A 56961-nucleotide genomic window follows, 5' to 3' on the forward strand; every position below is an offset into this window, starting at 1 on the left:
TTCCACCAGCAGTTCGCGCCGTGCCAGCGCCATGGCCTCGACGCCCGGTTCGTTCAGATACGATTTGGCGTCGGACACCGCGGCAGCCAGCAGGTCGGCTGCCAGTGCGTCGGGATCGCGACCGACCGATTTGGCCAGCGCCCTGAGCTCGATGCAGGGATCCTGCGGCAGCCGGATTTCGAGAGGCTTGCCGCCACTGGCCGCCATCAGCGGCGGGTGCGGTTCGCCGCTTTTTCCGGCCAGCACTCGGCTCATCACGCCGGCGATGTGCGAAGCGACGGAAGGAGTGTGGCCAGCAGGCTGCAGACGGATCCGGTTGACGAAGTACTTCTCGAAATCGACCTTGGCCTGATGCACCCAGCGCCCCTGGCGCATCCAGTTGATGTCGCGCAAGGGCACCTGGGGCTCCGACAGGTAGGCTGCGCCGGTGTTGCCCATGTCGCTCAACCACTTGGCGCGTTGCGGGACATAGCTCGTCAGCGGCGCATCGCCGAGTTGGGCCAGGATGTTGTGCACCGCGATCTCGCCGGCTTTCTGGATCGCGTATACCGAGTCGGGGGAGCCCACCGGCACCGGGGTGTGGGTTACTGCCGGTTGCGCCACGCAGGCGCCCAGGGCGAATACGTTGGGGTAGTCCGGATTGCGCAGGTATTCATCCACGATCACGAGTCCATGCCTGTCGACCAGGCCGGCGGCACTGCGTACGCCGGGCACGCCGCCGAAAGCCGGCCAGTAGACCGAATAGGCGTAGGGCAGGGTATGGGTCTGCTTGGTGCCACCGGCGGCATTGAGTTCGGCGATGTGGAGGACGTCCGCGTCGACGCGCGTCGTGATGGCGTTGCAGATCACACTGATCTTGGTGTCGACCAGCGCGGCAGTCACCGCGCCCCGGCTGGCGCCTTCGCCGCCGAGGCCGAGATGACCGGGCCAGGGTTCGGGCGTGACGAGGGTGATCGGCACCCGCTCGCGGATGTTGCGGCGCTTGAGGTCTGCATCGATCAGGAAGGCATATTCGTAGAGCGGTCCCAACACGCTGGCGCCCGGCGCCGCGCCAATCACGATCGGTCCGGGATGGCGCACGAATTCGCGGTAGGCTGCCAGCGCGCGCTCGGCCTGGTCGATGTGGATCACCGAATACGTATGGTCGGCGAGACCGGGAATCGCGTCGGTCATGCCGCTTGCGCCTGTGGCGATCAGCAGCGCATCGTAATACAGCACGTCGCCGTTCTCCAGGTCGACCTGGATGACGTCGGGGTGGATGCGCTCGACGGCGCTGTGGATGAACTTGATGCCGCGCGATTCCAGATAGGGCGCGATGGGGAAGGCGATATCGGCGCGTTCGCGCCAGCCCATGGCAATCCAGGGATTGGACGGCACGAAGTGAAAATAGGGCTTGTCCGACACCACCGTCACTTCGTCGTGCGGACCCAGTTGGGCTTTCAGGGCATAGGCCGCGGTCACGCCCGCGATGCCGGCTCCCAGGATGACAACATGCGTCATTTCAGTCTCCTTGATTCGTTGAGGCCACGTTGCTCAGCCACGCGGGCGCACCAGTTGCCAGGCGCGCACGGCGTAGGTCGTCGCGGCAAAGCCGCTCCACACATGCACCAGACGCGTGAACGGGAAGACGAGGAAGATCGTCATGCCGAGGAAAAGGTGCGTCTTGAATACCCAGCCAGCGCTGGCCAGCAGTTCGACCGCATCGCCACGGAAGGTGACGATGCGCTGCGCCCATTCGGCCAGCCGGATCATCATGCTGCCGTCCAGATGCTGGGCCGACAGCGGGATAGTCGCCAACCCGAGCAGCAGTTGCAGCCACAGCAGCAGCAGGACCAGGATGTCGCTGAACTTCGAGGTGGCGCGGATGCGCGGCTCGGTCAGGCGGCGGTGCAGCAGCAGGCTGAGGCCGGCGAAGGCCAGCACACCTGCCGTGCCGCCCGACACCATGGCCAGCACCTGCTTGGCGCCTGCGCTGATGAAAGGCTCGTAGACGAAATGCGGCGTCAGCATGCCGAAGAAGTGGCCGAAAAACAGGAACAGCACGCCGACGTGGAACAGGTTGCTGCCCAGCCGCAGCTGGCCGCGCCTGAGCAGCTGCGAGGAATCGCTCTTCCATGTGTACTGTTCGCGGTCGAAGCGGATCAGGCTGCCTAGCAGGAATACCGTCAGGGCGATGTAGGGATAGATTCCAAACAGGAAGGTTTGCGAGTAGGACATTTCAGATTCTCCTGTGATTAGATCGCTGCCTGCCGGCGCGAGGCCGGCATCTGCACCACGGATACCTGCGGACCGGGTTTGAGCAGCGGTTCGACGCCGTCGATCGACGGGCCGAACAATTCCATCGCCTCGTCCATGTCGCGCACCGGCGGCTCGGCCAGTTTCTGCGCGGCCACCGGCGACAGCGCTTCCAGCACCTGGAAGGCGGTGGCGTAGGGGCTGCCGTTGGCATCGAGCTTGCGGCCAATGGTGGCGATCACGTGCACGGCGTCGCCGAGCAGTTCGATGGCTTCCTCTGCCGACAACAGCGACAGGAATTCGAGGAACAGCGGCACGTAATCCGGTAGTTCGGCGGCGCTGGCGTCGAAGTCGTGCTTCCAGTACTCCTCCAGCAGATCGATCATCGCCGAGCCGCGGTCGCGCGATTCGCCGTGGATGTGCTCGAACAAGTGCAGCGAATGCGAGGGATTGCGATCGAAAGTGGCGACATAGTTTTCCTGCAGCGCGATCAGTTTCGACTCGTGCAGCAGATCGAACAGTGGCGCGAGTCGGGCTGGTGCACCGCCATTGAAGTCGGCTTCGTCCTCCAGCGCGGCGTGCATCTCGGGTAGCGCCGCCAGCCACTCGGATTCCGGGTAGCACAGCAGCAAGGACAGGACTTTGAAGGTTTTCATCGTGCGGGCTCCTTAACCGGTTTTCTTTTTGGCGTGCAGCTGCGACAGGTCGACCGGGACGGCATTCTTGCGGTTGCCGAACAGGGTGGTCTTGGGCGTCACCCCATCCGAACAGCCGTTGCCGAAGGTGAAGCCGCAGCTCGACTTCTCCTCGAAGGTGTTGAGCGTTTCCTCACGGTGGGTGGTGGGGATGACGAAACGATCCTCGTAGTTGGCGATCGCAAGATAGCGGTACATCTCGTCGGCCTGCGCGGAAGAGAGGCCTACCTGGTCGAGCGCTGCGGTGTTGGGCTTGCCTTCCACCGACTTGCCGCGCATGTAGGCGCGCATCGCCAGCAGGCGATCGAGCGCGGTGACGATCGGCTTTTCCTTGCCGCCGGTGAGCAGGTTGGCGAGGTAGGTGATGGGGATGCGCAGCGACTTGGTGTCGGGAATGATGCCGTTCATCCCCATCTGCCCCGACTCGGCGGCCGACTGGATAGGGGAGAGCGGCGGCACGTACCACACCATCGGCAGCGTGCGGTATTCCGGGTGCAACGGGAAGGCGATCTTCCAGTCGATCGCCATCTTGTAGACCGGCGATTTCACCGCGGCGTCGAGCCAGGCTTCCGGGATGCCTTCGGCACGCGCGGCGGCGATGACGGCGGGGTCGCTGGGGTCGAGGAAGATCTTCAGCTGCGCCTCGTAGAGCTCCTTCTCGTCGGCCACGCTGGCGGCCTCCTCGATGCGGTCGGCGTCGTACAGGATCACGCCCAGATAGCGGATGCGGCCGACGCAGGATTCCGAGCACACCGTGGGCTGCCCTGCTTCGATGCGCGGATAGCAGAAGATGCATTTCTCGGCCTTGCCGGACTTCCAGTTGTAGTAGATCTTCTTGTACGGACAGCCGGAGATGCACATGCGCCAGCCGCGGCACTTGTCCTGGTCGACCAGCACGATGCCGTCTTCCTCGCGCTTGTAGATCGATCCGGAGGGGCAGGAGGCGACGCAGGTCGGATTGAGGCAGTGCTCGCACAGTCGCGGCAGGTACATCAGGAAGGTGTTCTCGAAGGTCGAGTGCATTTCCTTCTGCACGTTGTCGAAGTTCTTGTCGCGGCTGCGCGAGGAGAATTCGCCGCCGAGGTCGTCTTCCCAGTTCGGGCCCCAGTTGATCTTCTCCATCTTCTCGCCGGTGATGGCCGAGATCGGGCGCGCGGTGGGCGGCGTCTCCGACAGCGGCGCCTTCTGCAGGTGCTGGTAGTCGTAGGTGAAGGGCTCGTAATAGTCGTCGATCTCCGGCAGGTTGGGGTTGCCGAAAATGTTGGCGAGAATCTTCAGGCGGCTGCCCTGGCGCGGCTCGAGCTTGCCGTCGCCTTTCAGTTTCCAGCCGCCGTTCCATATGTCCTGGTTCTCCCACTGCTTCGGATAGCCGATGCCGGGCTTCGACTCGACGTTGTTGAACCACGCGTATTCCATGCCTTCGCGCGAGGTCCACACGTTCTTGCAGGTGACCGAACAGGTGTGACAGCCGATGCACTTGTCGAGGTTCAACACCATGGCAATCTGGGCACGCACTTTCATGTTGTAACTCCTTGCCTGACAGGGGCGGCATGCCCCTGTGCGTTGTAAAAACCCCGCACCGGAGAGAGGTGGCGCGGGTAAGAGGGGCGGGAGACACCCTTCTTGAAACGTTTCATTTCAGCGCTCGACCAGCGGACCTTCCATCCAGTCCACCTTCTTCATCTTGCGCACGATCACGTATTCGTCACGGTTGGAACCCACCGTGCCGTAGTAGTTGAAACCGTAGGCCAGCTGCGCGTAGCCGCCGATCATGTGGGTCGGCTTGGTAATGGTGCGCGTCACCGAGTTGTGGATGCCGCCGCGGAATCCGCTCACCTCTGCACCTGGCACGTTGACGATTTTTTCCTGTGCGTGGTACATCAGGCACATGCCCTTGGGCACCCGCTGGCTGACCACGACGCGCGCGGTCAGCGTGCCGTTGACGTTGAACACCTCGACCCAGTCGTTGTCGACCAGGCCCGCCTGCTTCGCCTCGATCTCCGACACCCAGACGTGCGGGCCGCCGCGCGACAGCGTGAGCATGCGCAGGTTGTCGGTGTAGGTGCTGTGGATGCCCCATTTCTGGTGCGGGGTGATCCAGTTGAGCACCAGTTCGTGGTGGCCGTTCGGCTTCTTGCCCAGCAGCGGCGCGATCGTCTTGGTGTCGACCGGCGGCTTGTACACGCACAGGCCCTCGCCGAAATCCAGCATCCACTGATGGTCCTGGTAGAACTGCTGGCGGCCGGTGAGGGTGCGCCAGGGGATCAACTCGTGCACGTTGGTGAAGCAGGCGTTGTACGACACGTGCTCCGATTCCAGACCCGACCAGGTCGGCGAGGAGATGATCTTCCTCGGCTGCACCTGGATGTCGCGGAAACGGATCTTGTCGTCCTCGCGCGAACTGGCCAGATGCGTGTGGTCGCGGCCGGTGATCTTGGACAGCGCCTCCCACGCCTTCACCGCCACATGGCCATTGGTTTCCGGCGCCAGCATCAGGACCACTTCGCAGGCATCGATGGCCGATTCGATCCTAGGCATCCCCTTGCTGATGCCTTCCTCGGTAACGGTGTAGTTCAGTTCGGCGAGTTGCTGCACTTCGACTTCGGTATTCCAGCTGATGCCCTTGCCGCCGTTGCCGACCTTGGTCATCAGCGGGCCCAGCGCGGTGAATTTCTTGTAGGTGTCGCCGTAATCGCGCGTCACCACCGTCATCGTCGGCATGGTCTTGCCGGGAATCGGATCGACCTCGCCATTCTTCCAGTCGCGCACGCCCAGGCTCTGCCCTAGTTCGGACGGCGTGTCGTGCATCAGCGGCGTCAATACCAGGTCCTTCTGCGTGCCCAGATGCGTGGCGGCGAGCTCGGAGAACTTCTTCGCGATGGTCTTGTAGATTTCCCAGTCCGATTTCGATTCCCACAGCGGCTGCACCGCTTCGGAGAGCGGGTGGATGAAGGGATGCATGTCCGAAGTGTTGAGGTCGTCCTTCTCGTACCAGGTGGCCGACGGCAGCACGATGTCGGAATACAGGCAGGTGGTCGACATGCGGAAGTCGAGCGTCACCAGCAGGTCCAGCTTGCCTTCTGCGCCCTTGTCGTGCCACACGACTTCCTTCGGCTTGGCCTCGCCCAGCTCGCCGAGATCCGGTCCCAGCACCGCGTTCTGCGTGCCGAGCAGGTACTTGAGGAAATATTCGTGGCCCTTGCCCGAGGAACCCAGCAAGTTGGAGCGCCACACGAACAGGTTGCGCGGGAAGTTCTTCGGGTTGTCCGGATCCTCGCAGGAGAACTTGAGCGCGCCGCTCTTGATCTGCTCGACCGCATACTTGACCGGGTCGATGCCGGCGGCGTCAGCCGCCCGCGTGATGTCCAGTGGGTTGGTTTCCAGCTGCGGTGCGGACGGCAGCCAGCCCATGCGCTCGGCGCGCACGTTGAAATCGATCAGCCGGTAATCGCCCAGATTCTTGTTCGCGGTGGGCGACAGGATCTCCGACGCGGCCAGCTTCTCGTGGCGCCACTGGCTGGTGTGGGCATAGAAGAATGAGGTGGAGTTCATCTGCCGCGGCGGACGATGCCAGTCGAGACCGAACGCCAGCGGCGCCCAGCCGGTCTGCGGCCGCAGCTTTTCCTGCCCGACGTAGTGCGCCCAGCCGCCGCCCGACTGGCCGATGCAGCCGCACATCATGAGGAGGTTCATGATGCCGCGGTAGATCATGTCGTTGTGGTACCAATGGTTGAGCGCGGCGCCAAGGATGACCATGGACTTGCCGAGGGTCTTGTCGGCGTTGTCGGCGAATTCGCGCGCCACCGTGATGATGTCGGCACGCGGCACCCCGCAGTGTTTCTCGGCCCAGGCCGGGGTGTAGGGCACGTCGTCGTCGTAGCTCTCGGGCACGTTCGGCCCGCCGAGGCCGCGGTCGACGCCGTAATTGGCCAGCGTCAGGTCATAGACGGTGGCCACATACACGTCCTTGCCGCCGACGCTGATGAGCTTGACCGGCATATTGCGGACGAGCAGGTCGTTGTGGTCGTCGCCGCCGAAATAGGGCATGGCGACTTCGACAATCTCGTCGTGGTTGCTCAGCAGGCTCAACTGCGGCTTCACCTCTTTATTGGAATAGCCGTCGCGCATTTCCAGGTTCCACGCACCGGACTGGCCCCAACGGAAACCGATCGATCCGTTGGGCGCGACCAGGTAGCCGGTGTTCTCGTCGTACACCACGGTCTTCCATTCGGGATTGTTGTCCTGTCCCATGTGGCCGGTGAGATCGGAGGCGCGCAGGTAGCGGTCGGCGATCAGCTTGTCTTCGTGCGCCTTCAGCATGACCAGCATCGGCATGTCGTTGTACTGACGGCAGTAGGTATCGAAATATTGGCTCTTGCTCTTGTTGTGGAATTCGCTGAGGATGACGTGGCCCATCGCCAGCGCGAGCGCGGCATCGGTGCCCTGCCGGGGCGCCAGCCAGATGTCGCCGAACTTCACCATCTCGCCGAAGTCGCTTGATACCGCCACCGTCTTGGTGCCCTTGTAGCGCACCTCGGTGTAGAAGTGGGCGTCGGGGGTGCGCGTCTGCGGCACGTTGGAGCCCCACACCATCAGATAGGTCGAGTTGTACCAGTCGGCCGATTCAGGCACGTCGGTCTGCTCGCCCCATACCTGCGGGCTCGACGGCGGCAGGTCGCAGTACCAGTCGTAGAACGAGCCGCACACGCCGCCGATCAGCGACATGTAGCGGCTGCCGGCGGCGTAGCTCACCATCGACATGGCGGGAATCGGCGAGAACCCGTAGATGCGGTCGGGGCCGAATTCCTTGATGGTGAAGACGTTGGATGCGGCGATCATTTCCGTCACCTCGTCCCACTTGGCGCGCACGAAGCCGCCCTGGCCGCGCACCGACTTGTAGCGCCGGGCCTTCTCGGGGTCCTGGCTGATCGATTTCCAGGCTGCAACCGGGTCCATGGTCTCGCGCGCCTCGCGCCACATTTCCATCAGGCGGCCGCGGATCAGCGGGTATTTCACGCGCTGCGCCGAATACACGTACCAGGAGTAGCTGGCACCGCGCGGACAGCCGCGCGGCTCGTGGTTGGGCAGGTCGGGGCGGGTGCGCGGATAGTCGGTCTGCTGGATTTCCCAAGTGATGAGACCATTCTTGACGAAGATCTTCCAGCTGCACGAACCGGTACAGTTCACCCCGTGGGTGGAACGGACCACCTTGTCCTGCTGCCAGCGGTTGCGGTAGGCGTTCTCCCAGCTGCGGTCTTCGTTGCTGACGACGCCATGGCCATTGGAATAACTGGCGATGTTCTTCTTGAAGAAGGTCAATCGGTCGAGAAAGTGACTCATGTATTCGCTCCTTTGTCGCTCATTGCTGAGCGGTTGGCAGTGAGCAGTAAGCGGTGAGTGAGACTGAGGCTTTTCCGCTCCCTGCTCACCGCTTACCGCTTACGGATTCTTGACGTAGGCGTTCTTGCGCAGATAAAACCACCAGTTCAACAGCAGGCACACGGCGTAGAAGATGGCGAAGCCGTACATGGCGTTTTGCGGGGTTCCCGCCTTGATCTGGTTCTTGATCACCTCTGGGGCAATAAATGAACCATAGGCTGCAACGGCGGAAGTCCAACCCAGAACGGGCCCGGCCTGCACGCGGTCGAAGATCACGCCGACGGTGCGGAAGGTGGAGCCGTTGCCCATGCCGGTGGCGGCGAACAGCACCACGAACACCACCAGGAACTGGGTGAAGTAGATCTCGGGCGTGGCCGACTGATAGGCCTGCATCAGAACCCAGCCGGCGTAGACCGAGGCGGCGACCATCACCGCCGAGATGATCTGGGTGACGATGGAGCCGCCGACCTTGTCGGAAATCCAGCCTCCCACCGGGCGGATCAGCGCGCCGACGAAGGGGCCGATCCATGCGTATTGCAGGGCGGAGGGGGCATGCGGGTTTTTCGCATGCGTCCAGACGCCGGTGGCGGCATCCAGGACATGGCTGTTGCCGAAGATGACCGTGATCGACAGCGGCAGCGCCATCGAGAAGCCGATGAACGAACCGAAGGTGACGAGGTAGAGCGCCGTCATCGACCAGGTGTGCTTGTTGTTGAAGATGGCGAACTGCTTGGCGATGTTCTCCTTCATCGGACCGAAGGCGGCCAGCTTCAGGATCACCAGCGTGACGACGATGATGAGCGGCATCGCCACCCACATGTTGAGCATCCCCAGCCCGGTGGGGGCGGGCAGATAGAGGTAGAGGCCGCCGATGGCGGGGACGAATACCAGGGTATAGAGCCAGGTGACCTTGAAGAAGGCGGAGACGGCGTTGCCCGCATCCGGCGACACTGGCAGCAGATTGTTCATGCCGAACCAGGCGATGATCCCGAGCGGCACCAGCGACAGCACCCAGGTGAGGCCGGCGTTCTGGATGTAGGTGGGGGTGCCGGCGAGGATCTTGCCGAAGATCCAGCCGCTGTCCTTGACCAGTGTCATCGGCTCGCCGCCCAGTGCGCCGAACACGCTGACCGTCATCACCAGCGGGATGAGGATCTGCATGGTAGTGACACCGAAATTCCCTAGGCCTGCATTGATCCCCAGTGCCGTGCCCTGCAGACGCTTGGGAAAGAAGGTGCTGATATTGGACATCGAACTGGCGAAGTTGCCGCCGCCGACGCCCGACCACAGCGCCATCAACTGGAAGCTCCACAACGGCCAGTCGGGATGCTGCAGGACGATGCCGGTGCCAATCGCCGGCGCCAGCAGCATGGACGTGGTAAGGAAGATGACGTTGCGCCCGCCGGCCAGCCGGATGAAGAAGGAAGACGGGATGCGCATCGTCGCACCGGCCAGCCCCGAGATCGCGGTCAGCGTGAACAGCTCGTCCTGGCTGAACGGGAAGCCCAGATTGGACATCTGCACGGTGATGATGCCCCACATCAGCCACACGGCGAATCCGCACAGGAGGGCCGGCACCGAGATCCACAGGTTGCGGTAGGCAATCTTCCTGCCGGTCGTTTCCCAGAAAGTGGGATCTTCCGGATTCCATTCTTTGATATTGGTGGACATAGATCGCTCCTGGCTTGAAAGAGGGGATTACTCGAGAGGGTCGGCGCCTGTAGTTCTGATCATCGGCAGCTTGCGAACCTCGGTCAGGTACATCCAGATCAGCGATACCCAGGTGATGCCGTACATCAGCATGAAGATGCCGCTGTTGATGCCGGTGAGATCGACGATGGCGCCGAACAGGATGGGCAGGACGAAGCCGCCGAGGCCGCCCATCAGCCCGACGATGCCCGAAATGACGCCGATGTTGTCGGGGTATTCGTCCGAGATGTACTTGAATACCGAGGCCTTGCCGAACGCCCAGCACAGGCCAAGCACGAACAGCAGCGCAGTGAATACCCAGACGTTGAGGCCGATATGCAGCGCGAATTCACCCTTGGTGGTCTGGATCACCATGTCGGTCTGCGGATAGGACAGCAGGAACAGGCAGATCCACGACACCCACATCACCCACCAGGTGAGCCGGTGCGCGCCGACCTTGTCGGAAATCCAACCGCCCACCGCGCGCATTACGCCGCCCGGCAGCGAAAAGCAGGCTGCCATCAATGCCGCGGTCTTGATGGAGAAGCCGTACTCGGTGATGAAATACTTGGTCAGCCAGAGCGACAGGGCCACATAGCCGCCGAACACGATCGAGTAATACTGGGAAAGCTTCCAGACGTTGGGATCCTTCAGTGCGGCGAGCTGTTGCCTGAACGTGATGTGGCTGGGCACGTGATGCGCCGTGTCGGTGTAGGTGAAGATCCAGAACAGGATGGCCATGAGCAGCATGGCCACCGCGTACACGTGCGGCACGGCCTGCCAGCCGTAGGCGACGACCAGGGTGGGTGCGACGAACTTGGTCAGCGCCGCCCCCGAGTTGCCGGCGCCGAAGATGCCCATGGCAAACCCCTGCCGTTTTTTCGGGAACCAGCGGGCCACGTAGGCGATGCCGACCGAGAAGGACCCCCCGGCCACGCCGACGAACAGCGCCAGCAGCAGGAAATGCCAGTATGCGGTGGCGTAGCCGATCAGCCAGATCGGCACGACGGTCGCCAGCATCAATACGAAAAAGACGATGCGGCCGCCCAGCTTGTCGGTCCACATGCCGAGCGGCAGCCGGATGAGCGAACCCGTCAGCACCGGCGTGGCCACCAGGATGCCGAACTCGGTCTCGTTCAGGCTCAGCATCTTCTTGATAGGGATGCCGATAATGGCGAACATCATCCATACGGCGAAGCAGGCGGTGAACGCCAGCGTGCTCATCGTGAGCACGGAAATCTGCTTCTGTGTCTGGGTCGCCATGATGCATCCTTTGCAGAGACTTCAAGACTGGTTTATCTGAAATATTGATCGCAGTGTATGCCTATGGATGTAGATGAAAAGGGTGAAATTTGTATGTTTTGAGACGCTTTCTACCTCCAAAGAGGTAGTGGGAGTAGCTTGTCAAGCTGATGTTTTGTAATGGGTATTTTGGTGTTTGCTTAACGCGGACCGGGAGAATGGATATATTGGGAGTAGCTCTTCAGCGGTGAAGACTGGCCGGAAGTGAGGTGCTATATTTTGAATCGTAACGAGGTGGCCTGTCCGATGTGATGTGCAGGCCGCCTGGGCCGGACGCTTTAGAAATCACACCCCTTTACCAGCACAACAGGAAACTCAAATGAAAAAAACATCGCTTATCCTCGCCATCTCACTCGCAACGCTGTTGGGCGCCTGCGGGAAACAGGAAAGTGCGCCTGAGGCCGCTGCGCCGGCAGCGCCCGAGGCGGTCGCACCGGCACCAGCCGTCATGGAGAAGCATGACGAAGCCGCAAACAAGCCTGAAGAGGCCGCGAACGACGTGGGCAAGAAGGTGTTCGGCGCCGTCTGCTCGATGTGCCATGCGTCCGGCGCGGCGGGCGCGCCGAAGTTCGGCAATAAGGAGGAGTGGGGACCGCGTATCGCCCAGGGCATGGACGTTCTGTACAAGCATGCACTCGAAGGCTTTACCGGCGCAAAAGGCATGATGCCTGCGCGCGGCGGCTCCACCACACTGTCGGACGACGACGTCAAGGCTGCGGTGAACTACATGGTGGATAAAGCTAAATAAGAATCGAATTCGAGCCTTCGGGCTTGCTGGGAAACGGGGGCGAGCGATCGCCCCCGTTTTTTTGGGCGGGTTCTATCGCGAGCGTCCGATCTGCCCGGGTCAGTGTCGGTGATGGCCGTTGCGGCTCAGGGATGCCAGCAGGCGGGGCGTCATGTCCGGGGCGGTCAGCACGGTACCGCGATACTGTCGGATAAAGGCATCCGCAGCCGCGCGGCTGGCGAAGGCGGGCAGGTCGGCGGTGCGCATCGGGCCGGTGACTGCGGAGCCGTGGACGAAATGGGCCTGTCCGGCCTCGATCCATCGCCCGCTTTCGAGATCGCGCACATAGCTCACGGCAACGTCGTCGGAAGTGTAGCGCCGATCGTAGCGATCGACCTTGTGGAGAAAATCGAACAGGTTGACCGGCGAGTCGAAGTAATGGGCAGCCCCATCCTTGAAAATGATCTGGGCAGCCCAGCGCGGATAACGGGCGGGATACATGCCGCACACCGGGCAGCGTGCATCGGCGGGTATCGGCCGCGGCGCGTACATGGGCAGGCCCGACGCTGGGTCGTAGGGTGTGGCGGGGGCGACGATGCACAGCGCATTGTTGAACGGGGCGATGTCGCGTGCCGGTTGCCCATCGGCGAACAGCAGCAGGGAGATGGTGAAGGCGATCGTGAGGCCACCCGACGACAGCAGTCTGGATGGCCGTGGCATCAGCCGATGTCCTTGGCGCCTAGCATGGGGTCGTCGAGCAGGGCGCGGATCAAATGGCGCAGGTTCTCTTCCGGCGAGGCATCGGGGTGCGTGATCGGGTCGGCCACGATGCGGTTTGCCGCATCGTGGAAATGATTGGGGAAGGTTGCCAGGCCGGGATGCAAGGGCGCCGTGTCGATGCCGGATTCGACCTCGCCGTAAACCCAGCGCAAGGAATAGGCATCGGACGCGGCATAACGCACTTCCAACGTCACGCCATTCCTCAGGCGGACGCTGAGCGCGTCCTGCCGGTGTTCGATCGCCCCATCCAGATCGTTCTGGAATGCGTGCTCGATTGCTTTGCCGAGTTCGAGGTGCAGGCTCATGTCCTGTTGGCCTCTTTCACGCGCTCGGCCAGCGCAGCCCGGGCCGCTTCGCGGGTGTCCTCGAGAATCCGGGCCGCCAGATAGTGTTCATAGGCCGGATGCTCGGCTACCTCGCCGGCCTGGATTTTCTGCAGCAGTGCCGCCTCGTCCGCGACCTGGTGGAACTGCAGGATGGTCTGGCGGTTCTCGCGCAGTTCGTAGGCCAACCGGGCCAGTTGTTCGATTTCGGTTGCCGTCTCGAACGCGACGCTTTCAAAGAATTCGGGCATGGGGTCCTTACATATGGCTGTCGTTAAGCACGCCGCCGTTCAGCACGACCATGGCGGGCTGGATATCGGCAAACCGGTAGATCTTGCCGCCGTATTCGGCAACGAATTTCGTCGCATCCCGTTCCAGCGCAAAACTGGCGATGGTCGGTCCCATCGACCCCTCGCGCTTGCTGCCGTAGACGTAGTAGGCGGATTTCGCGTCGATCCAGTGGCCGTGCGGTTCGTCCCAGGCCGTCTTGCCCATGTCCTGTACGAAAATGCCGCGTACATCCCTGACCTGTTCCGGGGTGAGATAGACATGGAACATCTCCACGGTGTCGCAGAAGAAGTCCGGCTCCGCCTGCCCAGCGTAGAAGATCTGCGCCTTGGGGCCGGGATAGTCGGCCAGCAGCATGCCGTCGAGGGAGCAGGATGTGTCGCGGGTGATTTCCAGCGGCGCCACCGTGGCCGGGCCGGAGGACTGTCCGCAGGCCGCCAGCAGGGTTGTTGCCGTAAGCGCGACAAGGATGAGCGTACGTCTGATTGAAGTCATGTGCGGAATCTCCAGCTTGCGATACCCAATGGCACCACGATCCAGGCGAGCATCACCAGGCCGAGTAGCCAGGGATTGGCCAATGCAGGGGGAAAAACGGTCGTCAGTCCGTACAGGGTGCGGACGTCGTCCAGGGAAAAAATGTTGAGGATGCGGAACACGTCGGCAGGGTTCGCCAGCAGCAGGTAGGGAAAGATCTCGCCACCCCACTGGCCGCCGGTGACGACCAGCGCGCCGAGCAGGAGCAGGTCGAACACCAGTACGAAGAAGAACCAGGTGGCGATCGCGAGCCCCGAGGCACGGGTGCGGTCGGCGGCGAACACCGACAGCATCACCGCCAGGCTCAGGAAGGCGCAGCCCAGCAGCACCGAACTGAGCATGAAGCCGAAGTAGTGGTACAGGGCGTTGAGATCGAGCCGGGTCGACAGCACGATCGCCACCAGGCCGAAACCGGCGATGGTCGAGAAAGCCAGCGCCGCGGCCAGCCCCACGTATTTGCCCAGCAACAGTTCCAGGCGCGTGATGGGCATCGAGAGCAGGAGGTCGAGCGATCCCCGCTCGCGCTCGCCGACGATGGCGTCGAAACCCAGGACCAGCGCGATCAGGGGAATCAGGTAGATGACCAGGCTGACCAGGCTGGCGATGGTGATGTCGATCGAGCGGAAGCCGACGGAGCCCTGCTGCGCCGCACCGAAGTAGGCGATGACCAGCGCGAAGGCGGTGAATACCAGCGCCACGGCCAGCACCCAGCGGTTGCGGATACGGTCCCAGAATTCCTTGCTCGCGATGGTGGCGATCTGTGCGATTTCCATGTCGCCCTCTCAGTCCGAAAAACCGAAGAACACGTCTTCAAGCGAGGGCTCGCGCACCGTGAGGTCGCGGACCCGGCCATCCAGCCGGGCGAGCGCCTCGATCACGGCCATCTTCGCCTCGCGCCGGCACCGCACCTTCACATGGTCGTCGTGCGCCTCGATCGCGTCCACCTGCAGATGGGAAAGCGCTGAACGCACCGCCTCGAAATCCTCCTTCGCGACGCGCACGCTGAACCACAGCGGCAGGTCCACCTGTTCGCGCAAATCCTGCACCGTGCCGCGGGCCTGTACCTTGCCGGCGGTCATGATCGCAATGCGATCCACGCGTTCCTGGATCTCGGCAAGGATGTGGGAAGTGATGACCGTCGTCACGCCTTCGCTTCTGAGCTGTCGGAGCGTCGAGTAAAAACTGCGGATCGCCTCCGGGTCCAGTCCGGTGGTGGGCTCGTCGAGAAACAGGATGCGCGGCTTGCCGAGCAATGCCTGGGCAAAGCCGAGACGCTGGCGCATGCCTTTGGAGTATTCGCGCACGCGCCGTTTGGCCGCGTGTGCAAGGCCTACGCGTTCGAGCGTCGGCGCCGCCTCCGCCGGCGAGACGCCTTTCAGCCTGGCAAAGAACCAGAGCGTCTCGAGGCCGGTGAGATTGTCATACAGCACCACGTTTTCCGGCAGGTAGCCGACCGTGCGCCGTACGGCACGGAAATCGCGGCCGGTGACGAGCGCGCCGCCGATGCGGATATCGCCCGCGGTAGAGGGGAGCAGGCCGAGCATCATCTTGAATAGCGTGCTCTTGCCGGCACCGTTATGTCCGATGAGGCCGAACAGTTCGCCGGAACGGATGTCGAGGTCGACGCCGTCGACCGCGTGGATGTTTCCGTAGTGCTTGCGCACCCCGTGCGCGACGATCAGGGACGCGCCGGCGTCATTGAGGGTGGGAAGGGAAGATTCCACGCCATTGTCTCCAGTCGGGGTTGTGCGGCTGCATCCGCGGTTGGGGGTCGACGATGCTCGTGGCGCGTAGCAGCGGGAACTGCTGGCTGACCATGCGCAGCGTCTGCACGGCCGGGCTGGCCAGCAGCAGCTTCATCATCGGGTGGCGCCAGGACAGGTAGTCGACCATGTCGTTCGCTTCGTAGGGCACATCCCCGATGCCGTCGCCGTTGCGGTCCCAGCCCACATAGTTGCTCCAGTAGTTGCCGGGCCAGATCTCGTCCCGGCTGGCCACGTACTTGATCTGGGTCCGGTTCAGGATGAAATCGTTGCCTTCCGCCTTGTTGTGATAGGAGCCCGCCCACAGATGCACGCCGACCGTGTTATCCATCACGAGGTTGTTACGAATGGTGTTGTACTCGGCATCGTAAATGAAAAATCCCCGGCCATTGCCGGCGACGATGTTCCCCTCGATCACTGAATCCTGAATGGTGCGCAGCATGATCCCGTGGTCGGAGTTGCCCCAGGCGCGGTTGTTTCGCACGATCTGGTTGCGTACTTCCATGAGTGCCAGCCCCCCCCGGTTGTGGTACGAGTCGTTGCCTTCCCACACGTTGTAGTAGGAGTTCATGTAATGCGATCCGTAGCGCACATCGTGAATGCGATTGTTTCGGAAGATTGCATGGTGGGACACATCCACGTAGATACCGTCGCGCACGAAGCTGATCTGGTTTCCGACGATGCGCGCCCGTTGCGTGTTGTAGAGCTGGATGCCATTGCCACGCGAGGCGGATCGGTAGTCGCGCTTGCCGGTAATCAGGTTGTTCTCGACATGTACGTCATTTGCCTTTTCAATCCACAGGCCGAAAAGATTGTAGGTCAGGTCACAGTTGTGCACGGTCGCACGATTCGCGCCCGGCCGGATGTAGATGCCGGCATTCTGCTCGACCAGGCTGTCGCCGGAATCGCGCACGATCAGTCCGTCGATGGTGACATCCTCGGCGGTGATGCGGATGGTGTCGCCCTTGAGGCCGCCGCTCAGCGTGGGCCGGTCGATTCCCTTCAGCGTCAGGGGCTTGTCGATCAGCAGGTTTTCCCGGTACAGGCCACGTTCCACCCGAACTTCGTCTCCCGGGCGGGCCTGGTCGATGGCCGCGCCGATGGACTGGCCCGGGTGCACCGTCAGGATGTCGGCGAACGCCAGCCTTGCGACCGGCAGGCAAGCCAGCAGGCCAGCGAGGGCGAGCAGCACGGCCGGCCTGATTGGCCATGCGGCGTGCGCCCACCGTGCTGTCGTCCTGACGGCTAGTAAAACCATTGCAGCGCCGGCAGGCCTTGCAGGAAATCCAGTATCCCCGTGCCCTTCATGATCAGGAACAGCACGACGGCAATCAGCAGGTTCTTGAATGCCACGTAGGAGGCCATGTCGGCCCAGGAGGCTGGACGCAGGTTGCGCCCCCACCATGGGCCATCCTTGACGTAGGGCTTGCAGCGCATGCGCACCACCAGTTCGTAGGCACTCCAGCCCAGCCACCAGCCGAGCACGATGCCGGGGCCGATCTGGCCCGCTGCGCCGAGCACCCAGACCCAGGTCACCAGCACGGTCAGCGCGAACGTGGTCGCCTGCAGCAGGATAGGCTGTTGGAAGACCTTACGGCTCCAGGGGAACAGATGGTCGAAGAACTCCTGTCCGATGAAGGCGGGCAGGCTTTGCCGCACGGCGGTGGCTGGCGAGGCGGCAGCGGCAACAGGCACGATGGGGATGTAGTAGCCGTCCGCCCCGATGGCCGTCAGCGGCTCGCCGGCCTTGGTGCGGCGCTTGCGTTCCTGGGCCAGCGGCGGGCAGGCATGGGTGTCGTAATAGAGGACCTGGCAGTCGAGACACAGCAGGCATTCGCGCTGGTCGATGCGGCCGGCGTCGTCGATCGCCTGCGAGCCGCACCCGACCTGGCAGGCCGCACACGGGCCGCATTCCTTCTTGCGCTTAAGCCCCCACCAGCGGAAGGTCGAAGGCACCGCAAGTGCCGCGCCGAGCGGGCACAGATACTTGCAGAATGGGCGTTCGAAGAAAGCCGACGCGACGATCAGGATGGTCCAGAAAGTCACGAAAGGCCAGGAGCGGTTCCACACCCCGACCAGGAAGGTGGTTTTGAACGGTTCGACTTCGGCGAGCTTTTCCGCCAATCCCATGGAATAGAAGGACACGGCGAGCAGGATTGTAAAAATGCCGTACTTGATCCATTTCAGCCGATCATGCCAATTCTGCGGCAGCAGGTGGCGCTGGTAGCGCTTCAGTCCCAGCTTGCCGGCCACATGGTAGACCAGTTCCGCGAGCGACCCGTAGGGGCACATCCAGCCGCAGAACATCCCGCGCCCCCAGAAGAACGTGGTGACGATGATGAAGATCCAGAACAGGAAGACGAAGGGGTCGGAAAGGAACAGTTCCCAGCGCCACTCGAACAGGATGGCGTGAAACCAAGTCAGCACCTGGGTGATCGAGGGCACGGCCAGCAGGTAGAAGCCGACGAAGCCGATCGACGAGACCCACAGCAGGTAACGCGGGATTTCCTTCCAGCGCGTGTCCTTCATCGTCGAGCGCCGGACCAGCTTGTCGCGCAATGCATAGACGGTGCCCGCAGCGACGAGCCATAGCAGGAACAGCGCGACCTCGATCTTGCGCGACTTCCATACTTTTACCCAGGTCGCCTCCGGCTTGACGATTTCCGGGCGCCCGCCTTCGAGGTAGCGGGCGGGCAGCCAGTATTCCCGGTCGAAGCTGGCGAAGGTCTTGGTGCCGGTCTGCCGGTCTATCTTGTTGGCGAGGTACACCAGGCTCCAGGGATAGGCCGCACTGAAGGTCGGCGAGCGGATGATGAAGATGGCCGACTCCCTATAGTGGGGCGCGCCGGCCGCCTCGATGCCATACAGGTTGAGATAATCGAGGTCGCGGAAGGTGAATGAATCAATATCCTGGGACACCAGCACCCGGTCATAGATGCCGCCGCGCACGAAGCCCGAGCCCTTGAAGGATCCCGTGCCGTCGGCGATCAGGAAGATCGCGTGTTCGCCCGGCTTGAGCTTGGACATGAGCGCGGCATAGCCATGCTCGCCCAGTACGCTGCGCCCGATCGTCGGGGCGTTGAGGTAACCGAAATAGATGTCGATGTAGGGTTGTCCGCCGGATCCCTGGCCGATTTCATCTGCCTTGACCTTGAGTTCCTGGACGCTGCCTTCATTGAGCAGCGCTTGCCAGTCCAGCGTGCCCGGCACGTCCCTGAACTTCGCCTGGGGCCGGATCGTCGGCTTGACGATGCCCACCTGCCGGGCGACTTCAAGACCGCTGCGCAGGATGACCTGGTTCTCCGCGATCACGGTCACGGTGGCACCGGAAATCGCGTCGACCCCGATCATGCCTTCGCCCGGCCGGGACGAGCCGACTTCGATTTTGGAGCCGACGAACTTGCCGAGGTACTGCTTGACGAACTTGGTGAGCTGCGACTCAGGAATGCCCACCAGCAGGATGGGCTCGGAGTGCTTCAGAACCCGGACACCGGTGATGATGCCTTTGGTATCCATACCGATCAGCGTCACCACGGGCTTGCCCGAGTAGGCGGGAATATCCACGACGTCGGTGGACAGAAATACGTAGCCGATCAGCTTGCGGTCATTTTTCCTGTCGCTGTCGTCCGCATCGTGATGGTCCTCCTCGCCATGGCCGTCTTTCCGTCTCTGGTAGGCCTCGACATAGGCCGGTTTACCCATGCGGGGGGAAAAGCTGTCGGCGCCGGGCATCACGTCCTTGCAGGGTACGTACGCGCACAGATCGGGATCGGTGGAGAGTTGCACCGGCAGCGGCGCTTCATAGCTGCCGGCGGCGGCCAGTCCCGGGACGCAACACAAACAGAGTATCGTCAGGAAGCGGACGATAGGGCAGGCAAGATAATTCATGAAAAACACCGCAAATGTCGGAACCAGGATGCACGCGACGAATCCGCAGCATACCGCAGTCGCGTGTTTGTCCGCCGGCAAGCCGGCGGACTCGGAACCTGATCGTCCGTTCCGTCCCATCAGGAACGGAACAGCGCAACCGGTCAGGCTTCGACGAGCATGCGGCTGCGCATCTCCAGGTGCAGCGCATGGCAGAAATTGGTGCAGTAGCACCAATAGACGCCCGGCTTGTCGGCGACAAAGGTCACCGATTTGGTCTCCTGCGGGTTGACGATGAACTGGATGTTGTACTTCGGAATGGCGAAGCCGTGAGTCAGATCCTCGACCTTGTCGTGGTTGGTCAGGATGATCGTCACCTCGTCACCTTTCTTGACCTTGAATTCCCGCAGGCTGAAGGCCGGCGCCTGGCTGGTGAGCTTGATGGTCACCTTCTTGCCGTTGCGGAAGACGCCCGAGTCCTTGGGATCCTTCACCGCCAGCGGGAACTCGTCCATGTTGTACACCTGGCGCGTCTTGATGATGTCGCGGCGGACGATGATCGAGTCGTGCGGCTCCGAATACACCGAATGGTCGGCCACCAGCTTCATCTTGTCGCCGCTGATGTCGATCAGCTGGGCCGTCTCGGCATGCAGTGGACCCACGGGCAGGAAGCGGTCCTTGGAGAACTTGTTGTCCGAAATGAAGTAGCGGCCATCCGATTCCTTGGTCTCGCCCATCGAGGTGAAGCCATGGCCGGGCTGGTAATGGACGTCGATGCGGTCAAGCACCACCTTGGCCTGCTTGTCGCCCTTGAATGCCTTGATCGCCGCTTCCACGTTCCACTTCACGATCTGGCTGTCGAGGAACAGGGTGGTGTAGGCGTTTCCCTTATTGTCGAAGCCGGTGTGAAGCGGCCCAAGGCCGATCTCGGGTTCGCCGACCACTGCGTCGCGGGGATTGGCCAGGCCGCCATCGAACCACTTCAGTACCAGGGCATGCTCGATGACCGAGGCGGTTGGCGAGAGTTTGCCCGAGCAGACGTAGTACTTGCCGTCGGGGCTGATGTTTACCCCATGGGGATTCTTCGGGATCGGCACATAGCACGTCAGCGCGGTTTTTGGATCCTGGTTGGATTCCATCGTGCCATCCACCACGGGAACCTTGGAGCTGCCGATATAGCGCACCTTGCCCGCCTTCACAGCCTCTTCGATGCGGGCCACGTTGAAGAACAGGCAGGCATCCATCTCCTTGGCCATCATGTCTTCGTAATGGAGGCCTTTCTCCGTGTTGTACTGGTTGGTCGCCGCCAGCTTGCCGTCGTAGGAGGACGCCACCAGGTCACAGTTGCCGTCGATCAGCACCTGCCAGCGCATCTCCATGGAGTTGGAATCGACGCAGCTGAAGATCGATTTGTACTTGCTGCTGTCGTCCAGATCCCGCCCGTCATTGGGTAGGGGTATCGCGAATTCGGCGCCGCAGAACACGCGGGTGGTGTGATTGACGCTGGAGTCGACCGGGTCACGCTTGTCGGGGAAGGTGCCATGAAAACCCTGGACATTCGGCAGTTCGATGATCTTGTCGCACTCCATGGTGTCCATGCGGACGCGCGCCAGGCGACCATGGATCTTGTCGTTCACGAACATGTACTTGCCGTCGTAGACGCCGTCAGTGTAGGACTGGTGCAGGTGGTGGGTGTCGCCGGTGGTGTATCTGGGGGTGCCGTCCGCCTTGGTACCCAGGATCGCCTTGGATTCGTTGGTGACGCCCCAGCCAACCAGGGCATCCATGTTGAAGACCGGGATGCGCTTCAGTTCGCGGCCGGATGGAATGCCGTAGATGCGTACTTCGCCCGAATGGCCACCGCTGGAAAAAGAATAGTACTCATCGAGCTGGCCCGGCGGAACTTCGTATTTGCTGTAATCGACACTGCTGGCCTGGGCCGCGGGGGCACCCGCGCCGGCGCCTTTATCCGTCGCCGGCGCCGATTTCTTGTTGCATGCAGACAGGCCCAGCGAAAGCCCTGCGCCGGAAAGCCCGACCAGGGCGGCGGTGTTCATGAATTTTCGGCGGCCGAGATCGGGTTGGGTATCGGATAGTTTGCTATCGTCCTGCGTATGGTCCTGTGTCATGTCGTGGTGCTACCCATCTTGAAAATAATCGGCATTTCCATTCGGATTGGCGCTAGACAATCCGGATCGTTCGAATCCGGCAGGCGGTCATCCCGACCACTTGCCGCTGCGACATAATGTCGCATTTGGAATCTAGCATATAAAGAAAATCCGATCTCTAGGTCTGCAAATATTGATTTGAATCGCGGTGTTGTCGGCATGCTGCGCCGACCAAAAGATGTATGGCGGAAGATTGTTAAGCCTATGTTTTCACAACAAATCGGCAGATCGTTGCTAGCATGATCATGAATAAATGGTACTTTCGAGGTACCTCTTTATTTTCGGACGCCGAACCGGCCCTAAGGCGGATATGAACGAGAAACGTGGCTTCCTGCAGCATTCGCTGCTGCTGAAACTGGGTGGGGCGCTGGCGCTGATCGCCTGTTTCGCCATCCTCGGCATGGCCAGCTCGGGCATCATCGCCGAATCGGTGCAGGGCAGCGGCGAAGCGATCAACCTTGCAGGCAGCCTGCGCATGCAGACCTACAAGATGAGCAGCCTCGTACTATCGGACAGGCAGTCGACAGACGGGAATGCTGCCGCCCGGCTTGGCGATGCGATCGACACGTTCGAATCTACTCTGGCCGACCCCCGCATCAGGGAATTGATGCCACGGCAGGCCGAAACCGAACTCTCGCGCAGCTATGCGACCGTGCTGCAGGCCTGGCAGAAGATGAAACCGCGTTTCAGAGCAGAGTTGAATGGCAGCGCGTCTGCAATGGCAAACCAGGCTCCGCTGATCGCGGAGGTCAATGGGTTCGTCGACAAGATCGATCACCTGGTCAAGCAGATCGAACGCGATACCGAAGCGAAAATCCTGGTCCTGCGCATGGTGCTCGGGGCCGCCTTGCTGATGACACTGCTGGTCGGTTCACTCACGCTGTATCTGGCACGCAACGACCTGATCCTACCCCTGCGCGACCTGTTGTCATTTGCAGCCAATGTCGGCCGGGGCAATCTCGCGGTGCGCACCGAACACACCGGCAGCGACGAACTCGGACGGCTGGGCCAGGCCTTCAACCACATGGCCGAGGACCTTTCCAGGATGTATCAGAACCTGGAAGCGCGGGTGGAGGAAAAGACTGCCGAGCTCACCATCGCCAACCGCTCGCTGGAATTGCTCTATCACTCCATCGCCCGGCTCTACAACGGGCCGGTGGCAGCGAACACCTATGCCATCCTGCTGAACGATCTGGAGAATGTCCTCGGCGTCGGACACGGCCTAGCTTGTCTGGTGGAGGCCGGCGAGACCCGTGCGCGAGTGATCGCCAGTACGCTGCGCCCAGACGGCGGCGATCCCAATCAGTGCGGTCTGATGAGTTGCGCCGAATGTCTCGCCCACCGGACGCTGGCCGTCCATGCGCTGCAGGATGGCCGTCGCATGCTGACGTTGCCGCTCAAGGATACCGAACATCATTATGGGGTGCTGCAACTGGAGATGCCTCCGGGCAAGGAACTGGCGCAATGGCAGACCCAGCTGCTTGAGGCCTTATCGCGCCATATCGGCATCGCCATCGGCACCGCGCGCCGTACCGAGCAGACTCGCCGGTTGTCGCTGCTGGAAGAGCGCGCCGCGCTGGCGCGCGAACTGCACGACTCGCTGGCGCAGTCGCTCGCCTACATGAAAATCCAGGTCAGCCGGTTGAAACCATTGTTGCCTGCTGCGGACCCGGCGTCACAGCCCGGCGCAGGCAACGAGGCCCATGAAGTTCTGGCCGAGTTGCGCGAAGGCCTCAACAGCGCCTACCGCCAGTTGCGCGAACTGCTCACCACTTTCCGCCTACGTATCGAAGGAGAAGGCCTGGGCGCCGCCTTGCAGGACACCGTGAATGAATTCACCGCCCGTGGCGGCATTCCCATCAGGCTGGACGTGCATCTGACCGGCTGCACGCTCACGCCCAACGAGGAAATCCACGCCCTGCAGATCGTGCGCGAGGCGCTCTCCAATGTACTCAATCATGCCCGGGCGCAACAGGCGGAAATCAGCGTTCACTGCAACAGCGACGGGTCGGTGTCGGCGATTGTGACCGACGACGGCATCGGTGTCCGTCAGGCAGCAGGGGCGCATCATTATGGAATGACGATCATGGAAGAGCGGGCCAGAAATCTGGGCGGCCAGTTGAGCGTCGAGAACCTTCCTGCCGCCGGCACCCGCGTCACCCTGCACTTCATGCCGGCCGCGCGGCGCGACATTCTTTCTCTTTCTACCGAACAATTGCCCCCATCCTTATGAATCCATCCGATACCTACACCATCCTGGTCGTTGACGACCATCCCCTGTTCCGCAAGGGCGTGATCCAACTGATCCAGGCCACCCCCGAATTTCGCTTTGTCGGCGAGGCCCCCAGCGGCAAGGAAGGCATCCAGCTGGCGCAGCGCCTGCATCCCGACATGATCCTGCTCGATCTCAACATGAAGGATATGAACGGCGTCGAGGTACTGAAGGCGATCAAGGACGAAGGCTCCGATTCCCGCGTCATCATGCTCACCGTGTCCGACCAGGCGGAGGATTTGATGGCAGCGCTGCAGGCCGGCGCCGACGGTTATCTGCTGAAGGACATGGAACCAGAGGATCTGATGCAGAAGCTGGTCGAGGCTGCGCACGGCAAGATCACCATCAGCGAGCGTCTGACACAGTTGCTGGTCGCCTCGCTGCGCGAGAAAAGCCGTCCGACCGGTCTTGCCGAAGCCGGCCTGACCGAACAGGAAAGCCGTATTCTCGATCACCTCGTCGGCGGCAAGAGCAACAAGCTGATCGCCCGCGACATGAATATCGCCGAAGGTACGGTGAAGGTCCACGTCAAGCACCTGCTGAAGAAGCTCAACCTGCGTTCGCGGGTGGAAGCGGCCGTATGGGCAGATCGCTGTCGCAGACAGGCCAAATCCTGACAGCTGTCGGTTTCCTCAGTCGAGGATGATGGGGTTGAGAACTATCGGGCGTCGGATGAAGATCTGGAAAGGCACGACATACTCTCCGATGGCGGCGATGCAAGAAAAATCGAGTGCTTGCCCGACGCGCAAGAAGAGTCACCACTTTCATTGTGCGAACGATGGGCGGGCTCGATACGGCGATTCCTCAATGCGTCTGGCCAAGCTGCTCGCGCAGACTGTCCAGAACCGCCTGCTCGCCCCGCACGCTGAAGAACGCGCCTTCAGCGTCGGCACGCTCGGCCAGGACCTCGCAGCGCGCGAATATTTCCCCGCGCAGTTGCTGGGCCGACCAGGGCAGGAAAAGCTCGGCCTCGACCAGGTCGCGCTGGAAAAAAGCAACGATCGCCTGGTGTAGTTTGGCGACATCGTCGGGACGGCGCGCGCTCATCACGATGCAGCCGGGATACGCGGCACGCAGAGCGGTTTCGCGTTCGGCCTGTGCCGCCGTGTCGCCGACGTGGTCGATCTTGTTGAAAATCCGGATGCGCGGCACATCCTGCGCTTCGATCTCGTCCAGCACGTGCTCGGTGGTTTCGATCTGCCGTTCGAACCCGGGGTCGCTGGCGTCGATGACATGAAGCAGCAGCGAGGCATCCAGCGCTTCTTCGAGCGTGGACTTGAACGACGCGACCAGTCCGTGCGGCAGGTTCTTGATGAAACCAACTGTGTCGCTGACCAGCACGCGCGGGACGCTCTCGGGGTACAGGGTGCGCACGGTGGTGTCGAGCGTGGCGAAGAGCTTGTTGGCGACCAGCACCTCGCTGCCGGTGAGTGCGCGCATCAGCGTGGACTTGCCTGCATTGGTGTAGCCGACGAGCGCCACGCTGGCGAGCCCCTGGTGCGCTTGCCGCCGGGCACGCTGGGTCTTGCGGTCCGCATCCATCGCGGCGATCTCCTTCTGCAGCTCGGCGATGCGGTCGCGGATCTTGCGCTTGTCCAGTTCGGTGTGCGACTCGCCGGCCCCGCGTCCGCCGACGCCGCTGCGTTGCCGCCCTTGTGGTCCCGCGAGCTTCGCCGCCTCGCGCAGACGCGGCGCCAGGTAACCCAGACGCGCGATTTCCACCTGCGCGCGCGCAGCGGGGGAACGTGCGTTGCGGTGGAAGATCTCGAGAATGACCATGGTGCGATCCATCACCTGGCAGCCGACTTCGTTTTCGAGGTGGCGCGCCTGCGACGGGGAAATCTCGTGGTCGACGAAGATGACGTCGATCGGGTCGGGCGAGACCGGCGCCGTGTCGTCCATTCCCTCGACAACCGTGTCGAGGCGATACAAGGGGTTCAGCGAACGAACGCCGGGCTCGGTTTTGTCGTCCGGTTTGCCCTGAACAAAATGGTGGATCTCCCGCCGCTTGCCTACGCCCAGATAGGCCGTCGAGTCGAAGCCGGACCGTTTTTGCGTGAACGTGCGGGTAACAGTGAATCCCAGTGTCTTGGCCAGCTCGCGCAGTTCAGCCAGCGAGGCTTCAAATTCCATGTCGCTCACCCCTGGGAGCTGAACCGACGCCACGACGGCGTACTGAGGGGCTTCTTGGACTTCTTTTTGCATGCGGCTTGGTTTCTGTGGGGTGAGCGAAGCCGGGTATTATCCGTCAATGCAATCGGCACAAGTGTTGAAACTGCATTTTGTCGTGAGTGTCGTTACACTGCGCTTCAGCAGATCCGTGGCAGCGGGTCGTCTTCCAGTTCGTCCAGTACGCGCCGGCCGCCAAGGCCGGTTTCCAGGATCACTCGTGTGCCGCCTGTTTCGACGCGGCCGATGATGCAGGCATCCCGCCCTTCCGGCAGGGCGTGCCAGCGGGCAAGTACGTCGTCGGCTGCGAAGGGGTCGACGATGGCGACGACCCGGCCTTCGCAGGCCAGGAAATACGGGTCGTAGCCCAACATTTCACAGACCGACACGACTTCCGGACGCAGCGGTACCGCGTTTTGGTCGAGCACCACGCTGTGGCCGCTGGCGCGCGCGATTTCGTGGGCCACCGTGGCGAGTCCGCCGCGCGTCGGGTCGCGCATGAACTTGAGATGGGGAAAGTCGCGCACCGCGCGCGTCAGCGGCAGCACCGAGGCCGAATCGGAACGCAGCTCGCCGGACAGGCCGAACTGCTCGCGTGCCAGCATCACCGCGATGCCGTGATCGCCGACCGGACCGGATACCAGCACCACGTCGTCCGGTGCGATGCGGTCCATCGCCAGCCGGGTGGATGCGCGCCGCACGCCGATGCCGGCGACGGAGAGATACAGGCCGCTGCCTTCGCCCCGGCGCACCACCTTGGTGTCGCCGGCCACGACGACAACATGGTTCTGTCGCGCAGCCCGCGCAAAGCTGGAGATATAGCGATCGAGCGCACTGATTTCCAGTCCTTCCTCGATGAGTGCGGACACGGTGAAATAAAGCGGGTCGGCCCCGGCTACAGCCAGGTCGTTGACCACGCCATGCACGGCGAGCGAGCCGATGTCGCCGCCGGGAAATTCAAGCGGCTCGACAGTGAAGCCATCGGTGGTGACCATGAGCTCGCCGTCCACGTGCGGTAGCGTGACGGCATCGGCGTCGGTGTCGAGCAGCGGGTTGCCGAGATGGCGGGCAAAGACGTCGGTGATGAGTTCGCGCATCAGGCGGCCGCCGTTGCCATGTGCGAGAAGGATGCGGGTGTCGTCCATGGAGAGTCTTTATTATTGATGAAGGAATTCGATGACCTGGCCGAAGCTTAATCCGGCATCGTTGACGGGAACACGTTGGGGCAGATGAGCGTTGAAGCCTGCGCGCTCAAGCAGGCCGATCGCGGCTTCCGCAAGCACGCGGTTCTGGAACACGCCGCCGGTGAGGCCGACCGACCGGATGCCGGTTTGCGTGCGCAACTGTTTCGCCTGTTCGACCAGCGCCTGCGCCAGGCTCAGATGAAAGCGGGCCGCGCGCTCGGCGGCGGGGCGGGCCGTGTCGCCGAGCATGGGCAGCAGCGGCGCCCAGTCGGTGCGCCATAGGCCGAGCGGGTCGCGCGCGAGCGGCAGCTCGACGGCATCGCCAGTGGATGCGGCCGCGGCCGCATCCAGCCGCATCGGTGCCTCGCCCTCGAAACTGGCGTGGGTGCAGACGCCACACAAGGCCGCGGCGGCATCGAACAGGCGCCCGACGGCGGAGCTGGCGGGGCTGTTGAGCCGGGCCGACCATGCCTGATGCAAGGGTTCGGGCGCAAAAGGTACCCGCTGTCCCGTTTCCCACAGTAGTGCCGCCGCGGCGCGCCACGGTTCGCGCCCGGCCTTGTCGCCGCCAGGCAGCCGAAAGGGTCGGAACGAGGCGGCATGCTTCCAGCGGGCGGGCGCGCCTGTGAAGGCCTCGCCACCCCACAGCGTGCCGTCCTCGCCGAGGCCGACGCCATCCCACGCAAACACGATCCAGTCGGCGACATTCGGGAATTCCCAGGCCAGCGCGGATGCGTGGGCGTGGTGATGCCAGACCTCGAACACAGGCAAGCCGCCAGCGCGGGCATAACGGCGCGTGCCGTAGCCGGGATGACGGTCGACGATCAGACGTGTTGCCCGCACCTGATACAGGTTTTGCAGATCGGCCGCTATCTGCGCCAGCGTGTCCTGGCTGCGTGCGGTGCCGAGTTCGCCGATATGCGGCGAGATGACGGCGCGCGATCCCCAGGCGAGACAGAGCGTGTTCTTCATGTGGCTGCCGAGCGCCAGCACGGGTTCGGGCAAGGAAGCAGGCAGTTGGAGTTCCAGTGGCGCATTGCCGCGTCCCAGGCGCAGCGGCCGCGTCACGCCGGCGATGACGCGATAAACCGGGTCGTCGGCCGGCCGCACGATGGGCCGGTCGTGGTGCAGGAAGGCGTCGGCAAGGTGGGCGAGCCGGGTTTGCGCTTCCATGTTGTCGGTCAGTACCGGTTCGCCGGAGAGATTGCCGGACGTGGCCACCAGTGGCCCGCCGAAATCGGCGAGCAGAAGATCGTGCAGCGGCGAGTAGGGCAGCAGGCAGCCGATTTCCGCGAGACCGGGTGCGATGAGGTCGGAGAGGCCGGATTCTGCCTGTTCCGGCAGCAGCACGATGGGGCGTTGGGCCGACGCCACGAAATCCGCCAGTTCCGGTGTCATATGCAAGGCACGGCGCAGGGTATCGGGATTGCGGAACATCACCGCCAGCGGTTTGGCCGGGCGCGACTTGCGTGCACGCAATGAAGCGACGGCGACATCGTTCGCGGCATCGCACATCAAATGGTAGCCGCCGACGCCTTTCACCGCGACGATCTTTCCGGACTGCAGTGCGGCGACGGCTGCGGCCAGCGCGGCCTCGTCGCCGTCGGTCGTCTTATCTCCCGAGACGAACTGCAGGTGCGGACCGCACGCCGGGCAGGCGATGGGTTCGGCATGAAAGCGGCGGTCGAGCGGATTCTCGTATTCCTGCCGGCAATCCGCGCACAGCGCGAAGTCGCGCATCGCCGTGTTGGGGCGATCGTAGGGCAGGGCGGTGATCAGCGTGTAGCGCGGCCCGCACTGGGTGCAGTTGATAAAGGGATAACGATGGCGGCGGTTGGTGGGGTCGTGCAGTTCGGAGAGGCAGTCAGCGCAAACGAAACCGTCGGGGGGTAAGTGGATGGACCCTGCATCGGCCGTTTTTGAGGATGCATCATTCAGGCAGGCCTGGGTCGATGCTGCGCTGTCGAGGATGGAAAATCCCTGAATCTGTTCCGCTGCACAGTCCCGGATGGTGAGCGGCTCGGGCGCCGCCAGTGGTGGTGCTTCGCTCAAAAGCGCGTTGCTGAATTGAAGGAGTTGCGCGGGACGACCTTCGGCGTGGATCTCCACAGCGCCATTGGCGTTGCGCACCCAGCCTGTGATGTCGTGCTGGTGTGCGAGCCGGTAGACGAAGGGCCGGAAGCCTACGCCCTGCACCCGTCCGCTGATCGTGATGTGTTGAGCTGCGCGCTCAGGCATCGACGGCTACGCGCACGCCGCCCGCCCACCAGATGCGGCAGGCGCCTTCGTCCGACACCATGCAGGGGCCGACCGGATTGCGCGGGGTGCAGGCCTTGCCGTAGATGCGGCACTGGTTGGGGTAGATCTTGCCAAGTACCACCTGCGCGCAATCGCAGCCGGGTGGCATTTCGCCGGCGCGGCGGCGGCCGGGGTCGGTGTGGTCGGGAAACAGCAGGCGCGCGTCGTGTTGTGCAAAGGCAGGCCTCAGCGCGTAGCCGGAGTTTGGAATGATGCCGATGCCGCGCCAGTTGGCGTCGACGACCTCGAGTGTGTGATCGAGCAGGCGGCGGCCGGTCGGATTGCCGCCCGGGTGGGCGACTTCGCGATAGCAATTGTCGAGAAAGCGCTCGCCGGTTTTAAGCTGGCGCAGCACGGAATAAAACGAGGCGAGCAGTGACTCCGTGCCAAAGCCGGCCACTGCGGCCGGAATCTCGTGCCGGTCGATGACGAAAGACCATTCTTCCGGCCCCATGACCGTGGAAACATGGCCGGGTGCGACCAGCGCGTCGAAGCCGGGGCTACCAGAATCAAGCAGCATCGCGACTGCCGGCCAAGTCAGGCGGCCGGACAACAGGATGCTGAGGTTGTCGGGAATCCCTTCGGCCAGCATGGCGGCTGTCGGTGCCGTGGTAGTTTCGAATCCGGCGGCGAAGAACACCACTGGGCGATCGGGATTGTCTTGCGCGATCCGGCGCGCATCGATGGGGCTGGCGATCGGACGGATATCGGCGCCGGCGGCCTGCGCCTCGGCCAGAGAGCGCACCTCGCCTTTTTTTACATTGACCGGCACCCGCAACATGTCGCCGAATGCAACCAGGATGACCTTGTCATGCAACGCCAGCCGGATCGCCTGGTAGACGTCTTCCTCCGGGCACACGCATACCGGACAGCCGGGGCCCGGCACCAGTTCGAGCCACTTCGGCAGTGCGCCGCGCATGCCGGCGTGGGTGATCGAACGCTCGTGGCCGCCGCACACGTTCATGATCTTGATCGGGCGGTCGAATTCGAAGGCATGGATCTTGTCCAGCCAGGCGCGGGCGTTGTCCATCAGGCCGTGGCGCGGTGATATTTCATGCCGTCGCTCTGAATGGCAGGGCGGCGCGATTGCCCGATGGCGACGCGCGCGCGTTGTGCCGCAAACTGTTCGCGCAACCAGGTCAGCCAGGCGTCCATACCCATGTCCTTGCGTGCCGACAGCCGCATTACCGGCGCCGGGTTGGCGAGGTTGCGCAGATGCGCCTCGGCCTTGTCCGGGTCGAAATCGTCGAGCACGGCCAGCAGGTCGGTCTTGGTCAGCAGCATGGCATCGGCGGCGCGGAACATCACCGGGTACTTGGCTGGCTTGTCGTCGCCTTCGGTGACCGAGAGCAGGGTGACGTTGAGATGCTGGCCGAGGTCGAAGCTGGCGGGACAGACCAGATTGCCGACGTTCTCGATGAAGAGGATGTCGACGCCGTCGAGATTCATGTGATGCAGCGCATCGTGCACCAGGTGGGCATCGAGATGGCAGGCGGTGCCGGTGACGATCTGGTGTGCCTGCACGCCCTTGGCGCGGATGCGTTCGGCGTCGTTCTCGGTTTCCAGGTCGCCCTCGATCACGGCGCAGGTGAATTCGTTTTTCAGTGCGGTGAGCGTGGCCTCCAGCAGCGCGGTCTTGCCGGAGCCTGGCGACGACATCAGGTTGATCGCGAGGATGCCGTGCTGATCGAAATGCGTACGGTTATGCCTGGCCTGGTCGTCGTTCTTTGCCAGCAGGTCCTTGAGCACGGAGACGGCGGTCGCGCCCTTGGAAACGGGCTTGAATGCGAGGTGCTTGTTGCCGGGAGTGAGGTTGCAGCCGCAGGTATCACACATTTTTCAGAGGCCAGGAGTCAGGATTCGAGGGGCAGGGCGGGCGCCGTTTCGAGTTCGACGCTTTCGAGCAGCAGCTCGTCGCCGGACAGGATTCGAGTATGCCAGTCGCCGCAGGCGCCGCAGAGCAGGCGATTCATCGCGGCCTCGGTCTCGGCGCCGCAGGTCTGGCAATGTACCCGGATCGGCGCATGGGTGAATTCGAGTTCGGCGTGATCCATGCGGCGGCCGGCCGCCGCGAGTGGAAAAGCCGTAGCCAACAGGTCAGGCACGACGCCAGCCAGCGGGCCGATGCGCACGCGGATCAGGATGGCGCGGCTTGCCTGATGCTGATCGATCACGGCATCCACCTGTTCGACGAGCGCCTGGGCGACAGCCAGTTCATGCACCGTTTTCCTCCAGGATCTGGTCGAGCAGCTCCCAGGTCGTGCGGGCGTCCGACTCGTCGATCTTCTGGATGGCGTAGCCGACATGCACCATGACGAAGTCGCCGACGACCGGCAGCGTGTCCTGCATCATGAACAGGCTGACATCACGCCATACGCCCTTGGCCTGGCAGCGGGCGGTAAAGCCGTCGATCGATTCGATCTGCATCGGAATGGCGAGACACATGGGCGGTAACCAGAATCTACATTCAAACCAGTATATGTGATTTGCCGGCCCTGTGCCGGATCGGAAATATTACAAAATAATGATGGAGAATCAGAAGCTTGAGTGAATTACTTGGTTGTTATTCTAATTTTAAATGGTAGATTAAATCGATGAAAACGCTTGTACTCGGCATCGGCAACACCCTGCTCACCGACGAAGGCATTGGCATTCATGTCCTGCAGGCGCTTGAACCCGAGCTGGCAAACTGGCCCGATGTGACCCTGCTCGATGGCGGCACACTTTCGTTTACCCTGGCGGGACCGATCGAGGAGACCGATGCGCTGATCGTCGTCGATGCCGCCAATATCAAATCGAAACCAGGTGACTGGGCATTGCTGGAGGGGGAGGAGATGGATGCATTCCTGATGAGCAATCGCAAGGCCTCGGTGCATGAGGTGGGGCTGACCGATCTGCGCGTCATCGCCATCCTGGCCGGGCACTGGCCCGAGAAGCGCGCCATGCTGGCTATCCAGCCGCAGACCATCGACTGGGGCGAGCATCCTACCCCTGCCGTCGCGGCCGCCATTCCCCCCGCCTGTACGGCGATCCGTGACTTGATCCGGGCATGGCGCCATGTCATTTGATTCCATTCCCATACACGTCGTTCCGCCGGGTGAACCGGGCCTCACCGGCAATGCGCCGCCGCTTCTGCGCGAATTGCTTGAGATGGTGCGGCGCCTGCTTGAGACTGGCGAGCCATCCGCCATCGATCTGTCCGCGCTGCCGCTGACGCCAGCCGATCTGGACTGGCTGCGCGACAAGCTCGGCACCGGTGAAATCGGCGTCACCCTGCAGGCCAATGGCGAATCCACACTGAACGAAACCGCGTGCCCCGGCGTGTGGTGGGTCACGCATCACAACGAACAAGGCGCGGTGACGTCGCAATTCATCGAAGTGGCATTCGTTCCCGATCTGGTCAAGGCTCATCCCCGGGATGTGGAAATTGGATCGGAATATCTTGAACTGCTGGTATCCGACCTCTAAGGTGTAGGAGAGTTCGGGAATGTTTCTTGTCAGGAGGCACGCATCATGCAGGGTCCGTTGATCGATACGCTTGCGCGGCGAGGGGTGACTCGCCGTACCTTTCTCAAGTATTGCGCGACGCTGGCCTCGATGATGGCCTTGCCGCCGACGGCGGGCCGCGCCATGGCCGAGGCGATGGCGGCTGCGCGACGGCCGTCGGTGATCTGGCTGCCGTTCCAGGAATGCACCGGGTGCACCGAGTCGATCACGCGTTCGCACTCCCCCACCATCGAAGGCATGATCTTCGACATGATCTCGCTGGACTATCAGGAGACGCTGATGGCCGCAGCCGGCCACCAGGCCGAGGAAGCCCGGCAGAACGCGATGAAGGACAACGCGGGCAAATATCTGCTGATCGTCGACGGCTCGATTCCGCTGGGACACGATGGCGCCTATTCCTGCATCGGCGGACGCTCCAATGTGGACATGCTGAAGGAGGCGGCTGCTGGTGCAGCCGCCGTCATCGCCGTGGGCTCCTGCGCCTCTTTCGGTGGCATCCCGAAGGCCAACCCGAATCCGACCGGCGCCGTCTCGGTGTCCGATCTCGTCAAGGACAAGCCCATCGTCAACATTCCCGGCTGCCCGCCCATCCCGGTGGTGATGACCGGCGTGCTGGCGCATTACCTCACCTTCGGCAGCCTGCCGGAGCTTGACGACAAGGGGCGGCCCAAATCCTTCTATGGAAACACCATCCACGACCGCTGCTACCGTCGCCCGTTCTACGACCAGGGCAAATTCGCCAAGACCTTCGACGACGAAGGCGCTCGCCAGGGCTGGTGCCTGTTCGAACTCGGCTGCAAAGGGCCGGTGACCCACAACGCCTGCGCCACGGTGAAATGGAACGGTGGCACCTCGTGGCCGGTGGAATCGGGACATGGCTGCCTGGGCTGTTCCGAGCCCGATTTCTGGGACGGCGGCAGCTTCTACAAGGCGTTGTCGGCGCCGGCCGACCCGCTTAAATTCGCCGCTGCCGCCGCGGTCGTTGGCGCCGGCGCTGGAGTGGCGGTCAGCGTCGCCAACCGGGTCAAGAAAAATACCGCCAAGGCGACGCATGAGACCACCACGCTGGCCGACCTGGAGAAATAGGCATGAATGATCTGCAATTTCTGACCTGGACCCGGGGTCCGGGCCTCGACATCGCCGTCGGCATCTTCCTCCTGGGCGTGCTGTGGCGCCTGATCGAAATCTATACGCTCGGCCGCAAGAAGGATCTCGCCGCACCGCGCCACGCTGCCGGCGCGTCCGGCCTCCATACGGTGTTCCGGCGTTCGTTGCCGCCGCCCGGCATGCTGAAGCGTTCGCCGGTCAGCTATGTCGGCGGCTATATCTTCCACATCTGGCTGGCGATCATCGTGTTCCTGGGCGCCCCGCACATCCTGCTGATCGAGAACCTTGTCGGGCTGTCGTGGCCAGCGCTGCCCTCGCAGTTCATCGGTCTGACGGCCGTGGTGACGATGGCAACGATGGTGGTGATGCTGGCCGACCGCATCAACAAGCCGGTCAAGCGCTTCCTCAGCACCTTCGAGGACTGGTTCACCTGGACCGTGACCTTCCTGCCGGTGCTGACGGGGTGGATGGCGACGCAGCACCTGCTGTTGCCCTACACCCAGATGCTGGCGCTGCATATCCTCTCCGCGGAGATCCTCCTGGTGGTGCTGCCTTTCAGCAAGCTGTTCCACGGCTTCACGCTGTTCGGCTCGCGCTGGTACAACGGCCGGGTGAATGCGCACAAGGGGGTGCCGGTATGAGCAGGGAGCAGGGGCCCCGCTTTGCGGGGATGCGACCGCCCGCGAATACCGGCAGCGACCGACGCGCCGGCTTCGGTGTAAGTGACATCGCGACGGAGGGCGTACGTATGAGCAGGGAGCAGGGGCCCCGCCAGGCGGGGATGCGGCCGGCCGCGAATGCCGGCAGCGACCGACACGATGGCTTCGGAATAATTGAACTATTCAAGGAGGGAGCGGTATGAGCGCCTCACTCGAAAAAGGCATCCACGCCCTCAAGGAAGTCATCGACGCGCCCATCGCCAGCTATTTCGAAAGCTGCGTGCACTGCGGCCTGTGCGCCGAGGCCTGCCTCTTCTATACGGAAACCGGTGACCCAAAGTACACGCCGATCCACAAGCTGGAACCGCTGCGCCGTGTCTACGAGCAGGAATACACGCTGCTAGGGCGGCTGAAGAAGGTGGTCGGCCTATCCAAGCCGGTGACCGACGCCGAACTCGACCAGTGGCAGGAACTGGTGTACGACAGCTGCACGATGTGCGGACGCTGTTCGCTGGTCTGCCCGGTGGGCAACGACATCGTCTACATGGTGCGCAAGTTCCGCGAAGGCATGGCGGTGTCCGGCCACGTCCCCGATGGCATCCGGAGCGCGACCAAGCGCACGGTCGAGCTCGGCGGGCCGATGGGTCTGAAGTGGCCGGCGGTCGCCAATGTACTCAAGCACGTCGAAGAAAACACCGGCTTGAAGATTCCCGTCGACCAGGCCGGTGCCGATTATCTGGTGCTGCTGTCGTCGATGGAAATCGTCAACTACCCCGAATACATCGAAGCGCTGGCCAAGATCTTCCACAAGGCCGGCATCAGCTTCACGCTCGCGTCCGACGCCTACGAGGCGACCAACGCCGGCATCCAGATCGGCAGCTCCGACCTCGCCAAGGTGATCGTCTCGCGCATCGTCGACGCCGCCGAGAAGCTGAAGGTGAAGAACGTGCTGTCGCCCGAATGCGGCCATGCCTACATGGCGATCCGCTGGGAAGGCCCCAACCTGGTCGGCCGTCCCTTCGGCTTCAATGTCGTGCACGTGCTGGAACTGCTCGACGAACTGCGCCTGAAGGGCGTGCTGAAGATGAAGGACAAGCTGAAAGACCCGCTCATCCTGCACGACCCCTGCCAGATCGTGCGTCGCGGCGGCGTGCTGCAGGCGCCTGAGCCGCTGATCCAGCAGGTCGCGGAGAACTACATCCCGATCGCCGACAAGCAGAAATTGAACTGGTGCTGCGGCGGGGGCGGCGGGGCCTCCGCGATCCACACCGAGGAGGCGGAAGCGCTGCGCGCCAAGGCTTTCAAGATCAAGAAGCGGCAGATCGAGGAAGCGGGCGTCGACACCATGGTGACATTCTGCGCCAACTGCCGTATCACGATCGAGGAAGGGTTCGACCATTACGAAATGAATACCAAACTGCTCGGCCTGACCGAGCTGCTGGCGGAACACCTGGAGGACTGAATACATGACCACAGCACAACGCGTCGTCGTCGACCCCATCACCCGCATCGAGGGTCACCTGCGCATCGAGGCCGAAACCGACGCCAGCGGCAAGATCACCCACGCGTATTCGGCCGGCACCATGGTGCGCGGCATCGAGATCATCCTGCGCGGCCGCGACCCGCGCGACGCCTGGGCGTTTGCCCAGCGCATCTGCGGCGTCTGTACCCTCGTTCACGGCATCGCCTCGGTGCGTTCGGTGGAAGACGCGCTGCACCGCGCCATCCCCAGCTACAGCATTCCTCACAATGCCGAGCTGATCCGCAACCTGATGATCGCGGCGCAATACGTGCACGACCACGTGATGCACTTCTATCATCTGCACGCGCTCGACTGGGTCGACGTGGTGTCGGCGCTGAAGGCCGACCCCAAGGCCACCTCGGCACTGGCGCAATCGATCTCCGGCTATTCGAAATCGTCGCCGGGCTACTTCGCCGACGTGCAGAAGAAAGTGAAGACCTTCGTCGAGCAGGGCCAGCTCGGCATTTTCGCCAATGCCTACTGGGGCCACCCCGCCTACAAGCTGCCGCCGGAAGCCAACCTGATGGCGGTGGCGCACTACCTCGATGCGCTCGCTTGGCAGCGCGACGTGGTCAAGCTGCACACCATCTTCGGCGGCAAGAACCCGCATCCCAACTTCGTGGTGGGCGGCGTGCCCTCGGCCATTTCCGTGCAGATTGGCGCCGGCCAGGGCAAGGGACCGCATTTCCACGGCGGCCAGGGTGGCACCGCGCTCAACGAGGTGGGGTTGCAGACGATACAGAATGTCATCCGGCAGATGCGCGAGTTCGTCGACCAGGTCTACGTGCCCGACACGCTCGCCATCGCCGGTTTCTACAAGGACTGGGCAGGGCGGGGAGAAGGCCTCGGCAACTTCCTGTCGTTCGGCGACCTGCCCTCGAAGGGTTTCTGGGACACCGACTCCTACCTGATTCCGCGCGGCGTCATCCTCAACCGCGACCTCACCAAGATCCACCCCATCGACCTTGATGCGGACAACGAAATCCAGGAGTTCGTCAGCCATTCCTGGTACAAGTACAGCCAGGGTGACGGCAAGGGGCTGCATCCGTTCAAGGGCGAAACGGAACTCAACTACACCGGGCCGAAACCGCCGTATGAACAGCTCGACGTCGACAAAAAATATTCCTGGTTGAAATCGCCGCGCTGGCAGGGCAAATCCATGGAAGTCGGCCCGCTCGCCCGCGTGCTGATGCTGTATGCCAGCGGCAACGCCCAGGCCAAGGAACTGGTGGGCTACACGCTGAAGACCCTGGACGTGCCTGTGGATGCGCTGTACTCCACGCTTGGCCGTACCGCCGCGCGGACGCTGGAATCGAAGATCCTGGCCGACGCCATGCAGGGCTGGTACGACCAGTTGATCGCCAACATCAAGGCCGGCGACGTCCGAACCTTCAACGAGCAATACTGGGAACCCTCGACCTGGCCCAAGCACATGCAAGGCGTCGGCCTGATGGAAGCGCCGCGCGGCGGCTTGAGCCACTGGATCGTCGTCGACGACGGCAAGATCAGCAACTACCAGGCCGTGGTGCCGAGCACCTGGAACGCCGGCCCGCGCGACATGCAAGGCCAGCCAGGCGCCTACGAGGCGGCGCTGCAGGACAACCATGTGATGCACGATCCGAAGCAGCCGATCGAGATCCTGCGCACCATCCATTCCTTTGATCCTTGCATTGCCTGTGCCGTCCACGTGACCGATCCGGATGGCGAGGAACTGGTGCAGGTGAAAATAAAGTGACTTGCCGTAGAGATTTTGAACGTGGAGAGCATGCAATGAAACCGATGAACTACTCGCGCACGATCGTCCTGACTGCCCTCTGCCTGTTTGCGGGCACGGCATACGCACACCCCGGCCACCCTCCGACCGGTTTCGCCGGCGGCTTCGCGCATCCGTTTCTGGGTGTGGACCACCTGTTCGCCATGATCGCGGTCGGCCTGTGGGCCGCGCAGCAAGGTGGGCGGGCGCTGTGGGCGGTGCCGGCGGCGTTTGTCGGTGCGATGGGCATGGGGGGCATGCTGGCCTGGACAGGGGGGGCGCTGCCGCATGTCGAGACGGCCGTCGCGCTGTCGGTGCTGCTGCTTGGGTTGCTGGTCGCCACGCAACAGCGCGCCTCCGTCATCGTCGGCATGGGCATCGCCGGCGTGTTCGCACTCTTCCATGGCTATGCGCATGGAATGGAAATGCCGCAGGCCATGTCGCCCATACTGTATGCCCTGGGTTTCGTGTTGGCCACGGCTTGCCTGCATGGCGTGGGCATTGCCGGCGGCCTGCTGGGCCGGCGCGCGATGCGGATGGCGGGCATCGGCATCGCGGCTACCGGTGCGGCCTTGCTGGTCCTGGCGTGATCGGACGGCATGCGCCGGGCCATTTCTGAACCGGACTGAAGGAAGTCAATCGGGTGGATGATTCGCTGCAAAGACTGCTCGACGCCGAGGCCCGTGCGCAAGCGGTCATTGATGACGCCAGCCAGGAGCGCCAGCGCATGATGGACGACGCGCTGGCTGCCGTGCGCGGCGCTGAGGCACGTTTCGACGCCGGGCGAGCCGAGTTGCGCGCGCCTTACCTGCACGAAGCGCAGGGACGTGCCGACCAGATGGTGGCCGAACTGACGCGCAAATACGGCGAGCGTCAACGCATGCTGCGCGAACTGGCCGCCCGCCACGAGTCCGAAGCCGTGGATGCGGCGCTGGCCCTGTTACTCGATCCGACCTTATGAAGGTTTCCCGGACAACCTGAGGGACAGGGCCCCCGAATCGCGTCAGCCCGCTGCCATGTCCGCTTACCTCGATACCCGCGTCAGTCTGTATGCCGGCCGCCTGTGGCCGGACGATGCACTGACGGCGCTGATCGAGGCGCCGGAGGGCACTGTGGCAGAAAGGCTGATCGGGCACGGATTGCCGCAACTGGCAACGGGGTACGACCGGGCCAGCGGGGCCCAGGATCCCCGCTCGCTGGAGCAGCGCATCATCGCCCAGATCCTGGACGAGACGCGCGTACTGGTCCGGCCCCAATCCGGGGCGGCGCGTGCGTTTCTGACCTTCTGGACGGCGCGCTTCGAGATGTCCAACGTAAAGACCATGCTGCGCAGCAAGATGACCAACGAGCGTCCCGCGGCCATCCTCGCCCGGCTGATTCCGATGGGGACATTCGGCCGTCTGGACAACCAGGACCTGGCGCACGCCGAGGATATCGGCGAACTGTTGCGCCGCCTGGAGGCCGGTCCCTATGCTGGCATCGTGCGTCGCGCGCGGCGCGCGTTCGAACAGAGCCGCGATCCGTTCAGCCTCGATGCCGCGCTCGATCGCGGCTACTACGAAGGCCTGGTCCAGCGCGCCCAGCCGCTAGAAGAGGCGGTGGGTGCGCCGTTCCGCAGTCTCATGGCCAATCTCATCGACCGCATCAACCTGGTCTGGCTGTTGCGTTACCGCTTCAACTACGGATTGCCGCCTGCCGAGGTGTATTACCTGTTGGTGGCGTCGCATTACAACTTGTCCGGCGCGCGGCTACGGGATCTCGCTGCGCAGGACAGCCTGGAGGCCGTGCTGGCCGCGCTGCCTGCCGCGTGGCAGGCCCGTCTGGCGGGTGCGACGGACGTGCCCGATGTTTTCGCGCGCATGGAACATGTCGCCGCCGAACAGGCCTTGCGGGTGCTTCGTTCCCGCGCGCCCGGCATCGCCCGCGCGTTCGCCTACCTGATCCTGCGCGAACGTGACCTGCGCGCCGTTCGTGCGGTACTGCGCGGGCGCCATCTCGGCTTGCCTGACGACGATATCCGTCTGGCACTGCGACGCGCACCTGCCGAGCTCAACTGATGCTGCGCGCCGAACCCCTGCTCAGGATTCAATTGCTGGTGTTGGCGTCCGAAGCGCAGGATGCCGCCCTGGCGCTGGCCCGCTTCGGCGTGTTCAATCCGGCGCCGTGCAGGGAGACCGCGCTTGCTGAATCGCCTGCGGCTGCGTATCGCGAAGCCTGGCTCGAAGCGGAAGCCCGCTTGTCCAAGCTGCAGGAGGAATGCGGCGACACGGGCCCCCTGAACCTACCGGCGGACGCCGAAGCACCGTCGCTCGCCGATCTGCAGGAACTGAACCACTGGCTGAAAGAGGTATGGAAAGACTGCCTCGATTGCCATGGGAATGAGGCAAGGATCGAGGATGCGCGCAGCCACCTCGGGACGCTTGAGGACACGCTGGCCAAGCTGGAAGGGTTGAATGTGAATCTGGCATACCTGCTGCGTCCCGACAGTCTGCTGTCGGCGAGCATCGGCAGCTTGCCGGGGGCGGAACTCAAACGGGTGACCGAAGCCTTGTCCATGACCGGGTATCTGGTGTCGCGTTTCGATCAGGCTGGCGAACAGGTGTTCGCGGTGATTGCCGGGCCGCGCAGCCGTCGGAACGAAGTACGCGGCCTGCTGGCTCAGGCAGGCTGGCGCGAACTGCCGGTACCAGACGAACTACGTACCCATCCGCAGGCGGCACGCGCCTGGCTGGAAGCCGAGCGCATGCGCTTGAACATGCAAACCGGGGCAGCCTGCCAGGTCCGGGACGGACTGCGCGAACAATTCGGTCCGCGCCTGCATGAAGCACGGTTGCGTCTGGCCCTGGCGCGTCCACTGGCCGAGGCCGCACAGGCAGGCATACTCGGCCGCGGTGGGCTGGCTGCCTTGTCGGGCTGGATCCCGCGCCGACAGCTGGATGAATTGCGTGAAACCCTGGACGCGCGCCTGCACGGCCGCTACTGGCTCGACCCGCGCGAACTTACGGCCGGCGATGCGGCCGAGGTGCCATCGCTGGTGCGCTATCCGGGCTGGCTCAAGCCCTTCGTGCCGCTGGTGAAAAGCTATGGGGTTCCGCGTTATGGCGAATTCGACCCGGCGTTGCCATTCGCCGTCACCTACCTGCTACTGTTCGGCGCCATGTTCGGCGACATCGGCCACGGCGCGGCGATCCTGCTGTTGGCGCTGGCATTCGCGCGGCGCCTCGGCCAGATGGTCTGGATAGGCGTGGCCGCCGGCGCCGTGTCGATGCTATTCGGTTTTTTCTACGGCAGCGTCTTCGGCTACGAGGACATCGTCTCGCCGCGCTGGCTGTCGCCGCTGCACGATCCGATCCGCGTGTTGACGATAGCGGTGACGTTCGGCGTCAGTTTCATCGTGTTCACGCTGCTGGTCAACGTACGCAACAAATGGGCGGCCGGACGGGGTGGCGAGGCGTTGTTCGATTCCAGTGGCCTGGCCGGCCTGGCATTCTATCTCGGCGCCGTCGGCGTCCTGGCGAGCCTGGCCGGCGTGGCGGATGTCGCGCAAACAGCCTGGATACTGGCCGGGCTGGGAATCGCCGGGGTGGCGGCATTCAAGTGGCATGAAACCCGGGCGGGATTGGGGGAGCGCATGCTGGTCACTTTCATCGAAACGCTGGAAACCGCGATCAACCTGTTTTCGAATACGCTGTCGTTCATGCGCGTGGCGGCCTTCAGCCTCAACCATGTGGCGCTGGCGCTGGCGGTCTTCACCCTGGCGCACGGCCTCGGCATGGTCGGCCATGGGGTCACGCTTGTGCTGGGCAATATCGTCATCATCGTACTGGAAGGCGGCATCGTTGCGATCCAGGCACTGCGTCTGATGTATTACGAGGGGTTCTCGCGCTTCTTCAGCGGAGACGGAAGAGAGTTCGTGCCGTTGCGAATCGAGAAGGCGTGAGGGGTAAGCCGTGAGCAGTGAGCGGAGTTGTCTTCCGCCCGCTGCTCACCGCTCACCGTTCACTCGCAAAAAGGAGAAAAACATGGCCTGGATGATTGTATTGATGAGCTTGCCGGTGGCGGCGACGCTGGGCGCGGGCCTCTGGCTGACGCTGAAACCGCGACGCGTATCGGCAGGCATGCTGAAGGGCGGCCTGCTGGCCAATCTGGCACTGTTCGGGCTAGGGGTCGCCGGTGTCATGCTGATGGGCGTGCAGGAGGTCATGGCGGCCGAAGCGACCGCGACGGCCGCGCGGGAAATCACCCTGGGGCAGGGTCTGGCCTTGCTCGGCATCGGCCTGCCGACCGGACTGGCGGCCATTGCCGCGGCGATGGCGCTGGGGCCGATCGGCTCCGCGGCACTGGCGGTGATCGCCGAAAAGCCGGAAATGTTCGGCCGCACCCTGGTTTACATGGGGCTGGCCGAGGGGATTGCGATTTACGGCCTGGTCATGTCTATCCTGCTGCTCGGCAAGCTCTGAGCCGATGCCGTCTGGATCCGGCAGCCCGTCCGATAGCGCGCGTCTGATTGTATTGGGTAGCGCCGGCCTCGCCGACGGTTTCAGTCTGATCGGCGCCGAAGTGTACGCCGATGCCGAACCCACCACCGTGGAAACGGTGCTGGAGCAACTGGTGCGGAGCGGCGAGGCGGCATTGGTGCTGCTGGAGACCCCACTGGCCCATGCCGGTGGCCCTTGGCTCAATCGCCTGCGCAACGAAGGCGGGCGCATCGTCATCACCGAACTGCCGCCCTTGCCCTCGCCTCAGGATTACGCGCCGGCGGTCGACGACGTGGTGCGGGCCGTCCTCGGACCGGATGCGCTGAAGTAGCTGCAAGTTGCAAGATACAAGTTACAAGGAAAAGCTGGCAACCAGTCTTGTGACTTTCAACATGAAACTTGTTGCTCAAGCTATTGAATATGGAGAAAAAATGGAATCCGATGTGCAGGTCTCTCAACTCGAGCAGGCGCTACTGCAGCAGGCCGGGACGCTGGCGCGCGAACTTCTGCAGAATGCCGAATCGACGCGCTCACGCATGCTCGCCGAATCGGCTGAGAAGCTGAAATTGGCCGGTGAGCATGAAGTACTGGGCGCCAAGGTCGAGGCTGAGCGGCTGGTGCGGCGGCAAGGCCAAGCGGCGGAAACGCGGCTGGCAGCCGAACTCGACCGGCTGCGCTGGGCGCTCACGGAGTCCGCGCTGGCCGAGGTCAAGATTGCTTTCCGGCATCTGGTGCAGGACGAAACACGTTATCTGGACGTGCTCGAAGCCTGGCTGGCCGCGGCGGCGCAAGCCCTGCCCCCGGGCGATCTGGTGGCGGAAGTCCGACCTGAAGACGAAAGGCGCCTGACACCGCGGTGGAATGAAATGCGCGCGCGTGCAGCGCCGGGGCGCAGCGTCACGCTCGCCACGCACGGACAACCCAGCGAAGGCGGCATCCGGGTACGGCTGGCTGACAATCGCGCCCAATACGACCAAACGGTCGAAGCCCGCCACGCGCGCCTGGCCGACGAACTGGCTCGCGTGACGATGGAACGCCTGTTCGCCAGCGCTCCCGACCTTGGCACGCTGATTCACGGATAGGAAACATGGGCAAAATCCTCGAAATCAACGGCCCTCTGGTCAAACTCGAACTGCCGCAGACGGTGCTCGGCGAACAGGTGCGGGTCGGACGCCTGGGCCTGGTAGGCGAAGTCATCAGCCGCGACGGCAATACGGCGCTGGCACAGTTGTACGAGGACACCGCCGGGTTGTGTCCGGGCGAGGAAGCGGAAGGCCTGGGTTGGCCATTGTCGGTGGAACTCGGACCGGGCTTGCTGGGCGGCATTTTCGACGGCGTGCAGCGCCCCTTGCAGGCGATGTGGGAACAGAGCGGCGATCGCATCGCCCGCGGCGTCGCGGTGGCGTCATTGCCGCGCGACCGGCGCTGGCATTTTGTGCCGGATCCCGGGCGTCGTGCCGGCATGCCCCTGTTCGGCGGCGAGGTGCTGGGCACGGTGCAGGAAACCGAATCGATCCAGCACCGCATCCTGGTCCCGCCGCAGGTCCAGGGCGAATTGCTGGAACTGGCGCCGGAAGGCGAGCACACCGTGGAGGACGTGATCGGCCGGGTGAGACTCGCCGACGGCCGCATCGAGAAGCTGCACCTGTTCCATCGCTGGCCGGTACGCACGCCGCGCCCGTTCAGGCAGCGCGATCATGCCGTCGCGCCGCTGATCACCGGCCAGCGCATCCTCGACACCTTCTATCCCTTGCTGAAGGGCGGCAAGGCGGCGATCCCGGGCCCGTTCGGTGCCGGCAAGACCATGCTGCAACACCAGGTCGCACGCTGGTGCAACGCCCAGATCGTCATCTATGTCGGCTGCGGCGAACGCGGCAACGAACTGACCGACGTGCTCGAATCCATGCCCACGCTTACGGACCCGCACACCGGCCGGCCGCTGATGGAACGCACCCTGCTGGTGGCCAACACCTCCAACATGCCGGTGGTGGCGCGCGAGGCCTCGATCTATGTCGGCATCACGCTGGCGGAATATTTCCGCGACCAGGGGTACGACGTGGTGATGGTGGCCGATTCCACCAGCCGCTGGGCCGAGGCGCTGCGCGAGGTCGCCGGCCGGCTGGGCCAGATGCCGGTGGAGGAGGGCTATCCGGCCTATCTCGGCTCGCGCCTGGCGGCTTTTTACGAACGCGCCGGACGGGTGGAAACCCTCGCCGGCGACCACGGCTCGGTCACGCTGATCGGCGCGGTGTCGCCGCCGGGCGGCGACTTCTCGGAGCCGGTGACCAGCCATACCAAGGAAATCATCCAGACCTTTTGGGCGCTGTCGAAGGAGCTGGCCGATGCCCGCCATTACCCGGCGGTGGACTGGCTGGAAAGCTTCTCGGGCTACGTGAGTTCCGCTGCGAAGTGGTGGGCGGACAACATCGATCCGGGTTGGGAAGCCGCGCGTGCCGCCGCGCTGGATCTGCTCGCCGCATCCGAGGAGCTGCAGCGCATCGTCAACCTAGTCGGGGTCGAGGCGCTATCTTCCGAGCAGCGATGGACGCTGGAAGCCGCCAGTTTGATCAAGGAGGGCTTGCTGCAGCAGGCCGCCACCGACGAGGTCGACAGCTTTGCCTCGCCCGAGAAGCAGTTCGCGCTGCTGACGGCATTGCTCGATATCCATCGCCAGGGCATGAAACTGGTGAAGCTCGGCGCGCCGGCCCGGCGCCTGATCCAGATGCCGCTGCTGGCCCAGGCGCGACGCTGGAAGAGTCAGCACAGCTCGGACGACCTCGAAGCATTGAAGGCGAAGATTGCTGCGATCCCGGCGGCCTTCGAGCCATTGTTGCTGGAATATGCGCCCGCTGCCCCGTCTTCAGCGATGGAAGAGATCCGGCCATGAAGAACATCGAATTCCGCACCGCCGCTTCCGCCCAGGGGGGGCTCGTCGTCATGGCCGGCGTGCCTGGCGTGGCAGCCGGCTCGCGCGTGCAACTGCGCGACCATGCCGGCCGGGTGCGTTCCGGCCTGGTCATCCGCAGCGCCAATGATGCCGTGCTGGTGGAGGTGTTCGAGGGGACCGACGCACTCGATCTGGAACGAACCTGGGTACGTTTCCTGGAGGAGCCCTACAAGTTGCCCGTGTCGCGCGACATGCTCGGCCGCGTGTTCAACGGTTCCGGCCGGCCATGCGACGGGCGCCCGCCGGTCATATCCGCCGACCGTCGCGACATCAACGGCGAGCCGCTCAACCCGGCGGCGCGTGCCTACCCGCGCGAATTCATCCAGACGGGCATCTCCGCCATCGACGGCATGAATTCGCTGACGCGCGGGCAGAAACTGCCGATCTTTTCCGGCGGCGGCCTGCCGCACAACCGGGTGGCGGCGCAGATCGTACGCCAGGCAAAACTGCTGGGCGAGGAAGCAGCCGAGTTCGTGGTGGTGTTCGCTGCCTTCGGCGCTTCGCACGCCGACGCCCGCTTCTTCCAGGAAAGCTTCGAAGAAAGCGGGGTGCTCAACAAGGTGGTGATGTTCCTCAACCTCGCCGACGAGCCGGTGATCGAACGCCTGCTGACACCGCGCGCCGCCCTCACCGCGGCCGAATACCTGGCGTTCGACCTCGACTACCATGTGCTGGTGGTGATGACCGACATGACCGCCTATGCCGAGGCGCTGCGCGAAGTGGCGGTGCTGCGCGGCGACGTGCCGGCGCGCAAAGGCTACCCCGGTTATCTGTATTCCGATCTCGCCGAGCTCTACGAGCGGGCAGGGCGCATCAAGAACCGGCGCGGCTCCATCACCATGATTCCGGTGCTGTCGATGCCGTCGGACGACATCACCCATCCGATCCCCGACCTCACCGGCTACATCACGGAAGGCCAGATCGTGCTCGGGCGCGAGCTGTCCAACCAGGGCGTCTACCCGCCGGTGACCGTGCTGCCTTCGTTGTCCCGATTGATGAAGGACGGCATCGGCAAGAACTTCACCCGCGAGGATCACCCCCGCGTCGCCAGCCAGCTGTTCGCCAGCTACGCCAAGGCACTGGAAGTGCGGGGGCTGGCCGCCATCATCGGCGCCGAGGAACTCTCCGACGCCGATCGCCGCACCCTGGCGTTCGCCGACGCCTTCGAACGCCGCTTCATCAACCAGAGCGAGGACGAGGACCGCAGCATCCATGAAACGCTCAACCTTGCCTGGGACCTGCTTTCCATGCTGCCGCCGGAATCGCTGATTCGGGTGTCGGAGGAAGAACTGGCGAAATATCACAAGGGGGCAGCGTGATGGAATGGGTGAGGGGTGAGCAGGAAGCGGTGAGCGGGAAACTCCGTTTCACTGCCGTCCTTGCCGCTCACTCCTCACCGCTTACCGCTTACCAACAATGAAAAAACGCCTCCCCGTCCCGCCCACGAAAAGCGCGTTGCTGCAGGTCGGCAGGCAGGCGCGTTTTCTGGAGCAGGGCCGGCAGATGCTGGAAAAGAAACGCGACCTGCTGACCCGGCTGGTGTATGAACGGCTGGCGCAATACCGCGAACTGCGCGCGCAGACCCAGCGCGAACTTGCCGAGGCCTACCGTTGGCTCGGCATTGTGCAGATGCGCATGGGTGAGCAGATGCTGCGCCAGGCGTCGGTTGGATTGAAGCCGGCGGTGACGATCAAGGTGGTGGCGCGTTCCAGCGTCGGTGTGGAGTATCCCAGCGTGTCCGCCGAGCCGCTGCCCTTGCAACCGGTGGGCCTGATGTGGACCGACGTCAGCTTCGACGAAGCGCGTTTGCGATTGAGGGAGCTGACGGTGACGCTGGCGCGGTTGGGCGAGGCTGAAAATGCGCTGTGGCGGCTACTTGCCGCCAGCCGCAAGACTCAGAAGCGGGTCAACGCGTTGAAATACAACATCATCCCGCGCTACCAAGCCACGGTGCAGCACATCCGTGCCGCGCTGGAAGAGGACGAACGCAACACGCTGTTCCAGATCAAGGTGCTGCGGACGCGCAAGCTGGCCTGAATTTCCCTTTCCTGAAACGATCACATCATGAATGCAAACGTCATCGTCTACATCAGTCCCGGCTGCCCCGATTGCGCCGCGGTGAAGCACTATCTCAGAGAGCGTGGCATCCCTTTCGAAGAACGCGACATCACCGCCCCGGGCATGGCAGATGAAGCCAAGTCGCGCTATGGGGTTCGGGTAGCTCCCATCACGGTCATCGGCGCGTCGTTTTTTTACGGAACATTCGCCCAACAGAAGCCACAGCTCGACCGGGCGTTAGCGGGCAGGTGAGCCGGACCACTCACTCGTGGACATGCGTGTGGCCATCGGAACCGTTCCCGTCCGCTGGCTCCATATCGTCGTCTGGTGGTGCCTTGGCGACCATCTCCTTGTATTGCGCAGGGGTCATGCTGGGAAGTTTCTTCAGGAAGGCGACCATGCTCCAGATCGTCGGATCGTCATGACTCATTCCCCAAGCCGGCATCGCGCTCATCTTGAGGCCGTGCTTGATGACCCAGAATGCTTCCCGGGGTTCTACGCTGTCCTTGCTCAGATTGGGCGGCGTGGGATACAAGCCGGGACGCAGTTCGGTATCCCGCATTCCCGGTGCCAGATGGCAACTGGTGCACATTGCGGCATATTGGCCCGCGCCTTTCAGGATCACGTCCGGATCATCGAGATTGGTGGGCAGCGCGATGGCGGAGGCATGGTGTTCGACGGAACGTTCGCGCGCAGCTTGCATCAGCGTGTAGGTGATTTTCCAGTGCGGACTGTCGGCGCCAGGGTTGTATGCGCCCGACCCTATGAATATGCCGGTGCCAAGGATGGCAAGTAATAGTAGAAGCAGTGCTGACTTGACGAGCGTCATTTTCGATCCTTACCTTGAATGACCGACATATTAAGCCTGCCGATGCGGATTCTTAAAGAGCGCATTCCCGAATTGAATGTGCATGGAATCCCTATCATCCAAGCAAACGTGGCGATTTGAAAACGAGTGGATCAAGCGAGCCACTCAAACCGATCAGTCCCGGGAATGGCGTATCTCGTCAGCGATGGACCTTCGCATCTGTGAGTGGATGGCGTGGGAGAACGACGGAACGACCGCGGCGGCGAAGTCTTTGGCACGTTTACCTGACAAGCGCAGCAGCAGTATCCAGGCGCGCCAATATCTCGTCCATCCATTCACGGTGTTCGGGTTTCATCACGCAGGCACGCAGGCAGGTCAGCGTGTCTGTATCCCAGGTTCGTACCGGTGCGCAGGTCTCCAGCATGGCCCTGGGCAGGGTGACGAGCGCCAGATGCAGGTCGTGTTCCCTGGCAGCGGCATGCAAGGCGCGCGCGCGCAGGGATGCCTGGCTGGCAATGTCGGCCCGGACTGCCCAGACGACGATGTCGAGCGGGGGCGGAAAGAGCGGGGCGAAACGCGCGTCGCCGGCCAGGGCATGATACAAGGCCAGGGCAGCCATGCGGCCGGCCGCCAGGTCTTGCGCGAAGGCCCCGCCGGGCACCAGCGGCAGCAGGCGCTGGGTGGCCCACAGCGCCACGGCCGCGGCCCCTGGGCGGGAGCATTCCAGGGAAATTTCGCCCAGATGCGGGTCGTCCGAACTCAGGTAGGTGTAGGGCGAGTCGTGGCGGTAGTGGTGCCTGACGGCGGGATCGCGGAACAGCACGCAGCCGCAGCCATAGGGCTGGAGTCCATGCTTGTGCGGGTCGATGGCGAGGGAGTCGGCCTGCGCAACACAGTCGAACGCCTGCCGGGTGTCGGCGTCCAGGTTGTCAGCCAACGTGAAGTAGCCGCCGTAGGCGGCGTCGACATGAATCCGGAACGTGTGACGCGCGCGCAGGGCGAGGATCCGCCCGAGGGGATCGACGGCGCCGGTTGCGGTCGTGCCCAGCGTGACGACCACCGTGCCGATCGTGCCGTCCTGCAAGGCGTCTTCCAAGGCGGCTGCATCCATGCGTCCATGCGCGTCGGCCGCGATGGAACGGAACGGTACGCCGAGCACGCCGGACAGACGTTCGTGGGTGTAGTGCGCCTGGCTGGAAGCGGCAATCGCCTTGCCGGGATGCTGCTCGCGCGCGACCCAGAGCGCTTCGAAATTGGCCAGCGTGCCGCCGCCGCACAGATGCCCCTGGCTGTCGGTCCAACCGATCATGCGCGCGATTTCGCCAATGGCTTCCTGCTCCATGATCGAACTGGCACGCCCGCCATCGTAGGCATGGTTGTTCGGGTTGAGCCAGAGAGTCAGCGTGTAGGCCAGCCGCGCGACAGGGTGCGGCGGCTTCTGCATGTGCCCGACGTAGAGCGGATGATGGTAGGGCGCGTTGTCCTGCAGCCGGCGGGCTGCGGCGAGCAGGGGTTCGCGTAGTTGCGCAACGTCGAGAGTCTGCGGGACATCGGGTAGATGGCGAAAGCCGTCCGCCAGTACGGCCAGGGCTTCGTCCAGCAGGGCCAGGCTTTCCCGGTCAAATGACATGAAGGTCCTAGGGTTTGAGCAGGGCACGCACCTGGCGTTCGATTTCCGGATGGTCGAATTCGCGGCCGCCCACCGCACTGTAGGCGATACGTCCCTGCGGGTCGATCAGGTAGGTCGTGGGCAGGCCGGAGATTTTCCAGGTTTGCATGATCCGGGCATGCGGATCGAGCAGGATGGGGAACGAAGGCGTCGCGTCCAGCTGGCCGATGAAAGTGTGAATGGTATCGGCATCTTCGCCGATGTCCACCGCAAGCACGACGAACGGTGTGCCGGCCAGCTTGCGTGCAAGGCGATCCATGGATGGCATTTCGCGGCGGCAGGGCGGGCACCAGGTCGCCCAGAAATTGACCAGGACGACCTTGCCCTTGAGGCTGGCCAGGTCGTGCAACTGTCCATCGAGATCCTTCAGGGCCAGCACCGGAGCCGGTGCTTTCGTGGCCTGCTCGGTCAGGCTGTGGGACAAGGCGGGCAGATCCGCCGCGAAGGTCGTTATGCCCATTGTCATGAGCAGAGCGCCCATCATGCTACTGAATTTCATCCGTACACCTCACATTTTCGAGCGTTGTTTTGCGTCCTGCGTCACCCGCGCGCCAGTTGACGATCAGGTTGAAGCGGCTGCCGCGCGGAAGCTGGTAGGTTGTCATGCCCTGATTCCAGTCCCCCGCGTGAAAGGTCTGGGTCGCGGGGAACTGGGCCCAGGCAAATGCGATTCGAGCAGGCTCGGAGACTCCGCGGTCGACCCATGTCGCATCCCATTCAGCCTTGCTGCGGAGGGCGCGAGCCTTGCCGTCGGCGGCGACGTAACGCCAGTCGGCCAGGCGGTGTTCGATCGGGAGGGTGCCGATATTGCGGACGACCGTCATGAAGACGCAGCTGGACGCATAGTCTTCTGCCTGTTCCGGGGTGAAGCCGCGCGCCTGATAGAAGGCCCGCGCCTGATCGGGGCTGATCTGCGTCAGACGAACCTGGATGCCGCGTGTCTCGACCTGCCAGCTTTTCAGGCCGGTTTCAGGATCGCGGCTCGTCTCGGTCGCCCCAGCGGTAATTGCCCAGACAGGCAAAGCGCAGAGGAAATACAGCATGTTCCTGACGCTGCCCTGTTCCAGTCCGTTGCGTGTCTTGATCATCGGTGTCTTCCGATCAGTCCGGTTCGGCCAGCCAGGCCGAGATCGTGCTGGCCCCATGGAAGTCCAGTACCCGGAGGCTTCCGTCGAATGCGTTTGCAAAGGCGGGGAAGCCCTGGTCCACCCAGCCCGACGCGGCCATCGCAAGGGGATCGGTATCGGTGGGCTGTCCATACTTGACCAGCGTGAGATTGTCGGCCGACAGCTGGATCGCCAGCCACGCGGCCAGGCTGTCGGATGTGACGGACCAGTTTTGCGGAAGCTCGGCCGCATGCCGGCACATCTCAGCCGGCATCCAGACGGGCGTGAACCCCTGTCTTAACGCATGGCCGATGTTTCCCAGACTGTCGGCAGGAACCAGGCTGGGGTTCAGGTCGCATAGCATCAGGCCATACTGCTCCATGGCCAGGATGGCCATGTGGTGTGCGGCGGCATCGCTGATCCCGGAATGCGTCTGGACTGTGCGCACGACGTCGGCAAAAGGGCCGCCGCCGGGTACCAGCACGGTTTCGCCGCCTGCGGCGGCCAGCGCCTCGAGGCACTGTGCGAGCTCGGGAACGCGGTACAGGCTGCCGCCCAGTTTCACAACCCGGAGCATTGTCCGTCTTCCAGATGGCCTCCGCATTCCCGCATCAATTTCAACATGGCCGATGCCTTGTCGAGGCATTCCTGATATTCGTCGTCTGCGCGGGAATCGGCGACCAGACCACCGCCTGCCCAGAAACGCAGCGAATGATCCGAGCTGACCATCGTGCGGATGGCGATATTGGTATCCATGTCGCCATTGAATCCCAGCCAGCCGACGGCGCCGCAGTAGACACCGCGACGGTTCGGCTCGAGCTCCTCGATGATTTCCATGGCGCGGATTTTTGGCGCGCCGGTGATGGAGCCGCCCGGGAAGGCCGCACGCAGCAGGCCCACCGCGTCGATGTCCCGGTCGAGACGGCCGGTGACGGTGCTGACCAGATGGTGCACGGTCGCAAAACTCTCGACCTCGAACAGCTTGGGCACGGCCACCGAACCCGCTTGGCACACCTTGCCCAGATCGTTGCGCAGCAGGTCGACGATCATCAGGTTCTCTGCGCGGTCCTTGGTGCTGTCGCGCAGTTCGCGGGCCAGTGCCGAATCGGCTTCGGGTGCGGCGGCACGGGGGCGCGTGCCCTTGATCGGCTTGGTCTCCACCCGTCCCTGCTTCACTTCCAGAAAACGTTCTGGCGAGGAGGAGAGAATGCGCGCACCCGGGAAATTGAGATAGGCCGAATAGGGAGCCGGGTTGAGACGGCGCAGCGTCTGGTATCCCAGCCAGTGGTCGCCGTTGACTTCGGCAACAAAGCGCTGAGCCAGGTTGACCTGGTAGCAGTCGCCAGCGCGGATGTAATGCTGGATGCGTGAGAATGCCTGGCGGTAGCTGTCGGGCGTGAAGTTGCAGCTGACTGGCCCGACCTGGAAAGGACGCCGCGCCGTGACGTGCGGCGTGTCGCTGAACAGAGCGATTAATTCGTTCCAGCTGGCGTCGGTCCGGGCGTCGCGCCCGGAGCCGACGAGCCAGCTGGCGCGTTGCGCATGATCGACGATGACGGCCCAGTCGTAGATGCCGATTGCCATGTCGGGGATGGCTTCGGCGTCACGCGCGTGGCTGGGCAGTTGCTCGATGCGGCGGGCGAGGTCGTAGCCGAAATAGCCGATCGCGCCGCCCGAGAACGGGAGTGCCGTGGGGTGTCCGTCCACCGCGAGATAACGGCGCAGCAGCTCGAAAGGGTCCGCCGGGGAGAGCGTCGGCTGGTCGCGTTCACGAATTTCGGTCATGCCGCCCCGGGTCACCAGCGTGACATAGGGGCGCGCTGCCAGGATGTCGAAGCGTCCCATGGTGGAACGTGGACGTCCGCTGTCGAGAAATACCGACCAGGGTTCGTCGGCGATGGCCTCGAAGCGTTCGGCACTGTCGGGGCAATAAGGAAGAGCGCTTATCCGCATGGTATGTCCGCAGGCGTAATGCCCGGAGGGTGGCGGTGGGTTGTGAGCAGCCGTCCCACCGCGACGGCAGGGGCACATCCGTCAATCATATCCTGATGGGCGCGGGCGGCCAGAATCTGCGAGAAATTGATCACCGGTCGCTCGATCCGGGCAGCGAGCCGCGGGCCGAGGAATCCACCGACGCCTGCGATGACCAGCGGGGCGCCTGCAGCGAGCATCTCGCGCGACAATACCTGCCGCACCGCGCGCCCGATCTGGGCCATCTGGGCATCCGCAAACCAGGCCGCCAGTTCGGCCCACGCCTTGTCAGGCAACTCCCAGGCATCGCGCCCCACCATGCGAGCGAGACGCATCCGGCTGGCTGCGGGGGTCTTGGCACCGCCATCCGCGGCGTCATGCAGATCGGCTTTTTCGGGGAGCAGGCCGAGGATCCGGTAGATATCCGAACTGGTCGCGAAATGCTCTGCCATCAGTGGCGTGAACTGTCCGGCCACCGGGGCTTCGCTTGCCAAGGCCATGAGCGGTGTGCGGGCCACGCCGGTGTAGACCAGTTCACCGGCGGACAAGCGGTCGCGGTCGCTGCTGCTGGGGGTGGCCACCAACCCGTCCCGGATGGGAATCAGGTCCGTGGTGGTGCTACCGATATCGACCAGCAGGGCCTCGCTGATGCAGGTCGAAACCAGGTGGGCCGTGGCATGCCAGTTGGCGGAGGCAACGCGCCCGGCATACTGGCTGGCCTCGATGGCATCGTACCAACCCTGGCCGCCGGCATAGAAATGCACCCTGCCGACGCCCAGGCGCTGACTCAGCAGGGCGACCAGGGCCTGCACACCGGCTTGCCGCGTTTCGAACAGGTCGACCATTTCTCCGGTCATGGTGACGGCATGCACGCAGGCATCGCTTGCCTGCATCGTGGCCTCGATCCGGTCGATGGCCTGGTGCAGATGATCGAGACCGCGCCATAGCGCGCAGGGCACGAGCCAGACGCCGGAGGCCGTGCCGTCGCGCTCGATCCGTGCGGCTTTCAGATGCGCGCCGCCGACATCCCATCCGATCACGGCTTCATTCATGGGCGATATGCGTGTCGGCGCGTTCATAGGGGGCGCGCTACGCGCGTATCGTTCATCAGATTGGCCGGCGGCAACGCGCTCATGGGCTGATGGTCCGGCAGGGCCAGGACTTTCCCGGCAGGATTGAATCCCAGCATCGAGTGAAGACCGGCATAGGAGACGGTGAGGCGGGGATTCACTTCCAGAACCACCGGTCCGCTTTCCGTATCGATCAGGTCGATCCCCACATACCCCCACAGGCCGGGGATGGCGGAGGCCACGTGCAGGGCCAGGCTGGCATAGCGTCCATCCGGATCGGGCAGTGCGTGGGGCGTCACGCCGTGGAAGCGCAGTTGGCCGTCTTCCAGCCGGATGTGCTGCCTGTTGACCGACAGCAATTGGCAGCTGCCCGGCTGACACAACACGGACAGGGATAGCGGCTCGCCAGAAAGAAATGGCTGAAAAACAAATCCCGCGCTTCCTTCTTCCAGCGTCCATTCCTCGGCTGAGGCCTGGTTGTAGAAATACATGGTGTCCTGACAGCCGGCGCCCTCGTCAGGCTTGGCCACCACCGGACCTTTCGTCGTCATCGGGAATGGCGAGGTGGACGTGGGGACCACGGGAATTCCCGCGTGGCCCAGCCGTTGTGCGGTGGCATGTTTGCTGGCTGCGATGCGCACGGCGTCGGGCCGGCAGCCCAGGAGGCGCTTGCCTGCAGTCAGGATTTCCTGGTTCAGGGATTCGAGGATCCCGGCCTCTTCCGGCGCGACCGGCCATACTGCATCCGACAGCGTGAGACAATGCCGGTAATCCTCACTGAAGCGATGGGCCTCCGTCTCGATGATCTCCACCTTGTCCATGGCAGGCCGAGGCAGGCGGCAGTCCCGCAGCGTCAGCACGTCCACGCCATCGAGGGCGCGCAAGTCGTCGACCAGCGCTTGCCACATGACTTCGCCATCGTGTAAAAACCCAGGCAGCGCCATACTGGCGAACCCTCCTCCCGTCACATACTCGAAAACAAACACTTTCATGCCCGCCTCCCTAGCGCTTATCCCCGTACTCGACCTGATGGACGGGCAGGTTGTGCGTGCTTTTGGCGGCCGGCGCGACGAATACTGGCCGCTGGAATCGGCCTTGTGCGATTCCAGCCGTCCCGAGGCGGTGGTGGAGGGACTGCTCGCACTGTATCCGTTCCGGCGGATCTATATCGCCGACCTGGATGCCATCCTGGGACGGGGCAACCACGGAAGTGTAGTGGAGGGGCTGCAGCGATTGCACCCGGATCTCGAATTCTGGGTGGATGGCGGCTTTTCCGATGCGGCGGCGGCCGAAGCCTGGCACGCGGCAGGTCGGGGACGGCCGGTGCTGGGCACCGAGAGCCTCGCGGTTCTTCCGGAACGCGACGCATGGCCGGCGCAGGGCGTGCTGTCGCTGGATTTCCGGGGGGACGATTTTCTCGGTTCGGCCACTTTGCTGCAATACCCCGAACGCTGGCCCGCGGAGGTGATCGTCATGACACTGGCGCGCGTGGGCATGGATGCCGGGCCCGATCTGGCCCGGCTGACGCAGTTGCAGCGCCTGAATACTGCCTGCCGCATGTATGCGGCGGGCGGCGTACGCCAGATTGACGATTTGGCCGCATTGGCCCGGGCCGGGGCGGCCGGTGTCCTCCTGGCATCGGCCCTGCACGACGGCAGACTCAGTCGCCCTGAGCTTGACGCTTTTCATGCTGCTCATCCCACGTCCGCAGCCAGTGACGCCAGGGCGAGTGTCCCAGCGCCGGATCGGTAAATCGACCCAGCAGCGGCTGGCTGCCCTGGCGCTGCCAGGTTTCCAGATCAGGGCCGCTGTACTGGCACCATGACTGCGGCGTTTCGTACAGGGTCAGCTCGATCAGTTCGGGCAGGAAATCGATGAGCTGTTCCCAGATGTACACGCTCAGCAATTCCGTGGTGGAGCGCCAGGCCAGTTCCGACCCGGCGTAGTTGAGGGTGTGGTGGTCGAAGCGCTCCACCACGCGGGTGTTGACCACGCGCTTGAGATAGCCGTAATCCAGCACGCAGCCGGTGATCGGGTCGATCTGCCCGCGTACCTTGACGTGCAGAACGTAGCGTCCGCCATGCAGGTTGCTGCATTTGGCGGGATGGTCGGTGAGGAAGTGGGCGGAATCGAACACGACCTCCTTGCTCACTGTGACCTCCGGTGTATCCGGATGGAAACGCGGCCAGACGCCGGGCATGGCTTCGAGCTCGCCGCGCAGGCTGTCCAGCAGGCGCGTCGTATCGGCCTTGGTCAGCGTGCGCAGCAGCGGCGTGCCGGTAGCCAGATGGCGGGTGCGCACGCTCAATTCGCGCGAGAGGAATTCGGCTGCCGCTTCGGCTTCGTCGTTCGAAGCGAAAGGCAGGAATAAAAATCCGGCATGCAGTTCGGCTGCATGAGCCAGATAGGTTGCATATTTCAGGTGTTGTTCCGGTGGAGGCACCCTGGCGGGGAGCCAGGGGCCGACCAGATTGCGTTTTTGAGTCACCAGGCGGTTCTTCGCCACGACCCGGTGGGTGCCAGGCGCGTAGTGATATTCCTGATGAAACCGGAAGCCGTAGGGAGCGAGTTGCGCCAGATCGCAGAACAGCAGATCCAGCCAGGAAACCTCACCCTCGACGAAACAGACCGAT

Annotated in this window: 53 protein-coding genes (2 of these 53 running past the window's edge); 21 read left to right on the top strand and 32 right to left on the bottom strand. The window is 63.4% G+C overall.

From position 1 onward, the window contains the following. The 7 genes from B058_RS0108335 to B058_RS0108365 form a co-directional block, all read right to left on the bottom strand. Positions 1 to 1500: the 5' portion of an NAD(P)/FAD-dependent oxidoreductase gene (locus tag B058_RS0108335; protein WP_018508019.1), read on the bottom strand. Its footprint begins 51 nt before the window's first position; the window shows 1500 of its 1551 coding nt (coding positions 1–1500); it begins with the start codon at positions 1498 to 1500; its stop codon lies off the left edge, out of view. A gap of 33 nt (positions 1501 to 1533) precedes the next feature. Next, the gene (narI, locus tag B058_RS0108340; protein WP_018508020.1) at positions 1534 to 2217 is read right to left on the bottom strand and encodes a respiratory nitrate reductase subunit gamma; all 684 of its coding nucleotides are present in this window, start codon (positions 2215 to 2217) and stop codon (positions 1534 to 1536) included. A 17-nt stretch (positions 2218 to 2234) separates the two neighbouring features. Beyond that, entirely contained in the window at positions 2235 to 2891 is a 657-nt protein-coding gene (gene narJ, locus B058_RS0108345; RefSeq protein ID WP_018508021.1) for a nitrate reductase molybdenum cofactor assembly chaperone, read from the bottom strand. A 12-nt stretch (positions 2892 to 2903) separates the two neighbouring features. After that, positions 2904 to 4451, bottom strand: a complete 1548-nt coding sequence (narH, locus tag B058_RS0108350; RefSeq protein WP_018508022.1) for a nitrate reductase subunit beta — start codon at positions 4449 to 4451, stop codon at positions 2904 to 2906. Between the two features lie 117 nt (positions 4452 to 4568). Continuing rightward, positions 4569 to 8270 (bottom strand): nitrate reductase subunit alpha, encoded by a 3702-nt coding sequence (locus B058_RS0108355; RefSeq protein ID WP_018508023.1) that lies wholly within the window; start codon positions 8268 to 8270, stop codon positions 4569 to 4571. Positions 8271 to 8369: 99 nt separating this feature from the next. Beyond that, positions 8370 to 9980, bottom strand: coding sequence for an MFS transporter (locus tag B058_RS0108360; protein WP_018508024.1), 1611 nt, complete (start codon positions 9978 to 9980; stop codon positions 8370 to 8372). Positions 9981 to 10007: 27 nt separating this feature from the next. After that, positions 10008 to 11261 carry an MFS transporter gene (locus tag B058_RS0108365; RefSeq protein WP_018508025.1) on the bottom strand — a complete coding sequence of 418 codons (1254 nt, stop codon included), beginning with the start codon at positions 11259 to 11261 and terminating at the stop codon, positions 10008 to 10010. Positions 11262 to 11619: 358 nt separating this feature from the next. On the opposite strand from B058_RS0108365, the gene B058_RS0108370 reads away from it, so the two are divergent. Continuing rightward, a complete protein-coding gene (locus B058_RS0108370; protein ID WP_018508026.1) occupies positions 11620 to 12048 on the top strand; it encodes a c-type cytochrome in 429 nt (142 codons plus the stop codon). A gap of 99 nt (positions 12049 to 12147) precedes the next feature. Here the strand turns inward: B058_RS0108370 and B058_RS0108375 are convergent, their stop codons facing one another. From B058_RS0108375 to nosZ, 9 genes are all read right to left on the bottom strand, one after another. Beyond that, positions 12148 to 12747 (bottom strand): nitrous oxide reductase accessory protein NosL, encoded by a 600-nt coding sequence (locus tag B058_RS0108375; protein WP_018508027.1) that lies wholly within the window; start codon positions 12745 to 12747, stop codon positions 12148 to 12150. Next, complete coding sequence (locus B058_RS0108380; protein ID WP_018508028.1) at positions 12747 to 13112, bottom strand: toxin-antitoxin system TumE family protein; 366 nt, start codon at positions 13110 to 13112, stop codon at positions 12747 to 12749. The genes B058_RS0108375 and B058_RS0108380 overlap by 1 nt, the downstream gene beginning before the upstream one ends. Then, positions 13109 to 13381: a hypothetical protein gene (locus B058_RS0108385; RefSeq protein ID WP_018508029.1), complete on the bottom strand. Its 273-nt coding sequence runs from the start codon at positions 13379 to 13381 to the stop codon at positions 13109 to 13111. The genes B058_RS0108380 and B058_RS0108385 overlap by 4 nt, the downstream gene beginning before the upstream one ends. Positions 13382 to 13388: 7 nt before the next feature. Beyond that, positions 13389 to 13913 (bottom strand): nitrous oxide reductase accessory protein NosL, encoded by a 525-nt coding sequence (locus tag B058_RS0108390; RefSeq protein WP_018508030.1) that lies wholly within the window; start codon positions 13911 to 13913, stop codon positions 13389 to 13391. Beyond that, positions 13910 to 14725 carry an ABC transporter permease gene (locus B058_RS0108395; RefSeq protein WP_018508031.1) on the bottom strand — a complete coding sequence of 272 codons (816 nt, stop codon included), beginning with the start codon at positions 14723 to 14725 and terminating at the stop codon, positions 13910 to 13912. The genes B058_RS0108390 and B058_RS0108395 overlap by 4 nt, the downstream gene beginning before the upstream one ends. A gap of 9 nt (positions 14726 to 14734) precedes the next feature. After that, entirely contained in the window at positions 14735 to 15676 is a 942-nt protein-coding gene (locus B058_RS0108400) for an ABC transporter ATP-binding protein (protein WP_018508032.1), read from the bottom strand. Next, entirely contained in the window at positions 15648 to 16907 is a 1260-nt protein-coding gene (locus B058_RS0108405; protein ID WP_018508033.1) for a nitrous oxide reductase family maturation protein NosD, read from the bottom strand. The genes B058_RS0108400 and B058_RS0108405 overlap by 29 nt, the downstream gene beginning before the upstream one ends. 53 nt (positions 16908 to 16960) lie before the next feature. Next, a complete protein-coding gene (locus B058_RS0108410; RefSeq protein WP_040724054.1) occupies positions 16961 to 19603 on the bottom strand; it encodes a 4Fe-4S binding protein in 2643 nt (880 codons plus the stop codon). 143 nt (positions 19604 to 19746) lie between these two features. Continuing rightward, positions 19747 to 21711, bottom strand: coding sequence for a TAT-dependent nitrous-oxide reductase (nosZ, locus tag B058_RS0108415; RefSeq protein ID WP_018508035.1), 1965 nt, complete (start codon positions 21709 to 21711; stop codon positions 19747 to 19749). 349 nt (positions 21712 to 22060) lie between these two features. Between nosZ and B058_RS16685 the strand changes: the two genes are divergently transcribed. Beyond that, positions 22061 to 23983, top strand: coding sequence for a type IV pili methyl-accepting chemotaxis transducer N-terminal domain-containing protein (locus tag B058_RS16685; protein ID WP_018508036.1), 1923 nt, complete (start codon positions 22061 to 22063; stop codon positions 23981 to 23983). After that, positions 23980 to 24639: a two-component system response regulator NarL gene (narL, locus tag B058_RS0108425; protein WP_018508037.1), complete on the top strand. Its 660-nt coding sequence runs from the start codon at positions 23980 to 23982 to the stop codon at positions 24637 to 24639. The genes B058_RS16685 and narL overlap by 4 nt, the downstream gene beginning before the upstream one ends. Positions 24640 to 24826: 187 nt before the next feature. Here narL and hflX read toward each other — a convergent pair whose 3' ends face one another. From hflX to B058_RS0108465, 7 genes are all read right to left on the bottom strand, one after another. Further along, entirely contained in the window at positions 24827 to 26227 is a 1401-nt protein-coding gene (gene hflX, locus B058_RS0108435; protein ID WP_026240756.1) for a GTPase HflX, read from the bottom strand. Between the two features lie 104 nt (positions 26228 to 26331). Then, entirely contained in the window at positions 26332 to 27336 is a 1005-nt protein-coding gene (hypE, locus tag B058_RS0108440; RefSeq protein ID WP_018508040.1) for a hydrogenase expression/formation protein HypE, read from the bottom strand. A gap of 12 nt (positions 27337 to 27348) precedes the next feature. Next, positions 27349 to 29613, bottom strand: a complete 2265-nt coding sequence (hypF, locus tag B058_RS0108445) for a carbamoyltransferase HypF (protein WP_026240757.1) — start codon at positions 29611 to 29613, stop codon at positions 27349 to 27351. Continuing rightward, a complete protein-coding gene (gene hypD, locus B058_RS0108450) occupies positions 29606 to 30703 on the bottom strand; it encodes a hydrogenase formation protein HypD (protein ID WP_018508042.1) in 1098 nt (365 codons plus the stop codon). The genes hypF and hypD overlap by 8 nt, the downstream gene beginning before the upstream one ends. Further along, complete coding sequence (gene hypB, locus B058_RS0108455; RefSeq protein ID WP_018508043.1) at positions 30703 to 31509, bottom strand: hydrogenase nickel incorporation protein HypB; 807 nt, start codon at positions 31507 to 31509, stop codon at positions 30703 to 30705. The genes hypD and hypB overlap by 1 nt, the downstream gene beginning before the upstream one ends. Before the next feature lie 17 nt (positions 31510 to 31526). Beyond that, entirely contained in the window at positions 31527 to 31895 is a 369-nt protein-coding gene (locus tag B058_RS0108460) for a hydrogenase maturation nickel metallochaperone HypA/HybF (RefSeq protein WP_018508044.1), read from the bottom strand. Then, a complete protein-coding gene (locus B058_RS0108465; RefSeq protein WP_018508045.1) occupies positions 31888 to 32118 on the bottom strand; it encodes a HypC/HybG/HupF family hydrogenase formation chaperone in 231 nt (76 codons plus the stop codon). Before B058_RS0108465 ends, B058_RS0108460 begins: the two co-directional genes overlap by 8 nt. A 149-nt stretch (positions 32119 to 32267) precedes the next feature. Here B058_RS0108465 and B058_RS0108470 point away from each other — a divergent pair, with 149 nt between their 5' ends. From B058_RS0108470 to B058_RS0108555, 17 genes are all read left to right on the top strand, one after another. Continuing rightward, a complete protein-coding gene (locus B058_RS0108470; protein ID WP_018508046.1) occupies positions 32268 to 32741 on the top strand; it encodes a HyaD/HybD family hydrogenase maturation endopeptidase in 474 nt (157 codons plus the stop codon). Further along, positions 32731 to 33141 carry a hydrogenase expression/formation protein gene (locus B058_RS0108475; RefSeq protein ID WP_018508047.1) on the top strand — a complete coding sequence of 137 codons (411 nt, stop codon included), beginning with the start codon at positions 32731 to 32733 and terminating at the stop codon, positions 33139 to 33141. Before B058_RS0108470 ends, B058_RS0108475 begins: the two co-directional genes overlap by 11 nt. A gap of 45 nt (positions 33142 to 33186) precedes the next feature. Next, positions 33187 to 34266, top strand: coding sequence for a hydrogenase small subunit (locus B058_RS0108480; RefSeq protein ID WP_018508048.1), 1080 nt, complete (start codon positions 33187 to 33189; stop codon positions 34264 to 34266). A gap of 2 nt (positions 34267 to 34268) precedes the next feature. Then, positions 34269 to 34928 carry a hypothetical protein gene (locus tag B058_RS0108485; protein ID WP_018508049.1) on the top strand — a complete coding sequence of 220 codons (660 nt, stop codon included), beginning with the start codon at positions 34269 to 34271 and terminating at the stop codon, positions 34926 to 34928. 217 nt (positions 34929 to 35145) lie between these two features. Then, on the top strand, positions 35146 to 36408 hold the full coding sequence (locus B058_RS0108495; protein WP_018508051.1) for a (Fe-S)-binding protein: 1263 nt from the start codon (positions 35146 to 35148) through the stop codon (positions 36406 to 36408). Positions 36409 to 36412: 4 nt separating this feature from the next. Next, positions 36413 to 38203 (top strand): nickel-dependent hydrogenase large subunit, encoded by a 1791-nt coding sequence (locus tag B058_RS0108500; RefSeq protein ID WP_018508052.1) that lies wholly within the window; start codon positions 36413 to 36415, stop codon positions 38201 to 38203. Positions 38204 to 38238: 35 nt separating this feature from the next. Further along, positions 38239 to 38811 (top strand): HupE/UreJ family protein, encoded by a 573-nt coding sequence (locus B058_RS0108505; protein WP_157265698.1) that lies wholly within the window; start codon positions 38239 to 38241, stop codon positions 38809 to 38811. Positions 38812 to 38864: 53 nt separating this feature from the next. Further along, positions 38865 to 39182 (top strand): hypothetical protein, encoded by a 318-nt coding sequence (locus tag B058_RS0108510; RefSeq protein WP_018508054.1) that lies wholly within the window; start codon positions 38865 to 38867, stop codon positions 39180 to 39182. 55 nt (positions 39183 to 39237) lie between these two features. After that, positions 39238 to 40278, top strand: coding sequence for a V-type ATPase subunit (locus B058_RS0108515; protein WP_018508055.1), 1041 nt, complete (start codon positions 39238 to 39240; stop codon positions 40276 to 40278). After that, positions 40278 to 42161 carry a V-type ATP synthase subunit I gene (locus tag B058_RS0108520; protein ID WP_018508056.1) on the top strand — a complete coding sequence of 628 codons (1884 nt, stop codon included), beginning with the start codon at positions 40278 to 40280 and terminating at the stop codon, positions 42159 to 42161. The genes B058_RS0108515 and B058_RS0108520 overlap by 1 nt, the downstream gene beginning before the upstream one ends. 82 nt (positions 42162 to 42243) lie before the next feature. Further along, a complete protein-coding gene (locus tag B058_RS0108525) occupies positions 42244 to 42681 on the top strand; it encodes an ATP synthase subunit C (RefSeq protein WP_018508057.1) in 438 nt (145 codons plus the stop codon). 4 nt (positions 42682 to 42685) lie between these two features. Next, positions 42686 to 43030 carry a V-type ATP synthase subunit F gene (locus tag B058_RS16690; RefSeq protein ID WP_051082055.1) on the top strand — a complete coding sequence of 115 codons (345 nt, stop codon included), beginning with the start codon at positions 42686 to 42688 and terminating at the stop codon, positions 43028 to 43030. A gap of 100 nt (positions 43031 to 43130) precedes the next feature. Continuing rightward, complete coding sequence (locus B058_RS0108535; RefSeq protein ID WP_018508059.1) at positions 43131 to 43781, top strand: V-type ATP synthase subunit E; 651 nt, start codon at positions 43131 to 43133, stop codon at positions 43779 to 43781. A 5-nt stretch (positions 43782 to 43786) separates the two neighbouring features. After that, a complete protein-coding gene (locus B058_RS16695; RefSeq protein ID WP_018508060.1) occupies positions 43787 to 45586 on the top strand; it encodes a V-type ATP synthase subunit A in 1800 nt (599 codons plus the stop codon). Beyond that, positions 45583 to 46965: a V-type ATP synthase subunit B gene (locus B058_RS0108545; protein WP_018508061.1), complete on the top strand. Its 1383-nt coding sequence runs from the start codon at positions 45583 to 45585 to the stop codon at positions 46963 to 46965. Before B058_RS16695 ends, B058_RS0108545 begins: the two co-directional genes overlap by 4 nt. A 97-nt stretch (positions 46966 to 47062) precedes the next feature. After that, positions 47063 to 47683 carry a V-type ATP synthase subunit D gene (locus B058_RS0108550; RefSeq protein ID WP_026240760.1) on the top strand — a complete coding sequence of 207 codons (621 nt, stop codon included), beginning with the start codon at positions 47063 to 47065 and terminating at the stop codon, positions 47681 to 47683. Between the two features lie 27 nt (positions 47684 to 47710). Continuing rightward, positions 47711 to 47956, top strand: a complete 246-nt coding sequence (locus B058_RS0108555; protein WP_018508063.1) for a glutaredoxin family protein — start codon at positions 47711 to 47713, stop codon at positions 47954 to 47956. Positions 47957 to 47966: 10 nt separating this feature from the next. Here the strand turns inward: B058_RS0108555 and B058_RS16700 are convergent, their stop codons facing one another. From B058_RS16700 to B058_RS0108595, 8 genes are all read right to left on the bottom strand, one after another. Then, positions 47967 to 48533 (bottom strand): c-type cytochrome, encoded by a 567-nt coding sequence (locus B058_RS16700; protein WP_018508064.1) that lies wholly within the window; start codon positions 48531 to 48533, stop codon positions 47967 to 47969. Positions 48534 to 48792: 259 nt separating this feature from the next. Next, a complete protein-coding gene (locus tag B058_RS0108565; RefSeq protein ID WP_018508065.1) occupies positions 48793 to 50142 on the bottom strand; it encodes a pyridoxal phosphate-dependent decarboxylase family protein in 1350 nt (449 codons plus the stop codon). A 7-nt stretch (positions 50143 to 50149) separates the two neighbouring features. Next, on the bottom strand, positions 50150 to 50647 hold the full coding sequence (locus tag B058_RS0108570) for a TlpA family protein disulfide reductase (RefSeq protein WP_245539277.1): 498 nt from the start codon (positions 50645 to 50647) through the stop codon (positions 50150 to 50152). Between the two features lie 19 nt (positions 50648 to 50666). Next, a complete protein-coding gene (locus B058_RS0108575; protein WP_018508067.1) occupies positions 50667 to 51269 on the bottom strand; it encodes a hypothetical protein in 603 nt (200 codons plus the stop codon). 13 nt (positions 51270 to 51282) lie between these two features. Then, positions 51283 to 51864 (bottom strand): amino acid kinase family protein, encoded by a 582-nt coding sequence (locus B058_RS0108580; RefSeq protein WP_018508068.1) that lies wholly within the window; start codon positions 51862 to 51864, stop codon positions 51283 to 51285. Further along, on the bottom strand, positions 51849 to 53240 hold the full coding sequence (gene pabB / locus B058_RS0108585) for an aminodeoxychorismate synthase component I (RefSeq protein WP_018508069.1): 1392 nt from the start codon (positions 53238 to 53240) through the stop codon (positions 51849 to 51851). The genes B058_RS0108580 and pabB overlap by 16 nt, the downstream gene beginning before the upstream one ends. Then, complete coding sequence (locus tag B058_RS0108590) at positions 53231 to 54310, bottom strand: hydantoinase/oxoprolinase family protein (protein WP_157265701.1); 1080 nt, start codon at positions 54308 to 54310, stop codon at positions 53231 to 53233. Before B058_RS0108590 ends, pabB begins: the two co-directional genes overlap by 10 nt. A 23-nt stretch (positions 54311 to 54333) precedes the next feature. Next, positions 54334 to 55320, bottom strand: a complete 987-nt coding sequence (locus tag B058_RS0108595; RefSeq protein ID WP_157265704.1) for an ATP-grasp domain-containing protein — start codon at positions 55318 to 55320, stop codon at positions 54334 to 54336. Here B058_RS0108595 and B058_RS0108600 point away from each other — a divergent pair. Beyond that, positions 55319 to 56080 carry a HisA/HisF-related TIM barrel protein gene (locus B058_RS0108600; protein WP_026240764.1) on the top strand — a complete coding sequence of 254 codons (762 nt, stop codon included), beginning with the start codon at positions 55319 to 55321 and terminating at the stop codon, positions 56078 to 56080. The genes B058_RS0108595 and B058_RS0108600 overlap by 2 nt on opposite strands. Here the strand turns inward: B058_RS0108600 and B058_RS17280 are convergent. Continuing rightward, positions 55989 to 56961, bottom strand: the 3' portion of a protein-coding gene (locus tag B058_RS17280) for a 6-pyruvoyl trahydropterin synthase family protein (RefSeq protein WP_018508073.1). It continues 227 nt past the right edge of the window; only the last 973 of its 1200 coding nucleotides appear in the window; its start codon lies off the right edge, out of view; the stop codon is at positions 55989 to 55991. The genes B058_RS0108600 and B058_RS17280 overlap by 92 nt on opposite strands.

The sequence above is a fragment of the Thiobacillus thioparus DSM 505 genome (genome assembly GCF_000373385.1).
Classification (GTDB): domain Bacteria; phylum Pseudomonadota; class Gammaproteobacteria; order Burkholderiales; family Thiobacillaceae; genus Thiobacillus; species Thiobacillus thioparus.

What these genes read in the sequence shown, in the direction of transcription:
- narI (WP_018508020.1), bottom strand. Translation starts at nt 2,217, where the DNA reads ATGTCCTACTCGCAAACCTTCCTGTTTGGAATCTATCCCTACATCGCC.
- narJ (WP_018508021.1), bottom strand. Translation starts at nt 2,891, where the DNA reads ATGAAAACCTTCAAAGTCCTGTCCTTGCTGCTGTGCTACCCGGAATCC.
- narH (WP_018508022.1), bottom strand. Translation starts at nt 4,451, where the DNA reads ATGAAAGTGCGTGCCCAGATTGCCATGGTGTTGAACCTCGACAAGTGC.
- B058_RS0108355 (WP_018508023.1), bottom strand. Translation starts at nt 8,270, where the DNA reads ATGAGTCACTTTCTCGACCGATTGACCTTCTTCAAGAAGAACATCGCC.
- B058_RS0108360 (WP_018508024.1), bottom strand. Translation starts at nt 9,980, where the DNA reads ATGTCCACCAATATCAAAGAATGGAATCCGGAAGATCCCACTTTCTGG.
- B058_RS0108365 (WP_018508025.1), bottom strand. Translation starts at nt 11,261, where the DNA reads ATGGCGACCCAGACACAGAAGCAGATTTCCGTGCTCACGATGAGCACG.
- B058_RS0108370 (WP_018508026.1), top strand. Translation starts at nt 11,620, where the DNA reads ATGAAAAAAACATCGCTTATCCTCGCCATCTCACTCGCAACGCTGTTG.
- B058_RS0108375 (WP_018508027.1), bottom strand. Translation starts at nt 12,747, where the DNA reads ATGCCACGGCCATCCAGACTGCTGTCGTCGGGTGGCCTCACGATCGCC.
- B058_RS0108380 (WP_018508028.1), bottom strand. Translation starts at nt 13,112, where the DNA reads ATGAGCCTGCACCTCGAACTCGGCAAAGCAATCGAGCACGCATTCCAG.
- B058_RS0108385 (WP_018508029.1), bottom strand. Translation starts at nt 13,381, where the DNA reads ATGCCCGAATTCTTTGAAAGCGTCGCGTTCGAGACGGCAACCGAAATC.
- B058_RS0108390 (WP_018508030.1), bottom strand. Translation starts at nt 13,913, where the DNA reads ATGACTTCAATCAGACGTACGCTCATCCTTGTCGCGCTTACGGCAACA.
- B058_RS0108395 (WP_018508031.1), bottom strand. Translation starts at nt 14,725, where the DNA reads ATGGAAATCGCACAGATCGCCACCATCGCGAGCAAGGAATTCTGGGAC.
- B058_RS0108410 (WP_040724054.1), bottom strand. Translation starts at nt 19,603, where the DNA reads ATGAATTATCTTGCCTGCCCTATCGTCCGCTTCCTGACGATACTCTGT.
- nosZ (WP_018508035.1), bottom strand. Translation starts at nt 21,711, where the DNA reads ATGACACAGGACCATACGCAGGACGATAGCAAACTATCCGATACCCAA.
- B058_RS16685 (WP_018508036.1), top strand. Translation starts at nt 22,061, where the DNA reads ATGAACGAGAAACGTGGCTTCCTGCAGCATTCGCTGCTGCTGAAACTG.
- narL (WP_018508037.1), top strand. Translation starts at nt 23,980, where the DNA reads ATGAATCCATCCGATACCTACACCATCCTGGTCGTTGACGACCATCCC.
- hflX (WP_026240756.1), bottom strand. Translation starts at nt 26,227, where the DNA reads ATGCAAAAAGAAGTCCAAGAAGCCCCTCAGTACGCCGTCGTGGCGTCG.
- hypE (WP_018508040.1), bottom strand. Translation starts at nt 27,336, where the DNA reads ATGGACGACACCCGCATCCTTCTCGCACATGGCAACGGCGGCCGCCTG.
- hypF (WP_026240757.1), bottom strand. Translation starts at nt 29,613, where the DNA reads ATGCCTGAGCGCGCAGCTCAACACATCACGATCAGCGGACGGGTGCAG.
- hypD (WP_018508042.1), bottom strand. Translation starts at nt 30,703, where the DNA reads ATGGACAACGCCCGCGCCTGGCTGGACAAGATCCATGCCTTCGAATTC.
- hypB (WP_018508043.1), bottom strand. Translation starts at nt 31,509, where the DNA reads ATGTGTGATACCTGCGGCTGCAACCTCACTCCCGGCAACAAGCACCTC.
- B058_RS0108465 (WP_018508045.1), bottom strand. Translation starts at nt 32,118, where the DNA reads ATGTGTCTCGCCATTCCGATGCAGATCGAATCGATCGACGGCTTTACC.
- B058_RS0108470 (WP_018508046.1), top strand. Translation starts at nt 32,268, where the DNA reads ATGAAAACGCTTGTACTCGGCATCGGCAACACCCTGCTCACCGACGAA.
- B058_RS0108475 (WP_018508047.1), top strand. Translation starts at nt 32,731, where the DNA reads ATGTCATTTGATTCCATTCCCATACACGTCGTTCCGCCGGGTGAACCG.
- B058_RS0108480 (WP_018508048.1), top strand. Translation starts at nt 33,187, where the DNA reads ATGCAGGGTCCGTTGATCGATACGCTTGCGCGGCGAGGGGTGACTCGC.
- B058_RS0108485 (WP_018508049.1), top strand. Translation starts at nt 34,269, where the DNA reads ATGAATGATCTGCAATTTCTGACCTGGACCCGGGGTCCGGGCCTCGAC.
- B058_RS0108495 (WP_018508051.1), top strand. Translation starts at nt 35,146, where the DNA reads ATGAGCGCCTCACTCGAAAAAGGCATCCACGCCCTCAAGGAAGTCATC.
- B058_RS0108500 (WP_018508052.1), top strand. Translation starts at nt 36,413, where the DNA reads ATGACCACAGCACAACGCGTCGTCGTCGACCCCATCACCCGCATCGAG.
- B058_RS0108505 (WP_157265698.1), top strand. Translation starts at nt 38,239, where the DNA reads ATGAAACCGATGAACTACTCGCGCACGATCGTCCTGACTGCCCTCTGC.
- B058_RS0108515 (WP_018508055.1), top strand. Translation starts at nt 39,238, where the DNA reads ATGTCCGCTTACCTCGATACCCGCGTCAGTCTGTATGCCGGCCGCCTG.
- B058_RS0108520 (WP_018508056.1), top strand. Translation starts at nt 40,278, where the DNA reads ATGCTGCGCGCCGAACCCCTGCTCAGGATTCAATTGCTGGTGTTGGCG.
- B058_RS0108525 (WP_018508057.1), top strand. Translation starts at nt 42,244, where the DNA reads ATGGCCTGGATGATTGTATTGATGAGCTTGCCGGTGGCGGCGACGCTG.
- B058_RS16690 (WP_051082055.1), top strand. Translation starts at nt 42,686, where the DNA reads ATGCCGTCTGGATCCGGCAGCCCGTCCGATAGCGCGCGTCTGATTGTA.
- B058_RS0108535 (WP_018508059.1), top strand. Translation starts at nt 43,131, where the DNA reads ATGGAATCCGATGTGCAGGTCTCTCAACTCGAGCAGGCGCTACTGCAG.
- B058_RS16695 (WP_018508060.1), top strand. Translation starts at nt 43,787, where the DNA reads ATGGGCAAAATCCTCGAAATCAACGGCCCTCTGGTCAAACTCGAACTG.
- B058_RS0108545 (WP_018508061.1), top strand. Translation starts at nt 45,583, where the DNA reads ATGAAGAACATCGAATTCCGCACCGCCGCTTCCGCCCAGGGGGGGCTC.
- B058_RS0108550 (WP_026240760.1), top strand. Translation starts at nt 47,063, where the DNA reads ATGAAAAAACGCCTCCCCGTCCCGCCCACGAAAAGCGCGTTGCTGCAG.
- B058_RS0108555 (WP_018508063.1), top strand. Translation starts at nt 47,711, where the DNA reads ATGAATGCAAACGTCATCGTCTACATCAGTCCCGGCTGCCCCGATTGC.
- B058_RS16700 (WP_018508064.1), bottom strand. Translation starts at nt 48,533, where the DNA reads ATGACGCTCGTCAAGTCAGCACTGCTTCTACTATTACTTGCCATCCTT.
- B058_RS0108565 (WP_018508065.1), bottom strand. Translation starts at nt 50,142, where the DNA reads ATGTCATTTGACCGGGAAAGCCTGGCCCTGCTGGACGAAGCCCTGGCC.
- B058_RS0108570 (WP_245539277.1), bottom strand. Translation starts at nt 50,647, where the DNA reads ATGACAATGGGCATAACGACCTTCGCGGCGGATCTGCCCGCCTTGTCC.
- B058_RS0108575 (WP_018508067.1), bottom strand. Translation starts at nt 51,269, where the DNA reads ATGATCAAGACACGCAACGGACTGGAACAGGGCAGCGTCAGGAACATG.
- B058_RS0108580 (WP_018508068.1), bottom strand. Translation starts at nt 51,864, where the DNA reads ATGCTCCGGGTTGTGAAACTGGGCGGCAGCCTGTACCGCGTTCCCGAG.
- pabB (WP_018508069.1), bottom strand. Translation starts at nt 53,240, where the DNA reads ATGCGGATAAGCGCTCTTCCTTATTGCCCCGACAGTGCCGAACGCTTC.
- B058_RS0108590 (WP_157265701.1), bottom strand. Translation starts at nt 54,310, where the DNA reads ATGAATGAAGCCGTGATCGGATGGGATGTCGGCGGCGCGCATCTGAAA.
- B058_RS0108600 (WP_026240764.1), top strand. Translation starts at nt 55,319, where the DNA reads ATGCCCGCCTCCCTAGCGCTTATCCCCGTACTCGACCTGATGGACGGG.
- B058_RS0108595 (WP_157265704.1), bottom strand. Translation starts at nt 55,320, where the DNA reads ATGAAAGTGTTTGTTTTCGAGTATGTGACGGGAGGAGGGTTCGCCAGT.